The 48,397-nt window shown below is 63.2% G+C and carries 41 protein-coding genes, 1 tRNA gene and 4 pseudogenes; 25 read left to right on the top strand and 21 right to left on the bottom strand.

The annotated features are described in order from the left end of the window. The 3 genes from VGG53_RS19520 to VGG53_RS19510 all read left to right on the top strand — a co-directional run. On the top strand, positions 1–614 hold a 614-nt coding region (locus tag VGG53_RS19520), incomplete at its 5' end, for an enoyl-CoA hydratase (protein ID WP_331519730.1). 93 nt (positions 615–707) lie between these two features. Next, positions 708–1,541, top strand: coding sequence for an SDR family oxidoreductase (locus tag VGG53_RS19515; protein ID WP_331519729.1), 834 nt, complete (start codon positions 708–710; stop codon positions 1,539–1,541). Between the two features lie 97 nt (positions 1,542–1,638). Next, positions 1,639–2,913 (top strand): amidohydrolase family protein, encoded by a 1,275-nt coding sequence (locus tag VGG53_RS19510; RefSeq protein WP_331519728.1) that lies wholly within the window; start codon positions 1,639–1,641, stop codon positions 2,911–2,913. A 3-nt stretch (positions 2,914–2,916) separates the two neighbouring features. Here VGG53_RS19510 and VGG53_RS19505 read toward each other — a convergent pair whose 3' ends face one another. Further along, complete coding sequence (locus VGG53_RS19505) at positions 2,917–3,519, bottom strand: PaaI family thioesterase (RefSeq protein ID WP_331519727.1); 603 nt, start codon at positions 3,517–3,519, stop codon at positions 2,917–2,919. Between the two features lie 125 nt (positions 3,520–3,644). Between VGG53_RS19505 and VGG53_RS19500 the strand changes: the two genes are divergently transcribed. Further along, complete coding sequence (locus VGG53_RS19500) at positions 3,645–4,307, top strand: PadR family transcriptional regulator (protein WP_331519726.1); 663 nt, start codon at positions 3,645–3,647, stop codon at positions 4,305–4,307. On the opposite strand, the gene VGG53_RS19495 is transcribed toward VGG53_RS19500, so the two are convergent. After that, positions 4,308–6,011 (bottom strand): 3-ketosteroid-delta-1-dehydrogenase, encoded by a 1,704-nt coding sequence (locus VGG53_RS19495; protein ID WP_331519725.1) that lies wholly within the window; start codon positions 6,009–6,011, stop codon positions 4,308–4,310. Between the two features lie 100 nt (positions 6,012–6,111). On the opposite strand from VGG53_RS19495, the pseudogene VGG53_RS19490 reads away from it, so the two are divergent. Beyond that, positions 6,112–6,264, top strand: a pseudogene (locus VGG53_RS19490) (3-ketosteroid-9-alpha-hydroxylase); the annotation flags it as partial. A 1-nt stretch (position 6,265) separates the two neighbouring features. On the opposite strand, the pseudogene VGG53_RS19485 reads toward VGG53_RS19490, so the two are convergent. The 6 genes and pseudogenes from VGG53_RS19485 to VGG53_RS19460 form a co-directional block, all read right to left on the bottom strand. Beyond that, positions 6,266–6,466: pseudogene (locus VGG53_RS19485) on the bottom strand (hypothetical protein); the annotation flags it as partial. Next, entirely contained in the window at positions 6,459–7,415 is a 957-nt protein-coding gene (locus VGG53_RS19480; protein WP_331519724.1) for an alpha/beta hydrolase, read from the bottom strand. The gene VGG53_RS19480 and the pseudogene VGG53_RS19485, both read right to left, overlap by 8 nt. Further along, a complete protein-coding gene (locus VGG53_RS19475) occupies positions 7,412–8,263 on the bottom strand; it encodes an IclR family transcriptional regulator (protein ID WP_331519723.1) in 852 nt (283 codons plus the stop codon). The genes VGG53_RS19480 and VGG53_RS19475 overlap by 4 nt, the downstream gene beginning before the upstream one ends. Before the next feature lie 131 nt (positions 8,264–8,394). Next, a complete protein-coding gene (locus tag VGG53_RS19470) occupies positions 8,395–9,861 on the bottom strand; it encodes an FAD-dependent oxidoreductase (protein ID WP_331519722.1) in 1,467 nt (488 codons plus the stop codon). Next, positions 9,858–10,766: a biphenyl-2,3-diol 1,2-dioxygenase gene (bphC, locus tag VGG53_RS19465; protein ID WP_331519721.1), complete on the bottom strand. Its 909-nt coding sequence runs from the start codon at positions 10,764–10,766 to the stop codon at positions 9,858–9,860. The genes VGG53_RS19470 and bphC overlap by 4 nt, the downstream gene beginning before the upstream one ends. 9 nt (positions 10,767–10,775) lie before the next feature. Next, positions 10,776–11,960: an acyl-CoA dehydrogenase family protein gene (locus tag VGG53_RS19460; protein ID WP_331519720.1), complete on the bottom strand. Its 1,185-nt coding sequence runs from the start codon at positions 11,958–11,960 to the stop codon at positions 10,776–10,778. A 176-nt stretch (positions 11,961–12,136) separates the two neighbouring features. On the opposite strand from VGG53_RS19460, the gene VGG53_RS19455 reads away from it, so the two are divergent. From VGG53_RS19455 to VGG53_RS19440, 4 genes are read left to right on the top strand one after another with little or no spacing between them, the layout of a single operon-like run. Then, complete coding sequence (locus VGG53_RS19455; RefSeq protein ID WP_331519719.1) at positions 12,137–13,798, top strand: NAD(P)/FAD-dependent oxidoreductase; 1,662 nt, start codon at positions 12,137–12,139, stop codon at positions 13,796–13,798. Next, complete coding sequence (locus VGG53_RS19450; protein ID WP_331519718.1) at positions 13,788–14,564, top strand: SDR family oxidoreductase; 777 nt, start codon at positions 13,788–13,790, stop codon at positions 14,562–14,564. The genes VGG53_RS19455 and VGG53_RS19450 overlap by 11 nt, the downstream gene beginning before the upstream one ends. Before the next feature lie 18 nt (positions 14,565–14,582). Further along, positions 14,583–15,374, top strand: a complete 792-nt coding sequence (locus VGG53_RS19445) for an SDR family NAD(P)-dependent oxidoreductase (protein ID WP_331519717.1) — start codon at positions 14,583–14,585, stop codon at positions 15,372–15,374. A gap of 10 nt (positions 15,375–15,384) precedes the next feature. After that, positions 15,385–16,272, top strand: coding sequence for an alpha/beta fold hydrolase (locus tag VGG53_RS19440; protein WP_331519716.1), 888 nt, complete (start codon positions 15,385–15,387; stop codon positions 16,270–16,272). Here VGG53_RS19440 and VGG53_RS19435 read toward each other — a convergent pair. The 6 genes from VGG53_RS19435 to VGG53_RS19410 form a co-directional block, all read right to left on the bottom strand. Then, positions 16,265–17,809 (bottom strand): LCP family protein, encoded by a 1,545-nt coding sequence (locus VGG53_RS19435; RefSeq protein ID WP_414689007.1) that lies wholly within the window; start codon positions 17,807–17,809, stop codon positions 16,265–16,267. The genes VGG53_RS19440 and VGG53_RS19435 overlap by 8 nt on opposite strands. A 231-nt stretch (positions 17,810–18,040) precedes the next feature. Further along, positions 18,041–18,787, bottom strand: coding sequence for an MBL fold metallo-hydrolase (locus VGG53_RS19430; protein ID WP_331519715.1), 747 nt, complete (start codon positions 18,785–18,787; stop codon positions 18,041–18,043). Between the two features lie 191 nt (positions 18,788–18,978). Beyond that, complete coding sequence (locus VGG53_RS19425) at positions 18,979–22,128, bottom strand: adenylate/guanylate cyclase domain-containing protein (RefSeq protein ID WP_331519714.1); 3,150 nt, start codon at positions 22,126–22,128, stop codon at positions 18,979–18,981. Between the two features lie 637 nt (positions 22,129–22,765). Next, the gene (locus tag VGG53_RS19420; RefSeq protein ID WP_331519712.1) at positions 22,766–23,656 is read right to left on the bottom strand and encodes a LysR family transcriptional regulator; all 891 of its coding nucleotides are present in this window, start codon (positions 23,654–23,656) and stop codon (positions 22,766–22,768) included. Between the two features lie 119 nt (positions 23,657–23,775). Then, positions 23,776–24,816: a methyltransferase gene (locus tag VGG53_RS19415; protein WP_331519711.1), complete on the bottom strand. Its 1,041-nt coding sequence runs from the start codon at positions 24,814–24,816 to the stop codon at positions 23,776–23,778. A 565-nt stretch (positions 24,817–25,381) separates the two neighbouring features. After that, the gene (locus VGG53_RS19410; RefSeq protein WP_331519733.1) at positions 25,382–26,818 is read right to left on the bottom strand and encodes an FAD-dependent oxidoreductase; all 1,437 of its coding nucleotides are present in this window, start codon (positions 26,816–26,818) and stop codon (positions 25,382–25,384) included. Between the two features lie 586 nt (positions 26,819–27,404). Here VGG53_RS19410 and VGG53_RS19405 point away from each other — a divergent pair. The 7 genes and pseudogenes from VGG53_RS19405 to VGG53_RS19375 all read left to right on the top strand — a co-directional run bounded on the left by VGG53_RS19405 (position 27,405) and on the right by VGG53_RS19375 (position 34,726). Then, positions 27,405–28,295 (top strand): alpha/beta hydrolase, encoded by an 891-nt coding sequence (locus VGG53_RS19405; RefSeq protein WP_331519710.1) that lies wholly within the window; start codon positions 27,405–27,407, stop codon positions 28,293–28,295. Between the two features lie 463 nt (positions 28,296–28,758). Then, positions 28,759–29,649 (top strand): LysR family transcriptional regulator, encoded by an 891-nt coding sequence (locus VGG53_RS19400; RefSeq protein WP_331519708.1) that lies wholly within the window; start codon positions 28,759–28,761, stop codon positions 29,647–29,649. Between the two features lie 423 nt (positions 29,650–30,072). After that, the gene (locus tag VGG53_RS19395; protein ID WP_331519707.1) at positions 30,073–30,783 is read left to right on the top strand and encodes an alpha/beta hydrolase; all 711 of its coding nucleotides are present in this window, start codon (positions 30,073–30,075) and stop codon (positions 30,781–30,783) included. Between the two features lie 331 nt (positions 30,784–31,114). Next, positions 31,115–32,035: a TIGR03619 family F420-dependent LLM class oxidoreductase gene (locus VGG53_RS19390; RefSeq protein ID WP_331519706.1), complete on the top strand. Its 921-nt coding sequence runs from the start codon at positions 31,115–31,117 to the stop codon at positions 32,033–32,035. Between the two features lie 257 nt (positions 32,036–32,292). Beyond that, positions 32,293–33,583 (top strand): annotated as a pseudogene (locus VGG53_RS19385) (NAD(P)/FAD-dependent oxidoreductase). Positions 33,584–33,681: 98 nt separating this feature from the next. Then, on the top strand, positions 33,682–34,179 hold the full coding sequence (locus VGG53_RS19380) for a GreA/GreB family elongation factor (protein ID WP_331519705.1): 498 nt from the start codon (positions 33,682–33,684) through the stop codon (positions 34,177–34,179). 82 nt (positions 34,180–34,261) lie between these two features. Then, positions 34,262–34,726: a GreA/GreB family elongation factor gene (locus tag VGG53_RS19375; protein ID WP_331519704.1), complete on the top strand. Its 465-nt coding sequence runs from the start codon at positions 34,262–34,264 to the stop codon at positions 34,724–34,726. 27 nt (positions 34,727–34,753) lie between these two features. Here the strand turns inward: VGG53_RS19375 and ctaD are convergent, their stop codons facing one another. From ctaD to VGG53_RS19355, 4 genes are all read right to left on the bottom strand, one after another. Beyond that, the gene (ctaD, locus tag VGG53_RS19370) at positions 34,754–36,472 is read right to left on the bottom strand and encodes a cytochrome c oxidase subunit I (protein WP_331519703.1); all 1,719 of its coding nucleotides are present in this window, start codon (positions 36,470–36,472) and stop codon (positions 34,754–34,756) included. A gap of 355 nt (positions 36,473–36,827) precedes the next feature. Then, complete coding sequence (locus tag VGG53_RS19365; protein WP_331519702.1) at positions 36,828–37,301, bottom strand: hemerythrin domain-containing protein; 474 nt, start codon at positions 37,299–37,301, stop codon at positions 36,828–36,830. Positions 37,302–37,317: 16 nt separating this feature from the next. After that, positions 37,318–37,785, bottom strand: a complete 468-nt coding sequence (locus VGG53_RS19360; protein WP_331519701.1) for an OsmC family peroxiredoxin — start codon at positions 37,783–37,785, stop codon at positions 37,318–37,320. Between the two features lie 178 nt (positions 37,786–37,963). Further along, a complete protein-coding gene (locus tag VGG53_RS19355) occupies positions 37,964–38,977 on the bottom strand; it encodes an Acg family FMN-binding oxidoreductase (RefSeq protein ID WP_331519700.1) in 1,014 nt (337 codons plus the stop codon). A 228-nt stretch (positions 38,978–39,205) separates the two neighbouring features. Between VGG53_RS19355 and VGG53_RS19350 the strand changes: the two genes are divergently transcribed. Then, the gene (locus VGG53_RS19350; protein ID WP_414689006.1) at positions 39,206–39,952 is read left to right on the top strand and encodes a helix-turn-helix transcriptional regulator; all 747 of its coding nucleotides are present in this window, start codon (positions 39,206–39,208) and stop codon (positions 39,950–39,952) included. A gap of 33 nt (positions 39,953–39,985) precedes the next feature. After that, positions 39,986–40,381 (top strand): group III truncated hemoglobin, encoded by a 396-nt coding sequence (locus tag VGG53_RS19345; protein ID WP_331519732.1) that lies wholly within the window; start codon positions 39,986–39,988, stop codon positions 40,379–40,381. Between the two features lie 30 nt (positions 40,382–40,411). On the opposite strand, the gene VGG53_RS19340 is transcribed toward VGG53_RS19345, so the two are convergent. Continuing rightward, positions 40,412–41,017 carry a DUF2249 domain-containing protein gene (locus VGG53_RS19340; protein WP_331519698.1) on the bottom strand — a complete coding sequence of 202 codons (606 nt, stop codon included), beginning with the start codon at positions 41,015–41,017 and terminating at the stop codon, positions 40,412–40,414. A gap of 112 nt (positions 41,018–41,129) precedes the next feature. Continuing rightward, a pseudogene (locus tag VGG53_RS19335) lies at positions 41,130–43,001 on the bottom strand (molybdopterin-dependent oxidoreductase). Positions 43,002–43,055: 54 nt separating this feature from the next. Here VGG53_RS19335 and fdxA point away from each other — a divergent pair. The 5 genes from fdxA (at position 43,056) to VGG53_RS19310 (ending at position 45,652) form a co-directional block, all read left to right on the top strand. After that, a complete protein-coding gene (gene fdxA / locus VGG53_RS19330; RefSeq protein WP_331519697.1) occupies positions 43,056–43,409 on the top strand; it encodes a ferredoxin in 354 nt (117 codons plus the stop codon). Further along, a complete protein-coding gene (locus VGG53_RS19325; protein WP_331519696.1) occupies positions 43,406–44,080 on the top strand; it encodes a helix-turn-helix transcriptional regulator in 675 nt (224 codons plus the stop codon). Before fdxA ends, VGG53_RS19325 begins: the two co-directional genes overlap by 4 nt. Beyond that, entirely contained in the window at positions 44,077–44,514 is a 438-nt protein-coding gene (locus VGG53_RS19320) for a hypothetical protein (RefSeq protein WP_331519695.1), read from the top strand. The genes VGG53_RS19325 and VGG53_RS19320 overlap by 4 nt, the downstream gene beginning before the upstream one ends. 70 nt (positions 44,515–44,584) lie before the next feature. Next, entirely contained in the window at positions 44,585–44,773 is a 189-nt protein-coding gene (locus VGG53_RS19315) for a hypothetical protein (RefSeq protein ID WP_331519694.1), read from the top strand. Positions 44,774–45,079: 306 nt separating this feature from the next. Beyond that, positions 45,080–45,652: a DUF5994 family protein gene (locus tag VGG53_RS19310; protein WP_331519692.1), complete on the top strand. Its 573-nt coding sequence runs from the start codon at positions 45,080–45,082 to the stop codon at positions 45,650–45,652. On the opposite strand, the gene VGG53_RS19305 is transcribed toward VGG53_RS19310, so the two are convergent. Then, complete coding sequence (locus VGG53_RS19305) at positions 45,649–46,947, bottom strand: oxygenase MpaB family protein (protein WP_331519731.1); 1,299 nt, start codon at positions 46,945–46,947, stop codon at positions 45,649–45,651. The genes VGG53_RS19310 and VGG53_RS19305 overlap by 4 nt on opposite strands. A gap of 199 nt (positions 46,948–47,146) precedes the next feature. Between VGG53_RS19305 and VGG53_RS19300 the strand changes: the two genes are divergently transcribed. Together VGG53_RS19300 and VGG53_RS19295 are read left to right on the top strand one after the other, a co-directional pair. Next, positions 47,147–47,701, top strand: coding sequence for a TetR/AcrR family transcriptional regulator (locus tag VGG53_RS19300; protein ID WP_331519690.1), 555 nt, complete (start codon positions 47,147–47,149; stop codon positions 47,699–47,701). Positions 47,702–48,264: 563 nt separating this feature from the next. Beyond that, positions 48,265–48,340 (top strand) — tRNA-Thr (locus tag VGG53_RS19295). Positions 48,341–48,397: the final 57 nt, after the last annotated feature.

Genomic DNA, 48,397 nt, shown 5'->3' with positions numbered 1-48,397 from the left:
ACCGCGATGCCGTCGCGGAGAAGACCTATCTGCAGGAGTGGCACTACTTCTTCCAGAACACCTGCCGTTGGCGCGATCTACGCAAGATCACGATCGCGCAAGTGCAGGGCAACGCGATTTCGGCCGGCCTGATGCTGATCTGGGCGTGTGACCTGATCGTCGCGGCGGACAACGCGAAATTCAGCGACGTGGTGGGCGTCCGGATGGGCATGCCCGGCGTCGAATATTACGCTCACCCTTGGGAATTCGGCCCGCGTAAAGCCAAAGAGCTTCTGCTGACCGGTGATTCGCTGGACGCCGATGAGGCCTATCGCCTTGGCATGGTCTCCAAGGTCTTCCCGGCCGACGAGCTGGCGGACAAGACCTTGGAGTTCGCCCGGCGCATCGCCGAGCGGCCCACCATGGCGGCACTGCTGATCAAGGACTCGGTCAACGCCGCATCGGATGCGATGGGTTTCACCGAGGCGTTACGCCACGCGTTCCACATCCACGAGCTGGGTCACGCGCACTGGGCCGCGCACAACGAGAATCGGTATCCCATCGGCCTGCCACCCGACGTCGAGGACTGGCGCAACGCCAAGCCGACGAAGATCGCCCGCCGGGATACTCCCTAACCGAGGCCGAGCAGACGCAGAATCACGTCGCGAGGGCCTCTCGCGTGCGATTCTGCGTCTGCTCGGGCCGCTGGCCGAGAGTGAGGAGTTGGCATGCAGCTTTCGTTCGAAGACCGGACTTACCTGGTCACTGGCGGTGGCAGTGGGATCGGCAAGGGGGTGGCCGCCGGCCTGGTCGCCGCGGGGGCCTCGGTGATGATCATCGGCCGTAACGCCGACCGGCTGGCGGCGGCAGTCGAGGAGATCGAGCCGGTCAAGGCCGCCGGCGGCGAGATCCGATATGAGCCGGCCGACGTGACCGATGAGGACGAGGTCGCGCGCGCCGTCGACGCCGCGACGGCATGGCACGGCCGATTGCACGGCGCGGTGCACTGTGCCGGCGGGTCGCAGACCATCGGGCCGATCACCCAGATCGACTCGGAAGCATGGCGACGCACGGTCGACCTGAACATCAACGGCAGCATGTACGTGCTCAAGCACTGCGCCCGCGAAATGGTGCGCGGGGGAGGCGGGTCGTTCATCGGCATCTCGTCGATCGCTTCCAGTAACACCCACCGATGGTTCGGCGCCTACGGCGTCACCAAAGCAGGTCTGGACCACCTGATGATGTTGGCCGCCGACGAACTCGGCCCGTCCTGGGTGCGGGTCAACAGCATCCGTCCGGGCCTGATCGGCACCGACATGGTCGCCCCGATCACCGACTCGCCCGAACTGTCCGAGGACTACCGGATCTGCACTCCGCTGCCGCGGGTCGGTGAGGCCGAGGACATCGCCAACATGGCGATGTTCTTGCTCAGCGACGCTTCGGGCTGGGTCACCGGCCAGGTGATCAACGTCGACGGCGGGCATCTGCTGCGACGCGGCCCGGACTTCACCGCGATGCTCGAGCCGGTGTTCGGCGCCGACGGTCTGCGCGGAGTCGTCTGACCGCGTGGGGCATGCCGATGGTCCGCTCAGTGAGATGGGGATATCGCCGCCTCATTCGGAAAGCTAGCCTGGTATAGCGACAACGACGGAGGAAGCGATGCCTACAACCTGGGACGCGATTGATCGCTACGTCGTCATCTCAACGGACACTCACGCCGGAGCGGACCTCTACGACTACCGGGCGTATCTGCCGGGGCGTCTGCACGATAAGTTCGATGCATGGGCCAAGACCTACGTCAGCCCTTTCGATGACCTGATAATCGCTACCGCCAATCGGAATTGGGACAGCAAGCTCCGGATTGCAGAGATGGATGCTGACGGGGTGGCCGCGGAAGTGTTGCTGCCCAACACCGTTCCGCCATTCTTTCCGACCACTCCCAACATCACGATCAGCCTGCCCAGGACTCGCGACGAGTTCGAGAAGCGTTGGGCCGGCGTTCAGGCCCACAACCGCTGGCAGGTCGATTTCTGTTCACTGGCCCCGGCCCGTCGCCGCGGATTGATTCAGGTCTTTCCCAACGATGTGCAGTTGGCCTTGCAGGAGATTCGCTGGGGGGCTGATCAGGACTGTTTCGGGGGCGTGCTCCTCCCGCCTGTCTCGCCAGGCGATCCGCAGGTCGCCCCCCTCTTTCATACTTGCTACGAACCGATCTGGGCGCTGTGTACGGAATTGGACCTGACGGTGGTGCAGCATGCCGGGGCCGGTAGCCCCGAGATGCCGATGGACCAGCCGGCGTCCAACGCGGTGCTGGTCACCGAAATGGCGCTGTGGGCCCAGCGCACGCTGGGTCACCTGATTCTCGCCGGTGTGTTCGAGCGGTACCCGGAGTTGCGGTTCGTGCCGACCGAACAGGGCACCTTGTGGGTGCAACCGCAACTGGCAGTGCTCGACGCCATGGTGCCGACCATGAAATCGGAGGCCGGCAACCGCACCTACGGAATGTTCGGCGGATCGTCTGTCGACTCGTTGACGTTGACTCCGAGTGAATACGCGCAGCGGAACTGCTATTTGGCCAGCGAGCTGACGCCCTATGAATCCGCGATGATCGATTTCATGGGGGCCGATCACATCATGTGGGGCAGTGACTATCCGCATGAGGAGGGTTTCACACCCCACTCCAAGCTGGCCATCCGTTGGGCTCTACATGACCAATCCGAGGAGAGGTGCCGAAAGATCTTGGGCGGCAATGCGGGCCGGTTGTACCGGTTCGATCTCGATGCGCTGGCGCCCATTGCCGCCAAGATCGGCCCGACGGTCGCCGAGGTGCACACCCCGCTGGAGGACACCGGCTATCTCGCTCCGGCAGCTTTTGCCTATCGGCCGTTCGAAGGTGGGTTGGCGCTGAAGCGTCTGGCTCCAGCCCGCGCCTAGCTGTCAGAGCTGGTTCTGCCCCGGGGTGAAGAACACCCCGTCAGCTTGGACGGTGGTGCCCTGCGCATCGGTGAGATGACCGACAGCGAAGGTCTTGACCCCCTCCACGCGGTCGACGCGCGCCTCTGCGCGTAGCGGGCCCAGCGGCGTGCCCCGGAGAAAGCGGACGCGGAGAGTGCCGGTGTAAGCGGGCTTTCCCGGCATGTGCGCGGTCGCGCCCAGGACCTGGGCGAGCACCATCGCGCACACCCCGCCGTGCACATGGCCGGGCGGACCTTCGTAGGGCGCGCCGAGGGTGAATTCGCCCCACACCAAGCCGTCGGCTCCGTGGTTGATCGACAGCGGCGGGGCGACTGGATTGCGTAGACCGATGACCACGTTGCCCCATGCCATCGGGTGACCATCGCCGGTTTGTCGCACGCCGAACGAGTCCGGTATCAGCGCTGCGCTCAATTCCTCAGTGGCACAGTCGATCTTCTTTGTGGCTGCAGTGAGGGTCGCCGCATCGACTTGCGTTCTGATGGTCACATCGATGAGGCGGCGCACCGATTCGGCCAGCGGCCGATATACCGACTCCAGCTTTGCCAGTTCGCCGTCGCCGGCCATGGCACCTCCGTCACAGTCGCGTCGAACCACAGCGTCCGTCGCGGCTGGGGTCCTATGCAATGCCGTCTCCCGGCCAGCGGTCAGTTACCGAAAGACCACCGCGCCGGGTTGTTAGCCTGACGTTCATGGAAGGCAGCAAGCCGAACCTTGGGGCGACCAGCTGGGCGCTGCTGGGCATGCTGTCATACGAGCACGAGCTTTCGGGTTACGACATCCGCAAGTGGATCGACTGGAGCATGCGCTTTTACTTCGGCAGCCCGGCCTACAGCCAGATCTACTCCGAGCTCAAGAAGCTGGAGAAGCTGGGCTTGGTGACATCGCGGGTCGAGAACACCGGCGGCACGCGCAATCGCAGGCTGTACAAAATTACTGACGACGGGCTGGATGCGGCGACCCAGTGGGCAAATGAGGCGCCGGTCGAGCCCCCAACGCTCAAGCATGGCCCACTGTTGCGGGTGACATTGGGACACCTCACCCATCCGGGAAGGCTGAAGGAAGTGCTGCAAGAACACGTGGCATTTGCCGACGAGATGCATCGCAGGGCGGCCAAGGACGCGCGGTGGGCCGGCGCCGACCCGTCGTGGGCATATGCCCGTGTCGCATTGCAGTGGGCGGAGCGGTATTACGCCAACGAGCGCGAACTCGCCCTGAAAATGATCAAAGAGCTTGACGAGGCGGAAGCCGCTTTCTCTCGGCAGCCAAAGAGCGGTCCTGCCAAGATCCCTTGGCCCACACCGGAATTCTGGTACGAAATCGAAAAGAAGGCCGACGCCGAGGAACCGGACTGATCAGCCGCGTGCGGCATCACGGGCGGCGATATAGCCGTACACCAGCCCTTGGGCTATGGTCGCGCCCGCACCGGGATACGTGGTTCCGAACGCATTGACCGCGGTGTTACCGATCGCGTACAAACCGCCGATGGCGCTGCCGTCTTCGCGCAGCACCCGAGCGCGGTCGTCGGCACGCAAACCACCGCAGGTACCCAGGTCGCTGAGCACCATCTTCACCGCATAAAACGGCGGCTTGTCCAGGGCGCGTAGGTTCGGGTTCGGCTTGATAGTGGGATCACCGTAGTAGCGGTCGTAGGCGCTGCTGCCGCGGGCGAAGTCCGAATCACGTCCTGCGCGCGACATCTCGTTGAACCGCGCCATGGTAGCCGCCAACTCTGCTCGGGGGACGCCGACCTTACCGGCGAGTTCAGCCAGATCATCTGACCGATGCGCAATCCCGTTTTCGTACCACGGTTGTGGAATCGGCATCCTCGGAAACAGTTCGCCGGCAAAGACATAGCTGTTGCGGTATTGCTGGTCGAAGATGATCCACATGGACTCGACTGGATTTCCGGACCGTTCCCGTTCCAGCACGAGCTGTCCGAAAGACATGTAATCCATTGCCTCATTGGCGAATCGGGCGCCGTGCTGGTCGACGATCAGTGAACCCGGCAGGGAGCGCTCCGCCAACAGCACCGACGGCGCCGCTCCGGGCGGCGCCGCCACGGCCGGGAACCACCACGCCTGGTCCATCAGATCGATGGCGGCACCGAGGGCTTGGGCGACGTGAATCGCGTCGCCGGTGTTGGTCTCGGCTCCGAGGCTCTGGTGTTCGCCAAGAGACTCGGACTGGAATTTCCACCGCATGGCCATGCTGTGATCGAACCCGCCGGCGGCCAACACCACGCCCCGCCGCGCGGTTACGCTGATTTCGCGCCCGTCGTGTCTGACGACTGCACCGGTGACCCGCCCGCCGTCGGTGACCAAGCGTTGCAGCGCAGTGTCGGTCCAGATCGGGACACCCGCGCGCACCACACCAGCGAAGAGTCCCGCGGCCAGTGCCTGCCCGCCCGCGACATAGCGCCGGCCGATCAGCAGTCCGCCCACTCCTTGGCCGAGGCGTTTGGCGATGGTCGGTAAGCCCCGCCACGGAACCCGGGCCATCAGGTTCATCCACCGATAGTCGGCGGTGGTGGTCGGCATGGGGATCTTGACCTCCATCACACCGGGCCGCAGCCGGGTCCGATACTGACCGAGGATCGCGGAGTTCAGCGGCCGGCACTCGCAGGTACGGCCGGCGGCGGTCCCGCCCGGCTCCTCGGGGTGGTAGTCGGAATAGTCCTTGGCCCATGCCAATCGGATCGGGGTGGTGCGCCGCAGCATCTCGACGGTCCCGGTGACGTTCCGCAGGTAGGCACTGGACCGGTTGGCCGGCGCGCTGCCGCCCACCACAGACCGTAGGTAGGTTTCGGCGCGCTCGACAGTGTCTCCGGCGCACTTTCGCTCGAGGATCGGGCTCGCAGGCAACCACAGCGCGCCGCCCGAGCGCGCGGTCGAGCCGCCCACATAGGACGACTTCTCCACGATCAGCACCGTCAATCCGAGTTCATCTGCGGCCAAGGCTGCAGCCATGCCGGTGCCCGAACCCACGACCAGAAGGTCGACCACCGTGTCGTGCACCGGTATGCCGGCGGGGATCGTGGCTGGTTGAGCAGTCGTCACAGACCTGACACTAGGCCGGGCAGCGGGCACCGTGATCGCTTTCTCCCCGCCAGCGGGACGGTCGTCGCCTTCACGGTGGCAGCGGTTGTAGAACAGCGAGATGACGTTTCAATCGAACACCGACGACATCCGGGAGATAGAAGCCGCGGCAGCCCCGGCACAATTCGCTCGCGGCTGGCACTGCCTGGGCCCGACAGCGGCTTTCGGCGACGGGAAGCCACACGCCGTCAACGCATTCGGGCAGAAAATTGTGGGCTGGGCAGGCTCCAGGTGATGGTGACGGCATTGGATTGAGCCTCCGACCAGATCGGCGGACTGACCAGGACGTCGCACAACGTCATGCCGCGGGAGCGGGCACCCGGCGCGTATTCGGCAAGGTAGGTGCTGATGAACGTCCGGGCGCAACCGGGCTTGGTGACCACCCTGTCGATAACGAATATCCGACCGTCAGCCATGGACCGACCGTAGGTCGCCGCCGAGACCTTGACGAAGCTGCTGACCCAACTCCAGGCACACCTGTCGTCTGGCCTCTTGCGCAATGTCGAGCGTTGGCATCGTCATGAATCCGTGAATGCCCCCGTCGAAGCGGCATCGCACCGTGACCACGCCCGCCGCCTCGAGCGCGTCGGCGTAGGCGAGGCATTCGTCACGCAGTGGATCGTGGCCGGCGACAACGACAATCGCTGGCGGCAGTCCTACCAGGTCGGCTCTCAGAGGTGAGGCGTACGGATGTTCTCGATCGTCGGGCGCCGGCACATACTGGTCCCAATACCATTGCAGCGCCGGCTTCGGGTTGTAGAAGCCCTTGCCGAACAGGCGATAGGAGTCGTTGTCGAAGTCGGCCGCGATCACCGGGTAGATCAGCAGCTGAGCCGCGATCGGGGGGCCGCCGCGATCGCGTGACATCACCGCAGCGACCGCGGCCAGGTTTCCCCCCGCGCTGTCGCCACCCACCGCGAGGCGACGGGCATCGCCGCCAATGGCGTCCGCGTTGTCGGAGGCCCAGTGGGCGGCTGCGGCAAAGTCGTAAGCAGCTGTGGGCCAAGGGTTTTCCGGAGCAAGCCGGTAGTCGACTGAGACCACAACCGCGGCAAGGCGGTTGGCGAAGTCGCGACACAGCCCGTCATGGCTGTCCAGGTCACAGAACACGAAGCCGCCGCCGTGTGCGTATACCAGGACCGGTAGCGCCCCGGGCCGATCGGGCCGGTAGATCCGAACCGGGATATTGCCCCGGGGTCCGGGAATGATCTCGTCCCGGACCTCGGCAACAGGCTCGGGTTGCGCCGGCGGCACTAATCGCGAGCGGATGGTCGCCCTGGCTTGCGCACCCGTCATGGTGTAGACGGGTGGGAAACCGGCGTCCAGCCCCTCGATCAGCGGCGCGATCTGTGGATCGAGGTTCACGCGTACTGCAAGGCCCGCCGCGAACCGGGTGCCGGGTGTCGGGGCAGCAGTGGTCGCAGCGGCTGCAGGGTCGGTGCCACCCGCTGCGGGCCGCCTTCGACGTTGCGCCAGATACCCATTGCGGTCATCCGCACCGGAGCGGCCAGCCGCTGATCGAACATCAGTCGATTCATCGGACCGCATACCGAGACGGCCGCCACGGCTTCGCCGGGGCTTCCGATAGGCGCGGCCACACAACCGAATCCGAGCAGCGACTCTTCGCGCTCGAACGCAATGCCGTGGGCCCGAACCTTGGCCAGTTCGACTGCAAGTTGGCCGCTGCTGGAAATTGAGTACTTCGTCTTGCGGGCCGCCAGATCTACTGCGGCTTCATCGTCGCAGTAGGCCAGGATCGCTTTGCCCGCGGCAGTGCAGTGCGCGGGCTGCCGACCGCCGACGCGGCTGGGTATTGCAGACATCATCCGGTCGCCGATCTTGTCGAGGTAGACGACGTCGGCTCCGTCCAGTACCGCAAGGTGTACGACAAGTCCAGTGGCGCAGTGTAATTCGCTCAGCAGCGGGCTCGCGGCGCGCACTAGGCGGTCTTGGTGCACCGCCAATGAACCCAACTCGACCAAGCGCATGCCGAGCTCATAGTCGCGGCCGCTGCGGCGCAGCCAGCGCAATTGGACCAGGCGCTCGAGCATCCGATGCGCCGATGAGCGGGGCAGCCCGGTGCGGCGGACGATCTGGGCCAATGTCAGCCGTCCCGGTCCCTCGAATGCGTCGAGGACCAGGGAGATTCGGTCGATGACAGCGCTGGGGGTGGCTGGCTCAACGGTCTCGACGCTGTCAACGGTCTGTGACATCGGATCTCCAACCCTCTATAGCTGAATGGCATATGACTAGTAGTCATAGTGTTGTTGTAGCACAGTCGTGTGACCGCTGTCACTAGGCGCGCAAAATTTGGCGAGCGGGTACGAGCGGGTATTAGCGCTGTTCAGCCTTTGCTTGCTGATCGGCCGGCACGGCGACCGTAGAAGCTGCCGTCGCCCAGCGAGATGCCGCTGGCGTAGCCCCACGCGGCCAGCCCGGCGGTGGACCGGCCCGCGGCGAACAGCCCCGGGATGGGCTCGCCGTTGACGTGCAGCACCTCGCCATCCAGCGTGGTACACAGCCCGCCCAAGGTGAAGCCGCCGGTGCTCTCGCGCAGATCGATTGCGCCGACCGGGGATCCGATCGGCTTGCACCACTGCGGCTTCTTGTGCAGCAGCGGATCTTCGCCGCGCGCCGCGCCGTCGTTGTAGGCGGACACCGTCGCCTGCAACGAACCGGGCGGCAGCCCGATGTCCTGCTCCAGGTCGGCGACGCTGTCGGCCACCCACGTCGGCGGGCGCAGCATGAGTTGCGGTGACAACGAGGCCATCGCCTCGTCCTGTGCGTCGCCGTCGATGATCAGGTAGGCGGTGTTGTCTTGGTGGTACAGCGTGAGCTGCCCGACCCGGCCCGGATAGGTGTCCTCGGCGACATAGCGTTGACCGCGCGCGTTGACCAGGATGCCGCGCACTAGTTGTTGGGGGTCGATGAAGATCGCGACTTCGGTCGCGTCCATGTGGGCCAGATCGGCACCCAGCGCCTGCGCCATCTGGATCCCGCGGCCGTCGTGCTGCTCGACCGAGGCGGCCGGGCGTCCGGCGATGCGAGGCGCGTACTGCGCCACCATCGCCTCGTTGTAGGCGAAGCTGCCCATGGCCAGCATTACGCCCTTGCGTGCCCGGATGGCCAGCTCGCTGCCGTAGCGGCGGGCGCGGATACCGGCCACCCTGCCGTCGGCCTCGACGATCAGGCTGCCGACCCGCACGTCGTAAAGCGCCCGCACGCCCGCCGCCGTCGCCGTCTCGACGAGTGGCTTCATCAGCATGTAGCCGGCGCTGGCTTCGCCCTGCTTCTTGTTGGACATCTGCGGGACATGGCCGCGCGGAGCCGGGGTGGCGATCGTATTGAAGGGGTAGGAGTTCTCCCCGCCGCTGTACATCAGGCCCTGGTCGCCCATCGGCTCCCAGCCGGGCTCGGAGAAGAACTCCGCTTTGAACGGAACCCCGCACCCGACGAGCCAGTCGAAATGGGCCACGCTGCCCGCGCAGTAGTCCGCGATCCGCTTCTCGTCGGCGCCCGGTCCCATCGCGACGGTGAGGAACGCCGCCATGTTGTCGACGGAATCGGTGAAGCCGCAGGCCTTTTGCAGCGCGGTGCCGCCACCGAGGTAGATGAAGCCACCGGCCATCGCGGCTGCCCCGCCCCAGGACCCGGTGCGTTCGACGACCAGGACGTCGGCGCCGCCGCGGCCGGCTTCGACCGCCGCGGCGGCACCCGCGATGCCGTACCCGGCGATGACGACGTCGGCCTCGTCGTCCCATGAGCTCACCGTGGCGGCCGGGACCGGCGTGACGTCGAAGTCGGCGCTCACGGCCGCATCGCCGCAGGCATCTCACCGACCCACTGGTGGCCCCAGTAGCTGTCTGCAGTGATTTCCTCTGCGGTGTAATAGGTTTCGTCGACTCGCATGCCATCGGTGCCGAATTCGATGTCCCAGTCGCCGGGCGCGCGGACATAGAACGACACCATCTTGTCATTGGTGTGGCGCCCCAGGGTGGACGACAACTGGAAGCCCTCGGCGTTCACCCGGTCAAGTGCCTGACCCACCGCGTCGAGAGTGTCGACCTCGACCATGATGTGGACCAGTCGTGGGTCACGCTGGTGCGCGGCGGGGACGATCGCCAGGCTGTGATGTCGTTCGTTGACGCCGAGGAAGCGAACCCGCACCGGGCCGAACTCTTTGGGCAACGGCACCCGAAATGCGCCGCGGGAGCGGAAACCCAATACCTCGGTGTAAAAGTCGAACAGCCCGTCAGCGTCGGTGGCCGGTACCACGACATGGCCCAGTCCCTGATCGCCGGTGACGAATCTCGCGCCGAACGGGGTGATCACCGGACTGTGGTCCAGCACCGCACCGTGGAATACCTCGATTGTGGTGCCGGCCGGGTCCTCGAACGTGATCACCTCTTCCACCCGGCGGGCCTCGGCCTCGTCGGTGGACAGTTGCTTGAACGGCGTGCCGGCACCGTCGAGCGCTGCTTTGACCCGCTGCAGTGCCGGGTGGTCGCGCACTTCCCAGCCGACGGTGAGCACCCGGTCGGTCTCACCCGCCACCACGATGAGCCGGGCTGCACGTTCGTCCATCCGCAGGTACAGCGCTGACGGGTCGGGTCCCTTGCCTTCCGCGAAGCCCAGAACACCAAAGGCGAACTGCCGCCAGCGTTCGATGTCATTGGTCGAAATCGTGACGTAGCCAATGCTTTTCAGGTCACTCACGTTGGCCTCCTAGATCAAAGCCCGCAGCGGACCGTCGGGCGGATCGATGCCGACCGAGCTCAACGCTGCTGCGTGGTAGGTGGTGCCGGGCACATGGATGGCGTGCATTTGGCCGACGTGCACATCACGCCAATATCGCTGCAGAGGTTTGTCCATCCGCGCCGCGTTGCCGCCTGAGCGGGCGAAGATGTCGTCGACCGCCGACACCGCGCGCCATACCGCTCGAACCTGGGTGCGGCGGCCCGCTGCCCGGTCGGCGAAAGACACCTCCTTGCCCGCCGCGACCATGTCAAAAATGCGGTCGGCGTTGGCCAGCAACTCCTGGCGGGCGGCGTTGATGTCGGCTGCGGCCTCGCCGATGGCGTACATGACGTAGGGGTCGTCCTTGATCGCGGTTCCGGTGGCCCCGACGCGTGCCCGCTGATAATCCAGGTGCGCGGCCAGCGCTCCCTCCGCGATACCGATGGTCGCCGCGGAAATACCTAACGGGAACATCGTCGACCACGGCATCAGATACAGCGGCTCGGTCATGCGCGCCTCGCGCTGAGCGGTCCCGTCCATCACCTTGGTCGCGTCCATGGTCCGATAGGTCGGAACGAACGCGTCCTTGACGATCACGTCCTTGGAGCCAGTTCCCCGCAGCCCCACCACATTCCACGAGTCCTCGACGATCTGGTAATCCTTGCGCGGCAAGATCATGTGCAGCATCTGTGGCGGCATCAACGGTATACCCTTGTCATCGCCGAGCATCGCGCCCAGGATGATCCAGTCGCAATGGTCGGTGCCCGAGCTGAACTGCCAGCGCCCGTTGAAGATGTAGCCGCCGTCAACCGGTTTGGCCACGCCCTGCGGCGCATACGGGGACGCCATCCAGGTATCGACGTCGTCGGCCCAGACCTCCGCTGTCACCTTGGGATCGGCATAGGCCAGTTGATATGGGTGCACGCCCACCACCCCGACAATCCAGCCGGCGGCCGGATCGAGTGCCGCCGTCGCCATCACCGTCTCGGCGAACTCGCGCGGATGAACCTCAAACCCTTGGTAATTCTTCGTCTGCAACAGCCGGATCAGTCCGGCTGACTTCATCAGCTTGACGGTGTCGTCGGTGAGCCGGCCGATTTTCTCGGCCTCGGCGGCCTGGTCGCGCAACTGGTCGGCCATGGCTACTACCTGGTCGAGTACCCGCTCGGTCATATTCATCGTCCTTCGGTGTGGGGGCCTGGTAATGGTCTACCGCAGTGGGTGCCGAACCTGAAGGCGATCCCGGTGAGCGGACGAAAATGCCGCCGAAACTGGGTGTGAAGGAGCCGGCGTCCGTTGACCGGGAAACGCGCACCGCGCTCAGCGGCTTGCGCGTAGCTTGCGATGGTGTGAGCGATACTCCCGATGTTTCGAGACCCGCCGTCGATGCAGTGGTCATCGGAGCCGGGTTCGCGGGGCTGTACGCGCTGCACGAGCTGCGGTCCCAGGGACGTTCGGTGTGCGTATTCGAAGCGGCCTCCGACGTTGGGGGCACCTGGTATTACAACCGTTACCCCGGCGCACGATGCGACGTCGAAAGCGTTGACTACTGCTACTCGTTCTCCGAGGAGTTGCAACAGGAATGGACCTGGACCGAGAAGTATGCGACGCAGGACGAGATACTCCGGTACATCAACCACGTCGCTGACCGGTTCGACCTGCGTCGCGACATCCGGCTCAACTCCAGGGTGATCTCGCTGGTTTTCGACGAGGAGACGCTGCACTGGACCGCCACGACCGACACGGGCGAAGTCGTGACCGCCCGTTTCTGCCTGATGGCCACGGGTGCGCTGTCGGCAGCGATGATCCCGAACTTCCCGGGACTCGATGCCTTCGAGGGCGAGGTCTACCACACCGGTCACTGGCCACATCACCTTGTCGATTTCACCGGAAAGCGGGTGGCCGTCATCGGCACCGGATCCTCCGGCATCCAGACCGTGCCGGTTGTCGCGGAGCAGGCCGCTGAACTTTTCGTGTTCCAACGCACTCCCAACTACAGCGTTCCAGCCCGTAACGAGCCGCTGACCGTTGAGCAGGCCGCCGAAATCAAGGCGACCTACCACGAGCGCCGAAGACTGTCCTGGCGCAGTGGCGGGGGTTCCCCCTACATCGGCACAACCAAAATGACGATGGAGGTCACACCCGAAGAGCGTCAAGCGGCATTCGAAAAGCGTTGGCAGTTAGGCGGAGTGCTGTTCAGCAAAACTTTCCCGGATCAAATGAGCGACCCGGCCGCCAACGAGGAAGCCAAGAGGTTCTACGAGGACAAGGTTCGTGCGATCATCAATGATCCTGAGGTTGCCGATCTGCTGATCCCCACTGACCATCCTATCGGCACCAAGCGAATTTGTTCCGACACCAACTACTTTCAGACATTCAACAAGCCCAGTGTGAGCCTGATAAGCGTGCGGAAGACTCCGATCGAGTCGATCGATGCCCATGGGATCAACACGATCGAGGCGCATTACGACGTGGACATGATCGTGCTCGCTACCGGCTTCGACGCCATGACCGGAACGCTGGCCAAGATCGACATCGTCGGACGCGGCGGTCAAGTCCTGCGCGACAACTGGAAGGACGGGCCACGCACCTATCTAGGGTTGGGGGTCGATGGGTTTCCTAACCTGTTCATCGTTTCCGGCCCCGGTGCACCGGCGGTCCTGGCCAACATGGTTCTGCACGCCGAGGCGCATGTGAACTGGATTGCCGATTGCATCAGTTACCTCGACGATCATGGGTACGCCACGATCGAGGCCAGTTCGAGCGCAGTGGACGACTGGGTCGCCGAGTGCATTCGCCGGGCAGACTCAACACTTTTCACCAAGGCCAACTCGTGGTACTTGGGTGCCAACGTCCCCGGCAAGCCAAGGGTTTTCATGCTGTTCGTCGGGGGTTTCGGCGTCTATAACGATATTTGCGCTGAGGTCGCGAACGCTGAATACAAAGGATTTCGTCTGGTGAAAGCGCGCGACGATTCGATCGCAGCAGAAAGTGATTGCGATGCAGGGTAATTCAGGCCAGCTAGCCGGAAAAGTTGTCCTGATCACCGGTGGCGCCGGCGGTCTCGGCGCGGCATTCGCGCGGCACATACTGGCCCGCGGCGGCAGTGTGGTGCTCGCTGATCTGCTTGATGACGAGGGCAGGAAATTGGTCGGCGAGCTCGGTCCGCAAGCGCGGTACACCCATCTCGACGTCACCGATCCTCAGCAGTGGTCGGCGGCAGTGCAATTCACCCTCGACGAGTTTGGCTCGCTGAACGGATTGGTGAACAACGCCGGCGTGCCGACCGGGCAGTTCCTCGAGCACGAACCACTCGCGCACTTCCGGATGGTCGTGGAGGTGAACCTGATTGGGGTGTTCAACGGTCTGCAGGCGGTGATCGGGCCGATGCGCTCGGCAGGCGGCGGGTCGATCGTCAACATCTCTTCTGCCGCGGGCCTGTTCGGCTTGGCGTTCACCGCGGGCTATGGGGCCTCGAAATGGGGAGTGCGAGGGCTGTCGAAGATCGCCGCCGTCGAGTTGGGCCCCGAGCGGATCCGGGTCAACTCGGTGCACCCGGGCATGACCTACACCCCGATGACGGTCGATGTCGGCGTCCAGGTCGGCGAGGGCAACTATCCCAACACCCCGATGGGTCGTATCGCGGTGCCCGAGGAGATCGCCGGCGCGGTCGGCTATCTGCTGTCGGACGACGCCGGCTACGTCAACGGCGCCGAGATCGCCGTCGACGGAGGGTGGACCGCGGGGCCGACCCTGAAATACGTTATAGGCGAATAAAACCAGACGGGAGCACAGATGAAGCGACTTGCAGGCAACCGGATCCTGGTGACCGGCGCAGCATCGGGTATCGGCCAGGCGACCGCGCTGCGACTGCTGGACGAGGGTGCCACCGTCGTCGCCGCCGACGTCGCCGCCGACGGACTGAGTAAGACCCGCATCAAAGCTGAAACGACCGGCGTCGGTGAGCGTCTGACCACGTTGGAGATGAACATCGCCGACGAGCGTTCGGTGGGCGACGGGGTGCGTTCGGCGATCGACACCTTGGGCGGTCTGGATTCGGTAGTGAACGCCGCCGGGATTCTGCGTGCTGCGCACACCGACCAGATGGCCTTGGGCCAGTGGAACCAGATCATCGGGGTCAACCTGACCGGCACCTTTCTGGTGGTGCGAGAAGCGCTGCCGAGCCTGCTGCAGAACCCGCGCAGTGCAATCGTGAACTTCAGCTCGACATCGGCGTCATTCGCGCACCCGTATATGGCGGCCTACGCGGCGAGCAAAGGTGGCGTTCAGTCCTTCACCCACGCGCTGGCACTCGAGTATGCGAGTAGAGGCCTGCGGGCGGTGTGTGTGGCGCCCGGAAGCATCAAGTCCGGAATCACCGACGCCACAGCCGGATACATTCCGCAGGATGCCGACTGGGGTCTTTTCACCAGGCTGATGCCGATCATGCCGACCACGCTGGAATCCAGCGGTGCCGGAATGGGTGATCCGTCGGCGGTCGCCGGCGTCATCGCCATGCTGGTGTCCGACGACGGTGCGTTCATCACCGGCACCGAGATCCGGGTCGACGGCGGAACACACGCGTGACGCGGCGCCCATGACGACCGACTTCACGTACGAAAGCACGCTTCGTGAAATCCCCACCGATGCAGGCATTCTGCGCTACCACGAAGCGGGTCCGGTCGGCTCGGGGCCTCCACTCCTGCTACTGCACGGTTCCGGCCCGGGGGTAACGGGATGGCGCAACTTTCGCGGCGTGCTCGGCACGTTCGCCGAGTTCTTCCGCTGTCTGGTCCTGGAGTTCCCCGGATTCGGGGTCAGTGACGATTTCGGTGGCCATCCGATGATCACCGCACTGGATGCGGTGGTGCGCTTCGTGGATGCGTTGGGTCTGAACACCGTCGATATCATTGGCAATTCGATGGGCGGTGGTGTCGCGCTCAACTTCGCGATCGCTCACCCCGAACGGGTGCACCGGTTGGTGACCATCGGCGGTATCGGCCGCAATATCCTGACTCCCGGTCCGGCGGAGGGTATTCGGCTGCTACAAGAGTTCACCGAGGAACCCACTCGGGAGCGACTGATCCGGTGGTTGCATTCGATGGTCTACGATCCGGCCACTGTGACCGAGGAGCTCATCGAGGAACGGTGGAATCACGCCACCGATCCGGAGACGTTGGCGGGGGCACGGCGGATGTACGGCAAGGATGCGTTCGCGCAGATGATGACAGCCATGGAATCATCCAAAGGTCCACAACCGTGGGCGGTGATGCACCGGGTGCAGGCGCCCACGCTGATCACCTGGGGCCGCGACGACCGGGTCAGTCCGCTGGATATGGCACTGATTCCGATGCGCACCATCCCCCACGCCGAACTGCATGTGTTCCCGAACTGCGGCCACTGGACGATGATCGAGGCGAAAGAGGCGTTCGAGAGCGCCGCGCTGGCGTTCTTGCTGCGTAAGGAAGCCGGGGAGATCAGTTGACGCAGGGTACGCCGCCACCGCCGATCGGCGCACCCTGATCGGGGGCCGGTTCAGTGGTGTCAGTGGTCTTGCTTGATTGATAGCCGTAGCTGCCGTAACCGGTTGACGGCGTAGTGGATTCAGTGCTGGATTCATCCTGGGCGGGTACCGAGAAGCTGTCGTCGACGACAACCTGAATGTGCCCGAATTGCAGCTTGCGATTCGGCTTGTCGGGTGTGTCGATGCCCAGCAGGCTGGCCACTTCGTGTGCGTCGGCGTCGGCACCGGGCGCGTATTCGATTGTGGTGGAGGTTGGTTCACCTCGAACCCGATCGCGGATCGAACCGGTGGTGTAACCGTCGTGCTTCAGCGTGCGCGCGACCTTGGTGGCGAGGCCACCGACGCTGCTCGCGTTCACCACGTCGACGACCGTCGCAGGGTTGGGTAGGTCTGCGGTAGCCGTGGTGGTGGTCATCGACGAGGTTCCGAAGGCGGCTGCGACTTCGGCCTTGATCGCCGCCGGATCGACGATGTTGACGTCTTGACCGTTGATGTTGTCGTAGCGCAGGACGGGCAGGGTGCGGTATTCGATTGAGCCGCCGGCAAGCGCGCCCATCCGGCGGAACTGCTCCTCGTCCCAACCCGCCGACAGCACAATGTCCTTGCGCGCCACCGCCATCAAGCTCTTGAGCTTGCCCAAGTCGGTGAATGTTCCGGCGTCCTGGAGTTGGTGCATCACAGCCGAGAGGAAGGCCTGCTGGCGGTGGGTACGGTCCAGGTCGCCGTTTTCGAGGCCGTGGCGTTGCCGGACGAATGCGAGCGCCTGCTCGGCATCCAGGGTTTGGCGTCCCGTGGAGAAATCGGCGCCGGAGTAGGAGTCGTATACGGCGTGCTTCAAGCACACTTCGATGCCGCCCAGGCTTTTAGCCAGGTCGTAGAAGCCGGCCAGGTTGACTTCGGCGAAGTAGTCGATCGGCACCCCGGTCAGCTTTCGCACTGCCTTCAATGTCGCGGCGCGGGCGGCCTCGCGGCCCTTGGTCTCCAGCTCTTTCTGGTCGCTCACGCCCTTGTTGATCATTTTCTGCTCGACGTACTGCTTGGTGAGCCCGTAGGCCTCTTTGATCTTGATGTGGTTGTAGCCGGGTACGCCGTTGAACGACACCCAGTCGTCGCGGGGGATGGAGAACGCCGACACCCGGTCGTCTGCGCCGACATGGGCAAGGATCAAGGTGTTGGTGTTGTAGCCGCCGTCATCGGAGTCGCCGGCGTGCAGGTGCTTCAGCAGGTTCCAGGGCAGGTCGTCGCCGTTCTGGTCTTTCCGCGAGTCGAGTCCGATCAGCAGGATGTTCATACCGCCACCGCTGGACTTCGGGTCCTCGGAGCTCAGCGCCTGCGAGACGGTGATTCCGCCCAGCACGCCGTGAGCCATCCACCACCCCGACCCGGTCGCCAGCACCGCGACCAGCGCCACCAACGTCCAGCAGGCATGCACCAGCGTGCGGCGCCGCGCTGTCGTCGACGACCCACGATGGCGGTGCTTAGGGCTGGATCGCTGCAGGTCTCCCACCACAATCTCGGTTGTATTTGGGGTCCGCGCCTGACCCGGGATGGGGATTTGCGCGGGCAACGGTTAGTGCTTGCCGTCCAGTATGCGGCAGCTTGCTGAGGACGGTGCTGTGAGCCAGCTAACAAGAACGACGCGACGGATCGGTCGAAACGGCCTCTACCAGCGGCGATGCCTAGCCGTGCGCCTTTTTCGCGAGACGGCGATTGTGGCCGAATCGTGCCGCTACAGCTCGAGAACGGACCCGTCGGTGGCCGAAACCGCAGTGGCGAACCGGGCCTGGGCGGCCGCCAAGGTGAGCTCCGGTACGCCGGGCAGGGGATGGTTATGGGTGATCAGCAGGCGTGACACACCGGCCTCCACGGAGATGGTGCCGGCCTCTTCGCCGGAAGTGTGGCCGCGCTCGGCGTGGGCGGGTTCCCACGCTTCATGCAGCAACGTCGTCACGCCCGCCACGTGCCGGATGGTCTGCGGGTCGAACTCGGTGTCGGTGCAATAGGCCAGCCGATCGCCGATGCGGAATCCGGCCGACGGCAGGGGATGGCGGGTCTGCTCCCACGTCTGGATCTCGTGGCCGGCGAAGCTCAACGCGTCCCAGCCCAGCTCGGCCCAGCGCGCCGATGCCAGCGGCGACGCCGTCTGGAACGGGACGGCGAGAAGTTGCTGTTCCACGATCGAACGGGTGGGCCGGCCGTACGCCATCGAGCCCGGCCCGGCGATCGTGAGTTCCCTACCGCCCAGCGCACGCGCGCTGACGAACCCGAGACCGGTCACATGGTCGAGGTGAAAGTGGCTGAGCGCCACAGTCACTGTCTCGACACCGTCGAGTAGGGATGGGTCGACATGCAGTGCACCGAAACCGGTTCCGGCATCGAGCATTAACGCTTCGGTGCCGGCGGTGATCAAATAACAGCTCGTTTGCCGTGAGCTGGTGGGAATCCATCCGCCGCTACCGAGGACCGTCATCCGCATGATGGACGAACCTACGTCGGGTTGGCCCGGCTACGCCAATGATTGCCTCGGCGCGCCTAACTCCTTGCAGCGGAACGCCGACGGCCTGGACGACAGTTCCTGGGATTGTTGTCCAGCGACGGAGTGAACTTCGGCACTCTGGAACACATGATCGGTACAGCGCACCAACGCTGCAACGACAACGTCCTCAGTCACGATGGCTCTGGTCTTCTCCCGCTTCGGCTTGTGCCAAGCTCGGTTTCCACCGCCATGAGAGCGTTTGGGAGCAAATTGGCGGCGCAGGGTCTGACGGCGGAACCAGTGAACAAGCCTGAGCGCTCGCCGCTTCTATGCTGAGCGTAGGCGATGGCTTCCGCGGTCGACAACCCCGTGCCGTTCGTCCATGCTTCCTCAAACGCGTTAACACCCAATATATCTCGCAGCTGCGCTACGAAGTGCAGGTGATCTGCATCGAGAATTTTGAATCTAACCGAGTCCATGCGTTTCCAAGCGGCGTCCGCCGCGCCCAGGAGCATCACAGCTTCGCGTTGACGTCCGGCGGCATTGGCTAAATCAGCCATACACTCCAGAAGATAAGGAACGACAACATATCCACGGGTACCGGCGGCGATGGCCAAAGCTTTCTGAGTGTCGCGCTCGGCTCGGTCAACATCGCCGTGTGCTATCTCAACCCGAGCACGAATACAAAGCGCAGCCGCCGCATACCAACCTTTAGACAATGACACAGCCTCCTCGGCCCAACGCCGCGCCGTGGCGAGATCGCCGAATGCTAACGGCGCCAACGCCGACCATACAAAACACCCTGACATCGCCGGGGCATCTTGGATGCGTCGCTGAATGATGTCACTGGCCCGCAATGCCGACATGGCATCGCCATCGGCCAAGCATGCGACCACGACTGCCCCATGACAGACAGCCTCGTAGGATTCGGCGAGATTCATGCAGATTCGCACTGCCGCATCGGCTGATGCACGAGCGCTGCTTCCGTCGCCCTGATACGCCCGTACGTGGGCCTCCATGACGAGGGCAGACACCAGGATTATCACGTCATGTTCGGCGGCCGCCTCGTCAGCTATTGTGCGGAGCCCGGCAAGCGCTTCGGCCAGGTCGCCGCGCGACGTGCTCACCCACCCCAGGACCCACCGGCACTGACGAGAAAGGAATCGATGACCTATCGCGTCGGCAGCACGAAGTGCTTCAGTGGCTGCTGCCGTCGTGGACCCACCTGGGTCACCGGCTATCACCGCCGTACTGGCCAACCGAACAAGCGTATGGCTAAGCATCCGTTGATCGCCTATTTCGCGGGCGATGCTGGCCGCCTCAGCCAAAAAGGTCTTGGCCGAATCGCTCTCATTCAGACTGGCGCTACCGCGCGCGATCAAAACTCGAGCCAGCAGGGCCTTGTCACCGATGTCGTGGGCAATGGCCAGTGCATGATCGGCATCATCGATGCTGCCCGGTATGCCGATCCAGCCCAGCAGCGTTCCTTTGGCCGCGAAAGCACGCGCCCATATCGCGGGTGCGGCACTTCGCGCCTTGTCGTCGCTGAGTACAGACTCGAGCCAGGTTAGGCCTTCAACAATGTGTCCCCGAGCCAGCCACAGCGGTTGCAATGACGATGCCAACTGCAACGCGGCAGCAGTATCGGAATTTTCACGGCTCCAAACGAATGCGGCGCGCAGGTTGGCGTTCTCGTTTTCCGCCTGCGCGATCCGCTGGGACAGTTCGCTTGACTCGTCGAGCGAAGTGGCCATCGCTGCGTAGTAGTCCCGGTGGCGCGATCGGAACGTGTCCGCCTCACCGAATTGGTCGAGTTTCTCCAACGCGTACTGGCGCACCGTCTCAAGCAATCGGTATCTCGTGCGCGTGCCGTTGTTTTCGGCAACGACAAGCGACTTGTCTACGAGCAACGCGAGTTGATCAAGGACCTGGTAGCGCTCGACATCACTGCCCGCGGCCACTGCCTCCGCAGCGCGTAAGTCAAACCCCCCCATAAACACCGCAAGTCTGCGAAACAAAACTCGTTCGGGCACCGTCAGCAAGGCATGCGACCAATCCACCGAAGCACGTAAGGTCTGTTGACGGCGCATCGCCGTGCGGGAACCGCCAGTCAACAACCGGAATCGGTCGTGCAGACTGCCGACGATCTCATCGAGCGAGAACGCGCGGACCCGGGCCGCCGCCAATTCAATGGCTAACGGCATGCCGTCAAGACGACGGCAAATCTCCTTGATGACAGCGACATTCTCGTCGGTCATCCTGAAATCCGGTCGTGCCCGACATGCACGATCGGCGAACAAATCGAGCGCTTCATCCTCCAGCGACAACGACGGAATCCTCCAAGTGATCTCACCGGCCACCGAAATCGGCTCCCGGCTCGTCGCCAGTAACCTCAACCGCGGACACGCGCCCAACAGACCCGTTATCAAGTTGGCACACGCGTCTAGGACATGCTCGCAATTGTCGAGCACGACAGCCATCCATCGGTCCCCCACGAATCGTCCGATCGCATCGGACATACAGCGGCCCGGCTGGTCGGGCAAACCAAGTGCTCGTCCCACCGCCACCGGAACCAGATCGGGTGCGGTAATCGGCGCAAGATCAACAAACGAAACGTGGCCAGTGAACTCCGCTTCCAGCCGATGCGCGACTTCTATAGCGAATCGGGTCTTGCCCACGCCGCCAGCGCCGGTCAGCGTGACCAACCGATTGACGGCAACAATCTGGCGAATTTCGTCAATCTCTGTGCGGTGACCCACAAAACTGGTGAGGTGCACTGGGAGACTCCCTGCGTCAGCTGATTTGGCTGTTTGCAAGGGGGGGAACTCGTTGTGGAGTTCGCGATGACAGAGCTGGACTACACGCTCCATGCGGGACATACCGCGTAGTTCGTGGCGGCCCAGATCGATCAGCCATGTGCCGGGCGGAAGAAAATCTGCGACGAGCATCTCGGTAGTGCTGGAGAGGACCGTCTGGCCGCCGTAGGCGAGATCACGCAGGCGCGCCGCCTTATTGATCGTCGGACCGACGTAGTTGTCGTGGTCGCGTAGCTGCACCTGTCCGGTATGTAAACCGACACGCAATCGGATCGGCGCCAACGGTCTGTGCTGTAAGTCCAGCGCACATGTCACCGCGTCACTGGCACTTGTGAACGCCAGCACGAAACTATCGCCCTCACCTTGCTCGACCGGTCGCGACCCACCATGGGTAACAACCAATTCCGTCAGGGCCTGGTCCAGCCGGGTGATGGCCACGGTCATCTCGTCAGCCTGTGTCTCCCACAGTTGCGTCGACCTTTCGATATCAGCGAGCAACAATGTGACCGTTCCGGATGGCAGCACCTTTGCTCCTTTCAACCCATGCGCTTGGAACGGATCCCGTCGCGCTGACTGCCTGCGCAGGTCGCGCGCGAAACATCTCGGAACTTATGCACCGAAACATCTCCTGCTACAGGCGATTGCCTTCTGCACAACCTCCAGAGGAAGTTTCACAATTCGGCTAGACCGCGTACCCTAGATGGACTAACAGAACGCACTTGCACGCTCATTTCGGCCAACACGCCGTTGATAGGCGCGACCACTGGCGGTAAAAGGGGCGGCGCGCGTAGCGATTGCGACTTATTTCCTGCATGCCAACACGTTACCTGCCATTCAGTAAATCTGGTCCGCGTGGCCAGTCGCTGACGACCGCGAAATACGCTGATATAACAGTCATTTAACTCCTGCCTGCACATATTCGCCGACAGGTATTCGTGCCTTCTATCTGTTGGCGCCGAACTTTGCATACAGGTATAGGCCGTTCGGCACGTTCGCCGCCATCCACAGCGGCTACGCTATCGGGCCCAGAGAAAGCCGATAGCATTTTCGCGGTCTGCCGCAAAGCCGCCGGCCCTTTACAGCGTGGCCGGCCGCCGTTTTTGGTTGTGAGAGCTGACAGTGGTTGCATTTTGGCCAACGGCGCCAGATCTGAAGCACGAGATCACTGCTCCCACAGCGAGTTCGGTAATCCGTGGCGATGCAAGTCGGCTATGAAGGCCTGGACCAGGGTGTCGGCGGGCGCGGCCACCATCGCGATAACGTCGACCTTGACCGTCGGGCCCAGCCGACGTATCACTCCCGTGGGACGTGGTACCAGCGCCGATACGGGCACGATCGTCACGCCCATTCCGGCGGCAGCGAGCTGGGCTGCTGTGCTGGGACTTCGTGTGCGTAGCACCGAGTTTAAGACAATATTGTGGTGCGCGGCCAACTGGTCGACCCAGGTCGCCATCCCGTTAACGGGGTCGTAGTGCACGAATGTCTCATCAGCCAACGCCCGCACCGGCACCGCCGCCAGCTCGGCGAACCGATGCCCAGCAGGAGCCACGACCACCATCTCTTGCTGCCCGAAAACTTCCACGTGCGCCTCGGTTCGAGTCGGCCGAGGACCCACGGCAACATCACTGCCCCCCGAGGCCAGAATCTCAACCATGGCGTCAGCACTGGTGAACTCCGACAAATCCAGATGTACGTCGGGCCGACGAGACCGCCACTGCCGCAACACCGGGACCAATAGCCACGCGGTCATCGTCTCCACGCAGGAGATACGCAGTCGACCTGCGCCGCCGCTACCGACCCGCCTGCCGATTTGCACTGCCTTTTCAGCTGCACGCAGCGCCACCCGGGCCTCCTCAGCAACAGCACGCCCGGCCACGGTAACGCGTACCCCCCGCCATTGCCGCTCGACCACCGGAACTCCCAATTCCTTTTCTAGAGCGGCGATCTGGTGCGACAGCGCCGGCTGCGACATATACAGCGAGGTCGCCGCCGCACTCATCGAGCCGTGCTCGACAAGCGCCACCAGACACTCGAGCGCTCGTAACGTTGTCATTCCGCCTGCAATGCAGTGAGGGTTGGCACGCTAAACACCGCAAGAATCGGGACTTTGGCGTGAAGAGGTCCGCTCGAGCGCGCTCCAAAACCGGTTTACCATGCACAGTCCGGCACCATTTAGTTCCGGCCCTGACCCGGAGAGTGTGCTACGGCTTCGATGATGCGGTAGCTGCCGCGCAGGGATTTTACCCTGCTCACGCGTAACCCTGCCTGTTGAAGTAAGGCGTCGAATTGGGATATATCGCGCTCTTGACCGCTGAAGAAGAAGAGCATTCCCATGTCCATGAGAGCGGCGTCGATCGTGGCACGGTCGGGTGCAACGACCATCTCGACGATGAACAACCGGCCGCCGGGGTTCATGGCCCGGCGGACGTTACCGAGCAGAGTGATGCACGACCGATCGTCCCAGTCATGCAGGATAAATTTGAGTAGGAAGATATCAGCGTTGGGAACCGACTCAAAGAAGTTGCCGGCGATGCCCGTTACTCGCTGCGTGAGCCCTCGCCGCTGCACTTCTTGCACGACGCCGGGAATCACATGTGGAAGGTCGAGAACCGCACCCGTCAACTGTGGGTTTCGGTCTACCAGTTCACTGACGAAGACGCCGTTAGCCCCTCCTACGTCCACCGCATATCTGGCCGCACCGACATCAATGACTGACACCGCTTCGCGAATCACCGGTGTAGACACATCGGTCATCGCCGCGCTGAACATACGCGCTTCGTCGGGGTGCTCTGCGTAATACTCGAAAACACTGGTGCCCAGTGCCTCTACGACCTGGTTCTGGCCGCGCGCGATGGCTTGCGGCGCACGCGCGGCGGGAAGCCAGAAGGCCGGTCCCACTGCTGCCTGCGCGTAGGACTTGAGTGACTCCGGAGCGTCCCTGTGCAGGACGCGAAGCATCGAAGTCGTGGAAAAGGTTTGATCACTGCTGTTGTAGTCGATCAGCCCCATCGCCACGCCGGCGCGCAGCAGCCGGTAGAGCATTCCCGGGTCGACGGACTCACGTTCGGCAATCTCTTGAGCACTCAGCGATTCCGTCTCCAGGTGCTCAGCGACCGAGAGGCCCGCCAGACAACGCACTGCTTGGGTCCCCCAAGCCGCCATGATCAACCGGTAAACTTCGCTGTAACTGTCAGCGTCTGTGTCAAAAACCACCGTGAGCATTCCAATCTGTATTGGGGTGTGTAGGGCGTTATTTCGGCCGAATTCGAGGCCCCTAGCGCAGTATGGGGACTTTCAAAAGACCGTGACGCCGCCGTGTACGGAGTGAGTCGGGGAATCTGTTTGTCGAAAACCGACCGCCAGATTGCAGACAGCGTGCCGGCTGGCGACTAGCCCGATAGCCCAAATCCAGTGTGCTGAGATGACGTCATGGGCCCGCATCGCGAGCGAGGAAGCAGATTTAGGCAATGTCCATCTCGTTTCTCACGTGATCCAGACAATTAGAAGATGCCGGCCAAAACGTCTCGCGCATGGGCGATCCCGCGTCATGGGTGTTGCTATCACGCTAAGTGTTATTTTTGCGGTACCTCCATGGCAGGTCGGTCAGCTAATCTCTCGTCTAGGCTAGCCATCGGTTTGCCTGCTGTGTGGCTCGGTCAGATGAAAGTTCCGACGGCCAAAGTTAGTTTTCTCGAATACCAAGCGCTCGCACCAGTGGTCGCGCTTCAACAGGATGATTGGTGATCATTAGGCCTTCCGAATGAATCTGTGCGGATGTCTACCGACCCGCGGGCGCACCTTGTGCGCACTCACGGCGGCCGTTCGTACGTAGGGCATAGAACGACTTGGCGATCCGGAACAGAACGTCGGGATGCAGCAGGCGCGCCGGCGGATCGATCATCCCAACGACTCTCAAGAAGTGATCCGCGATGAGCGCGTCAGTCTCGGCGGCGCTAAGGACTTGCTCCATAAAAGCGTTGCTCAGTCGCACCCGTACTGGGCGTGGTGCCTCGACTTCGGGCAGCGCCAAATCCGAGCTGACCGCCGTCTGCCAGGCAGCACCGATCGGCCTGGCGCTGCCCCGGAAGAACCGCCGCGGCAGGTCGTGCGGTCCGCGGTGCAGACACGTGCGCAGCACAGTAGCCTCTACCGCGGCCACCGCCATGCCTTGCGCATAAATCGGATTGAAGCTGCAGATCGCGTCACCGATGACAAGCAGCCCCGCAGGTGTACGGCGCATCTTGTCGTAGCGCCGCCATCTGCTGGACGGGACACGGTAGTGGGCCATTTCGCCCAATGGCTCGGCGGCCCGCACCGCGGCAACCGCCTTTGCGGGCGCGTGCTGCTCAAGGAAGGTGAGCATGTCGCGGCGCTCGGTGGGCAGCTCGTGGCCCACCATCGAGATGAGAGTGAGCATCCATATGTTGTTTTCGCACACCTGCAACCCGAATCCCGTTGGGCGGCCGGGCTTAGGGTTGACGACAAAGAAGTTTTCACTAAGTGAGCCTGACGGGATATGTAGTGGCTGCGTGGCGTAGGCCAGGTGGACGACGAGTTTCTCCTCGCGAGGCCGGCCGTAGCCCAGATCTGCGAGAAAAGTAGGGGTGCGCGAACCTCGGCCGGTTGCATCCACGACTAGGTCAGCGGGCAGTGTCGTCTCGTCAGCGGTGTCACGTTTAGCCAGACGGACACCGGTGACCCCGTCGCGGGCGGGGTTGAAGGTGAGCCCCACCACGTCGTGGCCGTCGCGGATTGTCACGTTCGGACAGGCTCGCAGCCTGCGCCGCACATGGCTTTCCAGCAGTGGCCGGCTGGCAAAGTACTGCATATTGTCCTTTGGGTATCGCAGACGGCCGCTCTGCGCCAGGACGTGCCCACCAACCGAGACGTGGAAGCTGGCGAGATCGCCGTCATCCCAGATCGGCACGCCGTCGGCGACCAGTTCATTGCGAAGCCCAGGAAACAAATCCTCCAGAACATGGGAACCCCGAGCCTGCATGATGTGGATATGGGCGCCCTGAGGCACGCCACGTCGGTTCCTGGGCTCTTGGGGCAGAACGTCGCGGTCAACCACTGTCACGCTCGAATAGAAGTCGGCTAACACGCGCGCCGCGAATAGCCCACTCATACTGGCCCCCAGGACGACAGCACGCTCACTCCGTTTCAACGACAAACACCTTCCTTTCGTACTGGCCGCCTTCCAGCAGCGCAGCATCGCGTTTGCATCGGAATTCCGGGCGCACGACTGCCTCTCTGGAGGCCAACCTCGGTTGCCATGGCTTGCCACTGTGACGCGGTGTACTGCCAACAGCTTTGTACGGCAGGGTATTAGCTGCCGGGATCGATATTTCAGACACCTCCACCGGTATGCGTTAGGTAGCGATCTTCAGCCAGGTTAGCCATCGCGAAGTCAGCGGCGTGGTTCGGCCACATGAATCTTTTAGTAGCTTTGAGCAAGAAATACGAATATCACCGCTGCGGATGCGAAAGGTTTCGCACCGGTCGATCATGGTTCACTCAGCGCATTGGTTGGAGCGCTGCATATGCCACGGCCATTGGTCTCGATACTGCGCTGGGACAGCCGTGGACCGAAACAGGCTGTAGCCGTGGCACATTCACGAGATATTCTAGAAGGGCCGCCTCACGGCGGCCATCGCGCGGCTCGCAAATGGCAAAGTCAGGAGCCGCGGCCTACGAGGTTGAGTTCGAAGCAATGGAACTACCAAAGCTGCTGATGAGAGTTTGTGGAAACTTGATATGAGAGTTGGTATGCACGATAGCCGCGGCTACGCTCGGAAAGCATGGTCACTATGCCCACCCTGGACGGTGTCGAACACAGGTACGTGGATCTCGGCGGGGGCGTCACGATCCATGTCGCAGACGCCGGGCCGGCGGATGGGCCGGCAGTGATGCTCGTGCACGGGTTCCCTGAGAACTGGTGGGAGTGGCACGAGCTGATCGGCCCACTAACCGCCTGGGGGTACCGGGTGCTCTGTCCCGACCTGCGTGGCGCGGGCTGGAGCTCTGCGCCGCGATCCAGCTACCTCAAGGCAGAAATGGCCGACGATCTGGCCGACGTTCTCGACCACCTGGGCGTTGCCACGGTCAAGCTCGTCGCCCACGATTGGGGTGGGCCCATCGCGTTCATCATGATGCTGCGCCATCCGGAAAAGGTGACCAGATTCTTCGGCTTGAATACCGTGGCACCCTATGTGAGGCGCGACCTCGCGATGTTGCGCAATATGTGGCGGTTCTGGTATCAGATCCCGATGTTGCTGCCAGTGATCGGTCCCCGCGTGATCAGTGATCCCAAGGCCCGGTTTTTCCGACTGCTGTTGGCGTGGGCCGGTGGCGGTTATTCGATGCCCCAGGAGGACATCCGGATGTACGTCGAGTGCATGCGCGAGCCGGGGCACGCCGTGGCCGGCTCGCGCTGGTATCGCACTTTTCAGACTAAAGAGGTGCTGCCCTGGATGCGCGGCGAGTACGAGGACGGTCGGCTCGACGTACCGGTCCGCTGGCTTCATGGTACTGAAGATCCCGTGATCACCCCGGACCTGATGGACGGATATCCCGAGCACATAAGCGATTTCGAGATCGAGCTGGTCGACGGCGTCGGCCACTGGATAGTCCAGCAGCGACCGGAGCTGGTACTCGACCGGGTCCGAGCATTTATTGGCGCTGAAACGTAAATCACCTCAATACGTTTCGGCGCGTCTTCGCCATAGCTTTAGTGTCGGGACAATGCGGGCCGCGTTCCTCAGGGCCGGGCCAGAATGCGGATGCAGCTGCCGTCCCGGCGCTCGCGCTTCTCGATGCCCAACGGCGGGTCTTCTGGCAAGACGACCGACCTGACCGACCTAAAATCATCACCACCGTCTCTGCCAGGATTTCCAGATTCGAAATCCGCTGCGGCCGTGCAGCGGAAGGCGAGTTCCGGGGTGGCCCAACGGATGGACTCCGCAACCGACCTACCGGTTCGGTCGTCGATATCCGCGAGTAGCTACACATTGCGGGTGTTCCCGCTCGATGATCTCTTAGCGTGCAGGACCTGCACCGCTAGCGTTGCAAAGCGTGTGGCGTCAGCTCGCGATCGCCCAGCCCTCGCGTGGCCGGAATGATGAAAAATAGGAATGCGGTGGTTAAGTTATTCGAATGACAACTTTGCGGACTCTGGAGTGTTTGGTCGCACTGGTCGACCACGGATCGGTCAGCGCGGCAGCTGCGGCACTTTACATGTCGCAACCGGCGCTTTCGCACCAGATAGCTTCTTTGGAAAAAGAACTGGGCGCTCCCGTAGCGGAGCGGCTTTGGCGTGGCGTGCGTATCACCGCGGCGGGCCGGGCCACAGCCGAAGAGGCGCGGGTAGCCCTGCAGGCTGCCGAGCAGGCGGTGAAGATCGGGCAGCGAGTTGCCCGTGCCGGCACGGGCAGAATACGCATCTCCTGTGTGGAGACAATGACGGCATGGCTGTTGCTTCCGGTGCTGCGCCAGTGGCGCTCTCGCCGTCCCGACGTGCACCTGGATTTGTCGGAGTTCACCAGCGCGGACGCCATGCTCGAGTTACTCGAAGCGGGGCGTACTGATGTTGCCTTTGGCCCTCGGCCTACCCGCACCGATGCGCATGTAACGGTTTTCGGTAAGGAAGAGGTCGTGGTGGTGGCAGCCGCGGGCCACCCGTTTACCGATCTCTCCGGTGTGCCGTTTTCCGCCCTCGTCAGCGAGCCGTTCGTGCATTACCATCCCGACAACGGCATGGCGACCTGGGTCGACCAGCTCGCAGCCCACCATGACGTCGTGCTCGATCCGGTGTTGCGCACGGGTAGTCCGCGTACGGCGGCCCAGCTCGCGGCGGCGGGAATGGGTGTCACCATCGTGCCGGTGTCGGCGTTGCCTTCACGGCCGACAGGAACTGTGCGCCGGCTACGTCCCATGATCAAGCGCGATGTCGTCGCGGTGGTCGCCGCACCATCAGATACTCTCGTCCACCAATTCGTCTCCGACATTCATCGTCGCGGCCTACCCGCCTGGGCTGGACCAACATAACGGCGTCTGGATCAGGCATTGCGGAACCCTTTGCTAATTAAAGGATTATCGTTCCGCACAACGGATTTTGTTGCCGCGCTGGCGTGCCCAGCTTGCGGCAGATTCCGACAAGCGGACGATAACGCGTGGCATCGTTGCGCATCAAGATCTCCCCGAGACCATCGAATTCGCAGCTAAATTGAGCCGCGCGGTGGTATTCGCAGAATTGTACTAGATCATAGATTAGATGCATTCTATCTAAGTTGCCGCAGCCGCCTTGCGACCGTTAGGCTGAGCAAATCCACTCGCCGGATCCTGTGCAGAACTCACCGCGGCAGCGGGGGGCGCCTGCCGAGGGGGACTTAGTGTGATCACCAAACACGGGGTGGCAGAGTCCCAAATGACCGATCTCGTGGACTGGGGATTTAACACAGAAGGGAATACGTGGCGCAAGCGTCGATACATGTGCTGATCCCCGGTGGCTGGCACGGGGCGTGGTCGTGGCGACCGGTTGCCGAGAGGCTTCGCGCGGCGGGTCACCGAGCTATCATCTTGACCCTACCTGGTTTAGGAGACGGCGACGATCCATCGGGCTACAAGCTTCAGGACGCGGTCGACTACATCGTCAACGAGGTGCGCCGGCGGGATCTCGACAAAGTGATTCTCGTCGCGCATAGCTGGGGGGGTTATCCTGCCACCGGCGCCGCTCACCTACTCGCCGACCGGGTCAGCAAGATCGTCTACTACAACGCGCAGATACCGATCCGTGGCAGATCTTTGGCCGATGACACCCCGCAGGAGAACCGCGAGTTGATGCTGCGCTTGATCGACGAATCGCCTGTTGGCGCCATCGCGCCCACATTGGAATACGTCGAGCAGATGTTCCTGCAAGGTGTCGCGCCGGATCTGCAGCGGCTGGTGGCCGATCTGCTGACTCCCCAACCCGGTAACTATTTCCTCGATGCTCCCGACATCGGCGTGGCGACTCTCGCTATACCTACTGCCTACATATACAGCGACTGCGATCACGCTATGCAGTGGCCGGGGGCAGCGTTCGCCGCCCGGCTCGGTGTCGCGCCCGTCGTCGTTCCGGGGACGCACGACAGTATGCTGACCCACCCCGACGAAGTGGCCAAGGCGATCCTCACAGCCTGATTGGTGGAAGCCTGACGACTGTCGACGTCGTGTATACGGTTGTCGTGGCGGTAAATTCGACTTCGGCCCTTCGCCCAATCGCGAGCCGGACCGATATCTGGTCTTCAGCTTGGTATTCAGGAAAACTAAGCTGATTACCTAAAAGGCGCATGCCGTGAAGGTATAAGTTCAGGCCGCAGACGGTTAACCTAGTAATAGATCGCCCTCGTGCCAGCCCACGGCGCAGTATCGCGTGTGATTGGGTCCGCGTGAAACCCGAGACAAGCCAGGAGCATTCGGACACCACGAATTGATGATTCACGCGCGCGGTCGTGCAGGAGGCGAGGTTGTTGTGAGATTCGCGGTCAGCTTGCCGAACTGCATGCACGTAGCGGCAATCACCCAGCCTTGGGAACACGAAGTCGATGGGCGCGACATCGCGACGGTCGCACAACGGGCCGAGCAGCTCGGTTTCTCGATGGTGCTGCTGCCCGAGCACTTCCTCATACCAACGACCCATGTTGAATTCTCCGGCGACCACTATTTTGATGCGACCACCGCGCAGGCGTACATCGCGGGCGCAACGTCGACGATCACCATCGGATCCATGGTGAAGATCCTGCCGCTGCACAACCCGGTGATCGCCGCCAAGCAGATCGCGACCCTCGACTGGTTCAGCGGCGGCCGCTCTCAAACCACCATTGGCGTCGGATGGCTCAAGGAGGAGTACGACGCGGTCGGCGCGCCTTTCGGCAAGCGCGGCCGGATGGCCGACGAATACCTGAGCGCGATGTTCGAACTCTGGCACAGCGACTCACCGTCATTCGACGGTGAGTTCGTGTCTTTCCAGGACGTTGTCTTTGGGCCCAAGCCAATTCGCCAGCCCCATCCGCTGATCTGGGTCGGCGGCGACGCGGACGCCGCCCTGTGCCGCGCGGCACGGTTTGCCGACGGTTGGGCGCCGTGGCTAACCAAGCCCGAGGAGCTGCCGGCGAAGATGGACTACCTTCGCTCCCAGCCGGGCTTCGATGGCCGTCCGTTCTCGGTCTTTTACAGCCTCGCCGGCCTCCGCATCGGCGAGGAACACACCATCGTCGACCACCCGAACGCACAGTTGGCGCAGAGTGCGCAGCAGGTAATCGACGATTGCGGCATGCTCGCCGAGCGCGGGGTGACCCACACCTGGGTCGATCCGCCTCCGCTCAGCGACGTCACCGCCTACATGGATCACATGCAGTGGGTTGCCGAAGAGGTCATCCCCAAAGTGGGGTAGCCGCCGGAATGGGCGTCCTAGTCAATTGTGGCGCAAGGAGTGCCCGCGGCCGCGGGTGATGTCGGCCGAGCGGCCAAGACCTCCACCCGGTCGGCATCCCGGGCACCCGCAGAACACCGGTCAAGGGCCATCGTGGCAGGCGTTGTCGGATGGCGACAACGGCCCGCCGCGCCGTTGTCCGGTTCCGGCAAGCGCTGCCGCACCCCTTCACACCACCATGGGAGTTGATAACCAAAGTTCAGCTAGGAGGCGTGGTGATGGTCGGCGTCGAGCGGATCGACGGTGGACCTCGGTCGGCGATCGTCGTCGGTGCGGGCATCGTCGGATTGTTCACCGCGTGGTTCTTACAGGAACGTGGCGTCGAGGTCACGGTGGTGGATCGCACTGGCGTGGCCGCCGGCGCCTCCTGGGGCAACGCCGGGTGGATCGCGCCAGGGATAACCCTTCCGCTGAACTCCCCGGGCATTTTGGGCCACGGGCTGCGCGCGCCTCGCGACCCGACCGCTCGGTTGCGCATGCCATTGACCGCCGCCGGAGAACTCGGGGCCTTCCTAACGCAATTCGTCGCCAACAGCGGGCCATCGTCGTGGCGGCGGGCGATACGGGCCAACGTGGCGCTCAACGAAGACTGCATCGAAGCCTTCGACGTACTCATCGCCAATGGGGTCGATGCGCCGGTGACCGATGCACCGATCACCGCGCTGTTTCACACCACCCGAGAGGCCGAGTATGTGTTGTGGCAGCTAGGCCAGCTCGAAAAGGCGGGCCAGCCAATGTATGTCACCGGATTATCGGGCGAAGCGTTACGTGAGCACATACCCCTGGCATCGCCGGCGGTCACCGCCGGGCTCAGTGTCAACGGGCAGCGCTTCATCGACCCGCGCCGATTCGTGGAAGCCCTGGGCCGCTCAGTTGTGGACCGCGGGGCCACGATACGCAGGCTGGAAATCCACGACGTACTGAGCTCAGATAGCGGCGTCACGGCGCAGTCGCGCCGCGGAACGTCGCTGACCGCCGATGCCGCGGTGATCGCCACCGGCGCCCGGCTGTCACAGCTGGCCGGCCGCTGGCTGCGCGTGCCGGTGCAGGCCGGTCACGGCTACTCGTTTACCGTGCCCGTGGACCGCCCGCTTCCGAGCCCCATCTACCTGCCGCACGGGCGGGTGGCCTGCACACCCTACAAGGGCGCCATGCGTGTCTCGGGCACCACGGAATTCGGCCAGCTGCACCGACTCGTCGCACCACAACGGGCGGAGGCCCTGGTCGCCGCTGCCGGCCCCTTGCTGGATGGCGTGCGCTGGGACGAGCGCAGCAACCTATGGGTTGGTGCGCACGCGGTCACCCCAGACGGCCGCGCGCTGATCGGTGAGGTGTCACCCGGCGTCTACACGGCCGGTGGACACGGCATGTGGAGATTGGCGCACCGCCCGGTGACCGGGCGACTGTTGGCCGAACAGATCACCACTGGCAAGGCAACCCCAGGCCCTCGCGGAGTTCGATCCGCTGCGCCGAAGCGGCCGCGGGCACTCGCGATATCCGCGGGCCTGAATTCTCGCCCCACCAGGGCATCCGAGTCGTCGGGGGCGGTTGCCGTGCTTTGGCCCGCCCCTGACGACACCCCTCGATACGAAAGGACACCAACGAAAATGACTAGCATCCAACGCATCCGGATGACGCGACAGGATTACAGCCGGCTGCACACCGAACTTGCCGCGCTGCGCTCGCGGGGCAGTATCGAAGTTGCGGACGATTTGATGGATAGCGACGGCAACCTCGTCGCGCGTGACGGATTGCGACAAGCCCGCATCCGCGAGATTGAAGATGTGCTGACCAACGCGGTCGTCAGTGAGGACGTCTACGACCCTGTCTCCGGACCGGGCATGGTTATGACCATCCGTTACGAGCCCACCGGCGAGACCGAAACGTTTCTGCTCGCCGGCCGTGCCGAAGACACCGGCATCAAGGTTTACTCGACGTTGTCGCCGCTGGGCCACGCGATGGCCGGCGCACGTCCGGGCGACCAGCGCATCTACTCAATCCCTGGTGAGACAGGGCGACTGGTGACGCTGCTGAAGGTCGTGCCCTACGAAATGTACGTGGCGAAAAGCCTTGGGCCACAGTCGGCCCACCGCAAGCAACGATAGCCGCGGAGCACCAAGACAATCAAGAAGAGCCAGCCGGGGACGCTACATAAACCCGCTGCCGCGTTTCATGAAAGGGACGAAAATGACCAGTGCGGAGCCCATGTGGATCTCGACGCAAGCCTACGAGCGGCTACAACGGGAACTGGCCGCCCCTCGTGTGTTGCATACCAGCGCATCTGACGTCGGGTCCGATGAAAACACCACCGCTGCCCGACACGCGTGGCAGGCCCGGCTTCAAAAGATTCATGACCTGTTGGTCAATGCCGTCGTCGGCGAGGACCCGCCCGACGATGGGATCGCCGAACCCGGCATGGTGTTGACCATCTGCTACGACGACACCGGTGACATCGAAACCTTCCTGCTGGGCGTGCGCGGCGCTGAATACGGCGACATCGAGGTCTACTCCAACCAATCCCCGCTGGGCGCCGCGATTGCGGGCGCACGCCCCGGCGAGCGACGCACCTATACCCGGCCCAATGGCACCGTCCTGACCGTCACACTCCTTGACGCCGTGCCCTACAGCATGCACACGGCCGACTCGAAGTAATGGCGCACGTCATTTGCGACCGCTCACTCAATTTCGAGTCGATGACGGTTGGTGCGCCGTGCGGCCAATATGCAGCTCGGCGCGCAGCTGTTCCGCCATGTGCGGATAGTGCAACTCGAATGCCGGACGCTCCGAGCGGATGCGAGGCAGCTCGGTGAAGTTGTGCCGCGGTGGCGGGCAGCTGGTGGCCCATTCCAGGGAGTTGCCGTGTCCCCAGGGGTCGTCGACAGTGACGGGTTCGCCGTAACGCCAACTCTTGAACACATTCCACATGAACGGAAGCATCGACACACCCAGGATGAACGCCCCGATCGTCGAGACGACATTCAGTGGTTGGAAGCCGTCGGTGGCTAGGTAGTCGGCGTAGCGGCGCGGCATGCCCGTGTTGCCCAGCCAGTGCTGCACCAAAAACGTGGTGTGAAAACCGATCAGCGTAAGCCAGAAGTGCAGCTTGCCCAGCCGCTCATCGAGCAGCCGACCTGTCATCTTCGGAAACCAGAAGTAGATCCCGGCGAAGGTGGCGAACACGATGGTGCCGAACAAGACGTAGTGGAAGTGCGCGACGAGGAAGTAGGTGTCGGTGACGTGGAAGTCGATTGGGGGACTGGCCAACATCACGCCGGACAGTCCGCCGAGCAAAAACGTCGCCAGGAAGCCGACCGAGAACAGCATCGGCGTCTCAAAGGTCAACTGGCCGTTCCACATGGTGCCAATCCAGTTGAAAAACTTGATCCCGGTCGGTATCGCGATCAGATACGACATGAAACTGAAGAACGGCAGCAGGACGGCGCCGGTGGCGAACATGTGGTGCGCCCACACCGCGACCGACAGCGCCGCGATCGACAGCGTCGCGTAGACCATCGGGGTGTAGCCGAAGATCGGTTTGCGGGCGAACACCGGAATGATTTCGCTGATGATGCCGAAGAACGGCAGCGCCACGATGTAGACCTCGGGGTGCCCGAAGAACCAGAACAGGTGCTGCCACAGGATCACCCCACCGTTGGCCGGGTCGTAGATGTGTGCCCCCAGGTGGCGGTCAGCGGCCAAACCGAACAGCGCGGCGGTCAACAGCGGGAAGACCATCAACGCCATGATGGACGTGATCAGGATGTTCCAGGTGAAGATCGGCAGCCGGAACATCGTCATCCCCGGCGCTCGCATGCACACCACCGTGGTGATCATGTTGACCGCGCCCAGAATGGTGCCCAAGCCACCAACGGCCAGGCCCATGATCCACAGATCCCCGCCCACACCGGGGCTATGAACGGCACTGGAGAGCGGCGTGTAGGCGGTCCATCCGAAATCGGCCGCACCACCGGGAGTGATGAACCCCGAGATCGCGATCAGCCCGCCGAACAAAAACAACCAGTACGAGAACGCGTTCAGCCGCGGGAACGCCACATCCGGGGCGCCGATCTGCAACGGCAGCACCAGGTTTGCGAAACCGAACACGATCGGCGTCGCGTAAAACAGCAACATGATGGTGCCGTGCATCGTGAACAGCTGGTTGTACTGCTCGTTCGACAGGAACTGCAGCCCCGGCGCAGCCAGCTCAGCACGCATGAACAATGCCATCAACCCGCCGGTGAAAAAGAACGCAAAGCACGTGACCACGTACATGATTCCGATCAACTTGTGATCGGTGGTGGTCACCAACTTGTAGACGAGGTTGCCCTTAGGCCCTAACCGCGCTGGAAACGGACGACGCGGCTCAAGCCCCAACGACGGAGGCGCTTCGGCGGTCACGAGTTCGTCCTCTCGCTCCTGGCCCATCCCTCGCGACCCGCAGCGGGTTGATCGGGCATCACTCGCCTCCTACCGCGGCTAATATAAATGGATACTATCCTTTAAATGTCGCGAGCGATAGGTCGACGAACGGGGTGCCGGGATGAAGGGTCAAACCCCCCGCCAGGGCCCCCCGGCTGGAACGCGGGCCGGGTAAAATTGACACAGAAAACGCGGCGGGGGCGTGCTGCTGGCACCGCACCAACACTCGAAAGCTATTCGTCGAAGCGGTATTACGCGACTGACCCGGATCCTGATCGATGCGGAGATGCGTATGTGTAACGCACCCACGATCGCGACGCGTTCATTGAGGGCCTCACGCACCTGCCTGCCGGCAGACCCATCCATCGGGAGTGCGGCCGGTCTCAATGAAGCGGGTCAATTCCGCGCTGGTTTGCGGTGGCAGATCGGTGTCGGCATGCGGATAGATGACCGGCTCCTCTTTGGAGTTGTGCTGGTCGAGTTGGTAGAGCAGCTGACGGCAGATATCCGCTAGCCGCCGGCGGTCATTTCCGTCTGCGAGCAGATCTGTCAGGGCGTCTATGGTGCGCCACAGTTCGCCATGCTCGCGCATCATCACGAAGATCGGCATCACCATCCCGGCCTCGCGGATCGGTGGGAACAGGAAGACCTCCTCGAGGTAGATGTGCCGGTGCAGCGCTTCCAATGCCGCGGTCAATGGTTCGGGCTGAACGCTGCCCAACTCGAGCTTCTCGATGAAAGCCTCGATCTGACTGTAGATTTCGTGATGTTCCTGCTTCAGTGCGGTAGATAGCGCCAGGCTGGGCATCATGTCCTCCCCGGTATCAATCTGCGGGCCGGGAAGGTTCGCCCTCGTCGAGGTCGGCGTCAACACTGATCTCGGCACCGGCGAACAATCGCGACACCGGGCACAGGGCAGCAGCCTGGTCCACCACGGCCGCGAACGCCTCGGCGTCCAGCCCGGCTACCCGCGCCCTGACCTTCAGCCGCGACGACGTGATCGTCGGGATGCCCTCGACGGCATCCAGGGTCACAGTGGCCGTGACATCGAGTTGCTGTGGCGGCGTGTGGTTCTCGCCCAGCTTCAATGCCAACGCCATCGCGAAACACGACGAATGCGCTGCCGCCGCCAACTCCTCGGGGCTGGTCTTCCCGCCAGGCTGCTCAGTACGTGAAGCCCAGGTCAGCGGCAGGCCATCCAGCGCCCCGCTGCTGCCCTCCGACAGCCTGCCTTCGCCCTCAGCCAGCGGGCCCTTCCACGTGGTCTGCGCGTGCCGTTCCGCAATACTCATACTCATCGACTCCGTTACGGGGGTTTTTACAAACAATACTTGTGTAAACCCTAGACTGTCGGCACCGCGTTGGCTAGACCTAGCGTCAGGAGTGAATCATGCAGTCGAAGCAAGGCTTCCTCCGAACTCAATGCGGGTAAGCCCTTTTCGACTGACGAACTGGCACAGTGCGATTGCCTCAGGGAGCGAGGACGATCGCATCAGGGTTTCCGGGTTGACTTTTCAGCTGCAACACCTCAGGAAGTGGACGCCGCGGCGTGGGGGGCGGCGCCTTGTCCAGCGCGGGCGCCATGCCGACCCGGATCAGGAGCTGGGGCAGGTCCGTGTGACCTGTCAGCGCCGCGAGGAGTTCGCGGCTGACCGACAACTCAGTCAAATGTGTCACCGGACAGGTGGCCAAGCCGGCCATCGTGCACTCCAGCAGGACGGCCGACAGCGCCTCTCCGCACCACAACGCACTGGAAGGACTGTCATCGTCCGTGGACAGCATCAGGATCTTCGAGTAATCCCATTCGACCTCAGTGCGCCTTTCCCTGTTGTGGGTGAATGGAAAGGCTCGGTTGACGCCCACCCGATCAGTCTCGGCGGCCGAAACCAGAGAACTGTGCGGGATGCCCTCCGACATCTCGAACGGTGCTGTCCACCAATCGAGTTCGGAATGATACGAGGAGTCATACAGGTGCAGCGATTCGGTGAGCCGGGCCGCCTCGGCAAGGCGTGGGCGCATCCCGTCGGGCAACACGTGCAGACGCACCGGGTCGGCGCCGACTCTGCTGAGTAGCACGGGCTCAAACGATTCCCAGCCGGTCGGCCCGAAGAATGGCGCCATGAGCGGAAGCCGGTCGGTGCGCCGTTTCAGGATCACATCGGCGCGGCGGCGCTGGTCATCGGTCACACAGTTCATGGAGGTGAACTCCATTGTGGCCGGGTGCTCGGGGTTGTTTGGATTGGGAAACCGCTCGACATCGGCCATCCATCCCGCGGCCGTCATCGCCACCCGAAGGTGATCGATCACCGCACCGCAGCTGATATGGGCCTCCCGCGTCGATCGATCCGTGAGCAGGACACGGCTGGGATCGAGAAATAGATCCAGCCGACCGCCGTCGGCCACCCAGAGCCACGGTTGACTGTTGTACAGCGACGGGGCCCGGCATGCCAACCGCACCGCATCCTCGATGACCTTGGTTTCCACCGCGGTGCCCGCACCGTCAACCCCCGGTTTTCTCTTTTGTCCCAGGCCATTTCCGAACGGATCGTTGTCGACACGGCCACCGCTCCTTCATCAGATGCCGGCAGGACCCGTCGGGGTGACACACGCCCATTTGTGATGGGATACCTCGGTCCCTTGCGCCGGTGATATTATTAATGAATAATATCCGTTAAATAGCTGAAGAGCAACTGCACCGAGGGGGCGATTGGGGTGGACGACCACAGCGACCACGGAACCGGGCGCGTGGGCGCCACGGGGCGTAACCGGCAACGCGAACGAGTCCTTGAGCTGGTGCGTGAGCATGACGGCGCGGTCGACGCGGCCGAGCTCGCCGTGCAGATGGGACTGCACGTGACCACGGTGCGTTTTCACCTCGACGCGTTGTGCAGCGAAGGAACCGTGGAGCGTACCCGGATCACCCGGGCCGGCGTTGGTCGTCCTCGCACCGGTTACCTCGCGGTGCGGGAGAGGCTGGACTATCGGAGCCTGGCCGAGATTCTGGCGCTGGAACTGGGCAACACCGCCGACAAGCGGCGTCGACGCGCAGAGGCCGCCGGCCGGCGGTGGGCTGAGCGGATCGCGGCCGGGTCAGCGCGCGAACGTGGTGCGGGACTGGATGTTTCGGACAGCGTGGGGCCGAGGAAGACCCTCGAGGGCCAAGCGGCGATGGTCGGGGCGGTTTTCGCGAGGATGGGGTTCGGTCCTGAGTTGACCCCGGCCGCGACGTCGACCGCCGGCAGCCAGCAGACCATTCGCCTGCACGCGTGCCCGGTACGGGATCTGGCCCGTGCCCATCCGGAGGTGGGGTGCGCCTTGCACCGCGGACTGCTGCAGGGCCTCCTCGCGAGTCCAGCCTCCGGAGGCCGTTCGACCGCGTCCCGGCCAGTGATGCAGGCCGAGCTCGAGCCGTTTGTCGAACCAGACCTGTGCCTTGCCAGGGTGATCGCGCATGACTGAGCCGCATGCGCCGCCGGCCAATCGGTCGCGGATCTGGCCGGTCGCGCCGATGTCGAGGCGCTGTTGCGCCGGTTCTATGGCCGGGTGCTGGTCGACGACGTCCTCGCCGAGCCCTTCGCCGCGTTGCGGATCAGTGATCTGGATTCGCACATCCCGGTAATGTGCGACTTCTGGGAGACCGTGCTGTTTCGCGCCGGACTTTACCGGCGCAGCGCATTGCAGGCGCATCGGCAAGTCCACCACCGGACTTCGCTGAGCGGCCGTCACTTCGTTCGCTGGCTGACCACGTGGAACAGCACTGTCGACGAGATGTATCACGGACCCGTCGCTGAGCGCGCGAAAACTCAGGCCGCCAGGATCGCCTGGGCCATGCACCGACGGCTAACGGGCACGGACACACCAGAACTCGACACCCTGGTGGCAAGCTGAACTAAAGTTCGCCCGGCGTGACGCTCTTCATCAGACAGCCTGCCGCACGGTGGGGGTAAGCGGCAGGATTTCCCGCTTTTGGTGCACGGTCAGGTAGCGCAGTCCGTCCGGACCGGCGGTGAGCTGTCGCCGCGATCGTCGTGGTAGCCAGAGCAAGGCACCGGGGCGGAGGTCGATGGTGTCCTGCTCGGTCGTGAGCCGGCCACCGCCGGACAGCACGTGGATCAAGACGTCGACGTCGGCCCCGGCGTGCGTGTCGATTCCGCCGTTGGGTGCCAGCGCGATGACATTCGAGTCCAGGTCTCGCTCCCGAACCTCCAGCTTCCACGCCACTCGGGCGACGTCCGGCTCCACGGCGGCGGCCACAATGTCGGCGGTGTTCGTCACAATCGGCGGGAGCGGCGTAGTGGTGAGTTTGCTGATCCGGATGCGCCAGAGCGTTGGGCCCTTCTCGAGGTACTCCCAGCCGTAGCTGCCGGCGTGATCGACCTCGAATTCCTCATGTAGATGCTTGGGGTCGTGATTGTTGACCAACACGAACGATCCCGCGACCGGGAGGTCGGCGTAGGTGGCGAAGATCGTTGGGTGCTTGTCGGGCTTGCGCAGCTGTCGTACGTCAAGTTCGTTGGCAGCCATATGGATTCGCGCCTCTCAGAGTTTTTACAAGTAGACATGTACAAACATTACCGCATGAGTACGAGGAAGGGAACCTTCCCTCATCCCGATGGCACCAGATGTTCCACACACATCAGATGGTTTGGTGACGCCCGAAGAATTCGTGGTCTTCGTTGTAACCGCCGTAACCGCTGCCGAGCTCGGAGTAGTGCTCGACGAACTCAATGCCCTTGAGCCACTTCACATGCCGGAAGCCATGCTGCAATTCATTGCGTAGCCGCAGCGGCGCCCCGTGGCCGTAGCTCACCGGTTCCCCGTTCATGTCGTAGGCGAGCATGGTCAGATGGTGGCGCATCTGCTCGATCGGGTGTGCAACGTAGTAGATCCCGCCGTCGGCGCCGGGGCCCAGGGAATAGAAGACCACCCATTTGGCCTCGGGCAGCGGTTTGACCCTGTCCATGATCGTCTGCATCGACACGCCACCCCATTTGGCGACACCCGACCAGCCCTGGATGCAGAAGTGCTGGGTGATCTGCTCGTGGTACGGCAAGGCATGCAATTCGGGCAGCGAGAACTCAGTCGGGTTCTCGACGAGGCCGTAGACCCGCAGCCGCCAACCCACGAAGTTGTTCTTCTCTAACTCCTTGTACTCAACGGTTTCCGGGTAGGTGCCGTTGTGCCAGAAGTACGGCGAGATGTCCTTTTCGGTAAACGCCCCCGGCTTTGGATTGGCGTACTCGAACAGCCGCTGCAGCGGCCCGATGAGCGCGTAGCCGACCCGCTGCACCACCCGCGGGTGGCGATGGGTGAGTGGCGTCGCGGCCACCCAGCCGACGGCCACTACCACCATGGCCGCGGCGAAGATCCAAAACCCGACCCAGCTGTTGTCGTCGCGGGCGGCGAACATGTGGTTGAGGTTGCGCAACGCCTCGGTGGCGAAGACCAGCGTGACGTGGACAACGATGAAGAACAGGAAATAGACCAGCACCAGGAAATGCAGCGAGCGAGCAGCCTGGATGCTCAAACGCTTACTGATCACGGTGAGGCGCATCGAAAGCGCCGGCGACATCCCCAGCCCGGTGATGACCGCGAGCGGTGCGGCGATGAAGACGGTGGTGAAGTACGCCAGCAACTGCATTCCGTTGTAAGCCACCCACGTGCTGTCGGTCGGCCAGTCCAGCGAAAGATACTGAATGCCCACCGATACCGCGTTGGGAAAGACGTCCTAGCTGGTCGGCACGATGTGGCGCCACTGCCCGGTAGCGAACAACAGCACGTAGAAGACCGCGCCGTTCAGCAGCCACAAGACATCGACGCCAAGGTGCCACCACCGAGCCAGCCCAATGGAATGACGAATTCCCGGCAATCCCAACTGACGGGGTAGGGCAACCGAATCGTCCTTGGCCGTCCACAGCGGGTCGTCGGGCACCGGCTTGGCCACCCGGAGCCACTCGTCCTTGCCGGGAGTGGCGTTACGACTGAAGTACAGCCGCGGATGATCGCACAGGATCTGAATCCCGGAGCGGATGATGAACATCATCAGGAACAGGTTGAAAAAGTGTGACCAGCCCACCCAGGCGGGGATGCCCGGGGCGACCTCGGAAGGTACGTGGGTACCGGGATAACGCTGGATGAACCCCTGCACGGCCGGCATGTTGTGCAGGCCTTTGCCCACCGCCACCGCCGCCACCAGCAGGGCGAACCCAACGGGAATCAGCCACAGCAGGTTGAACCATCTGTCACGGCCGACCCGCAGTCGCGGCGCGATCGCGCGCTTGTCTTCCAGCCCGCCGGCCCAGGTCTCCGGGTTGACGATGTCCTCAGCCAGGTGCAGCTCTGCGCGATAGCCCAGAGCTTGCTGCCAGTTGCCGCCATCGATGTTGGGATCGAGCTCTGCGCCATCGTGCGCGGCGGTAGCTATGCCGATTCCCGACGACTCGACGTGCCCATCACCGCCACTACTTTCAGCGTGGGATTGTGGGACGTCGAGTTCATTGTCGGGCATCGGATCCCGCACCTTCCCTCGTTTTTACAAAAGGCCTTGTGTAAACTCTACGTCATGACGTACGTGATCGGGAAGCCATGCGTTGACGTGATGGACCGAGCGTGCGTGGACGAATGCCCGGTGGACTGCATCTACGAGGGCGGCCGCGCGCTCTACATCCATCCCGACGAATGCGTGGACTGCGGAGCGTGCGAACCGGTCTGCCCGGTCGAGGCCATCTACTACGAAGACGACCTTCCCGAGGACCTGCAGCCCTATCAAGCGGACAATGCAGCATTCTTTTTCGGAACCCTGCCGGGCCGCGACATGCCGCTGGGGTCACCGGGCGGCGCCGCCAAGCTGGGCCCGCTCGGCGTCGACGCGCCGCTGGTGGCCAGCCTGCCGACGCAGGATTCTCAGATAGCGTGAGCGCTATCGTCAGCTTCTCCGAGGAACGCTCCGGTCGCCGTCGTAGCGTGCTACGGGTATTGAAGGCGGCGCCCGGCCCGATGGGCATCACCGCGATCGCCGAGGTGCTGGGTGTGCATCCCAACACCGTCCGCTTCCATCTGGATACCTTGGTCAGCGACGGCCGGGTGGAGCAGGTCGAGCCGGGCCGCCGAGGGCCAGGGCGTCCGCCGCTGATGTTTCGTGCGATCCGGAAGATGGATCCCGGCGGACCGCGCCATTACCGGCTTCTCGCCGAAATTCTCGCGATGAGCCTTGCCGCCGGCCGCGATCCACGTGCCAGGGCGCTGGCCGCGGGCCGGGCGTGGGGGCGGCGGTTGGAATCGTCGCCGCCACACGGAAAGGAGATGGGGGCAAAGAAATCTATCGACCACCTCATCGGCGTGCTCGACGAGTTTGGATTCGCGCCCGAGCGCCGAAAATCCGGTAAGGAGCAGCAGATTGGCCTGCGGCACTGCCCGTTCCTCGAACTCGCCGAGACCCGAAGCAATGTCGTCTGCCCGATCCACCTTGGGCTGATGCAAGGAGTTCTGGAAAGCTCGGCGGCACCGGTCACCGTCGATCGACTAGATACGTTCGTCGAACCGGATCTGTGTCTGGCCCACCTCAGGCTGGAAGGGACCGCCGGGTGAGCACCGGGGCGGCGATCGCCGTCGCTATCAGCTTCGTGTGGCTGGGCATGGTGCTCGCCATCTCATTTCTGGAGGCGCCGTTGAAGTTTGGTGCACCCAACGTGACGCTGCAGATCGGTCTGGGGATCGGGCGCCGGGTCTTCCGCGCGCTCAACAGCGTCGAGGTCGTGTTCGCCATCGTCGTCGGGGCCATCCTCTTGGCCAGCCCGCCAAAAGCCAGCGTCGTAGTGGCGTTCGTCGTCGTATTCGTCGCGCTGGGCGTCCAGCTCGGAGTGGTACGGCCCCGGTTGAACCGTCGTTCTGACAAGGTGCTTGCCGGCATGAACGCGCCCCGCTCTCGCGGCCACTACGCGTACGTCGGCCTGGAGACGATCAAGGTGGTTGCGTTGGTGGTTGCCGGAAGTCTTCTACTCCTCGCGCGACTTCCGAACTGACAGCGTCGGTTTCAGAGCGGCCCGGAGATCGTCGCCGTGTGCGCGCGGTCGTGGGCGTAGAGTCTTTGGCATGGGCAAATTCAGCGAGAAACTGAAATCCGTGCTCATGCACGATGATTTGTCGGACATTCCAGCCAAGCAAATCCACCGCTGGGAAGACGAGGGCGGTGCGATAGCGCCCAGCCCTAAACGGCCTCGCAGATACATCCGCCGTCGCCGACCGGGTAAGAAGCCCGTCGACGGCGGCACCGCCGTGTGAGGGACGCGGCAGCCTGGGCCGGGGCACCGGAGTCCCGCTTGACCGAGCGGCTTGGTCGAGCGGGCAATTAAGACTGGAGCGGATCCCCTCCCGCCTACGCGCTCGCGACCAGCCCACCTAAGCGCCTACCGAGTTCCGCTGTCGTGCAGCTACAACCGCCCAGCCTCACGTTGTCGCGTCAGGGCAAGCCAACTAACGGAATCCACACGACGATGGAGCTTGTCAGCAGGGTTCACATGCGGAAGCGGTGACGAAACCTTGCGCGAAAAACGTCGCCTCAAACGCGAGGAAGGCAGAAGCCGGCACATGTCAACAACCGCTGAACACATTGGCGCCGCACGCGCACACCGACCGACAATGGCAACCTTGCGATTGCGGTTGAAACCCGCACACCGGTACTGCGGTTTCGTGCAAGGAGGCTGGTGGCTACGATCAACCAGGCTTACCGTACAACTTCCGTCACTGCTTACGGCGCTCTCGCTCCGATTCGGCCCGATCGCTCGGGTGCGCTACCACCAAAGCGATTGGTCCCCAACACCTCCGAGCATCAAACACCAGGGCGACAACGTGATACTTGACGCCAGCAAAGACTCACCGAACGTCATAACAGTCTTCGGTGAACGAATCGGAAGGCTGGCCCTTTTGCTGGTGCCCCCATACGCCGACGCCAGACGACGCGTACACGGCGATGACAACGGCGGCAAGCGTGGGCAATGCTTCCACCCCCGACCAACTACTCGGAATCAGCGAGCAGCAGAGCGCCACGGATCGCGACCGCTCCCCGTTCGCGCTACAGCATCGGGGATGTGCAATGGGGATGTGACGGAGGTCCTGCTCCAGGGTCGCGACCGCAGGACGAATTTGGCGGCGGGTGGTTAGCGTGGCGCGGTGCCGGTTGGGTGTGGGATCGGACATCCGGGATTGATGCTGGCGGTTCGATTGTGATGGTCATAAGGGGTTCCGTGGATTCCCTTGCGCGCGGCCAGGAATCGGGTGATTTTCAACAGCGAACCCCACATCGCGGTGTCACTCTTTCGCCCGGCTGCGCGGGCGGTGGCTCCCGGTATCTGGTCGAGCAGCCGTCGCAGTCCGACATTGGCGTAGACAAGCACTTTGGTAGCGCGTATCCAAGGTGTGAGATTGATGTTCGCCAGGGGAGTTGCGCGAACCATCGCGCGGGTGACGTCTTCGCCGCCGTAATAGGCTAGAAAGCCCAATAGTGGTGTCAACAGGGCATGTTGGAGCCACGTTGGACCGGCGCGGTCATTGACCGCTGCGCTGATCATGGTGTCGGTCCACTCCGACGGGCCACCGGCATACGCAACGATGAAGTCCATTGCCTCGATTGCTTGGGACGCGTTTTTTGGGATGAGTTCCTCGGCAACGCCGAAAACGTAAGCGATGTACGCCCAGTACATCGATGCTGCATCGAGATCGTCGCGACTGCAGGTCCGTCCGTGCGCGTGATCGACGAGCAGCGGACCTAAGCCGAAGCTGATCGCCGCGTTCATCATCATTGCGTTGGAAATCGGATTGCCGTGCTGTGCGAACTGCTCATCTCCCCAAGCGCGGCGCAAACCAGCACGGACTAGTGAATGCATCAGGCGCACCCGCACGGTGTCTTTGAAGGGATTCTCCCAGCGGTCGAGCGCATTGCGGTAGGTCATGTTGTTAAACCAGGCCAGCGTTTCGAGGTTGCGGCGATAAAACGCGTTGACGAAGCGTCCGGTTTGCCCGGTGGCATACGCGACTTCGTCACCAACGAACGTTCCGAATGTGTCACCGACGAACATGCCGAGTTTGCCGGACAGCGATGCGTTGTTCCACAAGCGTCGGCCGGTTTCCCACAACTCGGCGTCATACCAGTCCGGCGGGTTGTCGAGCTGCGCGAACAAAGCCACCAACTCGGCGGGTGGATCGTCTACCGCTCCGATTCCGTGGTCGAGTGCCTGTTCCAGCAGCGCCCTGCCTTCGGCCACCCCAGTCTCACGAAATCGTGCGACGACGGCGTCCATCAACTCGTCGCCCTGCCAAAGGTGGTCGACGAATAAGTCAGTCCACGATGTCGCGCGGGGCACCTCGCTGAACTCGATCCACGGCGCGAGCATCTGCCGTCGTGTGTGGGTCCACATCGGGTCGAATCGCAGACGCGGCGGTGCTGAGCGCAACGCCATGCCAGGTCGCCAGTAATAGTCGTTCGCAACCGCCGATGCACCGGCAAAATCGCCGCGATGGTCGCTGTTTTGGGTCGCGGAAGTCATGTCAAAATGCTGACACGAGCTTTCACTCGCATACAATTCGCGTGGTGACGCAGCAATGAGCAGCCAATCTGGGCAGCCTCGCCGCCTGCCGCGCCAGGAACGCTCGCGTTTGATGGTCAGACGCATCCTGGACGCCGGCCGCGACGTGCTGATCAATCGGGGCTATGACGGCGCGACCACTAACCGGATCGCCGAAGTTGCCGGTATCAGTCCTGGCTCGCTCTACCAGTACTTTCCGAATAAGGATGTGATCGTCGCGGCGGTCATCGACGACTACACTGACGACGTCGTGCGTTCCGTCACCACACATCTCGTCGAGCATGTCGGTACACCCGACGACCGAGCCATCATGCGTCAAACACTGGCCGTGCTGCTCGACGCCATGGAGGACCAACCCGAAGTGCTTCGCGCATTGGTCGAACACGTTCCCCGGTTGGGCTTGGGCGACAAGATCATCGACTTCGAACAAAGAGTCGGCGAACTCGCGATGGCACATTTGCGGCTGCGCTCGGCAACCGGCGAACATACCGACACAGTCGTATGGATTGCGGTGCGAGCGGTTGAACACCTGACTATCCGCTACGTGCTCGACCAACCGCCCATCGCCAGAGACGAATTCCTGGACGAACTCACCGCCCTGCTAGACCATTACTTGAGCCGCCGCTGATTCGCGGAGAGCCTTGTGGAGCGCCTTCATGGAAGGCCCTCACGGTTTACCTGCCCGGGTTCGTCGGGCTCGTCGGGCTTGTCGGGCTCGCAGGACCCGTCGGGCTCGTTGGGGTTGCAGGACTCGTTGGGGTCGCAGGGCTCGTGGGAGGCGGTTTCGAATCGGCCGCCGTCCCACACCAGTCGGCCACATCTTTCGGGTACTGGTCGAGCGGCCCGGGACAACGCTGGCCCGGCGGGAAGTTGGCGCCGGCGTTGAGCAGATCGCAGGGAACGTAAACCTGCTTGCCTTTGGGGGTGTTGGTCAAACACTTCGTCGGCGGCTCGGCATGTGCCTGGACAGGGATGGCGGCCGCCACCAACACAGTGCCGAGCGCCCAAACCAGACGGCGATAGATCATGAGACTCCTTTGGGCGCAGGCCCCCCTGTCAGGAACCGGATGACCGCTCCCGACAGGATGACATTGACGGCGCCGCCTCGCTACCTCCGTCGGTTCGGCCGGCGCGCAGCTCCGACGACATCACACCGTCGTAGAATTGTCACGGCTCTCATTGAGTCGGCCGGCCGCGTTAGCTCAGTTGGTAGAGCGTCGCCCTTGTAAGGCGAATGGCGAGAGTTCGAGTCTCTCACGCGGCTCCATCCCTGTCGGCGCTAGGACATACCGTCTCCAGCGGCCTCAGTATCCGAAGGCTAGCT

The sequence above is a fragment of the Mycobacterium sp. genome, assembly GCF_036490025.1.
Classification (GTDB): domain Bacteria; phylum Actinomycetota; class Actinomycetes; order Mycobacteriales; family Mycobacteriaceae; genus Mycobacterium.
The sequence above is the reverse complement of the archived record's forward strand: the minus strand, read 5'-3'. Positions and strand labels throughout refer to the sequence as shown.

Excerpts from the sequence above, each read along its gene's own strand:
- VGG53_RS19515 (WP_331519729.1), top strand. The coding sequence starts at position 708 with ATGCAGCTTTCGTTCGAAGACCGGACTTACCTGGTCACTGGCGGTGGC.
- VGG53_RS19510 (WP_331519728.1), top strand. The coding sequence starts at position 1,639 with ATGCCTACAACCTGGGACGCGATTGATCGCTACGTCGTCATCTCAACG.
- VGG53_RS19505 (WP_331519727.1), bottom strand. The coding sequence starts at position 3,519 with ATGGCCGGCGACGGCGAACTGGCAAAGCTGGAGTCGGTATATCGGCCG.
- VGG53_RS19500 (WP_331519726.1), top strand. The coding sequence starts at position 3,645 with ATGGAAGGCAGCAAGCCGAACCTTGGGGCGACCAGCTGGGCGCTGCTG.
- VGG53_RS19475 (WP_331519723.1), bottom strand. The coding sequence starts at position 8,263 with ATGTCACAGACCGTTGACAGCGTCGAGACCGTTGAGCCAGCCACCCCC.
- VGG53_RS19460 (WP_331519720.1), bottom strand. The coding sequence starts at position 11,960 with ATGACCGAGCGGGTACTCGACCAGGTAGTAGCCATGGCCGACCAGTTG.
- VGG53_RS19450 (WP_331519718.1), top strand. The coding sequence starts at position 13,788 with ATGCAGGGTAATTCAGGCCAGCTAGCCGGAAAAGTTGTCCTGATCACC.
- VGG53_RS19445 (WP_331519717.1), top strand. The coding sequence starts at position 14,583 with ATGAAGCGACTTGCAGGCAACCGGATCCTGGTGACCGGCGCAGCATCG.
- VGG53_RS19440 (WP_331519716.1), top strand. The coding sequence starts at position 15,385 with ATGACGACCGACTTCACGTACGAAAGCACGCTTCGTGAAATCCCCACC.
- VGG53_RS19430 (WP_331519715.1), bottom strand. The coding sequence starts at position 18,787 with ATGCGGATGACGGTCCTCGGTAGCGGCGGATGGATTCCCACCAGCTCA.
- VGG53_RS19420 (WP_331519712.1), bottom strand. The coding sequence starts at position 23,656 with ATGACAACGTTACGAGCGCTCGAGTGTCTGGTGGCGCTTGTCGAGCAC.
- VGG53_RS19410 (WP_331519733.1), bottom strand. The coding sequence starts at position 26,818 with ATGCTGCGCTGCTGGAAGGCGGCCAGTACGAAAGGAAGGTGTTTGTCG.
- VGG53_RS19405 (WP_331519710.1), top strand. The coding sequence starts at position 27,405 with ATGGTCACTATGCCCACCCTGGACGGTGTCGAACACAGGTACGTGGAT.
- VGG53_RS19400 (WP_331519708.1), top strand. The coding sequence starts at position 28,759 with ATGACAACTTTGCGGACTCTGGAGTGTTTGGTCGCACTGGTCGACCAC.
- VGG53_RS19380 (WP_331519705.1), top strand. The coding sequence starts at position 33,682 with ATGACTAGCATCCAACGCATCCGGATGACGCGACAGGATTACAGCCGG.
- VGG53_RS19375 (WP_331519704.1), top strand. The coding sequence starts at position 34,262 with ATGACCAGTGCGGAGCCCATGTGGATCTCGACGCAAGCCTACGAGCGG.
- VGG53_RS19365 (WP_331519702.1), bottom strand. The coding sequence starts at position 37,301 with ATGCCCAGCCTGGCGCTATCTACCGCACTGAAGCAGGAACATCACGAA.
- VGG53_RS19360 (WP_331519701.1), bottom strand. The coding sequence starts at position 37,785 with ATGAGTATTGCGGAACGGCACGCGCAGACCACGTGGAAGGGCCCGCTG.
- VGG53_RS19340 (WP_331519698.1), bottom strand. The coding sequence starts at position 41,017 with ATGGCTGCCAACGAACTTGACGTACGACAGCTGCGCAAGCCCGACAAG.
- fdxA (WP_331519697.1), top strand. The coding sequence starts at position 43,056 with ATGACGTACGTGATCGGGAAGCCATGCGTTGACGTGATGGACCGAGCG.
- VGG53_RS19315 (WP_331519694.1), top strand. The coding sequence starts at position 44,585 with ATGGGCAAATTCAGCGAGAAACTGAAATCCGTGCTCATGCACGATGAT.
- VGG53_RS19310 (WP_331519692.1), top strand. The coding sequence starts at position 45,080 with ATGTCAACAACCGCTGAACACATTGGCGCCGCACGCGCACACCGACCG.
- VGG53_RS19305 (WP_331519731.1), bottom strand. The coding sequence starts at position 46,947 with ATGGCGTTGCGCTCAGCACCGCCGCGTCTGCGATTCGACCCGATGTGG.
- VGG53_RS19300 (WP_331519690.1), top strand. The coding sequence starts at position 47,147 with ATGGTCAGACGCATCCTGGACGCCGGCCGCGACGTGCTGATCAATCGG.